At 64.9% G+C, this 56,053-nt stretch carries 54 protein-coding genes (2 of these 54 only partly in view); 31 read left to right on the top strand and 23 right to left on the bottom strand.

What is annotated here, in order from left to right:
* Window positions 1-742, top strand: partial view of an N-acetylmuramoyl-L-alanine amidase family protein gene (locus SMAL_RS09875; RefSeq protein WP_157628461.1) — the 3' end only. Its footprint begins 770 nt before the window's first position; 742 of the gene's 1,512 nt are visible here — the last part of the coding sequence; its start codon lies beyond the left edge, outside the window; its stop codon occupies window positions 740-742.
* Between the two features lie 81 nt (window positions 743-823).
* On the opposite strand, the gene trxB (SMAL_RS09880) is transcribed toward SMAL_RS09875, so the two are convergent.
* On the bottom strand, window positions 824-1,795 hold the full coding sequence (gene trxB, locus SMAL_RS09880; protein ID WP_012511002.1) for a thioredoxin-disulfide reductase: 972 nt from the start codon (window positions 1,793-1,795) through the stop codon (window positions 824-826).
* A gap of 232 nt (window positions 1,796-2,027) precedes the next feature.
* Between trxB (SMAL_RS09880) and SMAL_RS09885 the strand changes: the two genes are divergently transcribed.
* The 5 genes from SMAL_RS09885 to SMAL_RS09905 all read left to right on the top strand — a co-directional run bounded on the left by SMAL_RS09885 (window position 2,028) and on the right by SMAL_RS09905 (window position 9,278).
* The gene (locus SMAL_RS09885) at window positions 2,028-4,388 is read left to right on the top strand and encodes a DNA translocase FtsK (RefSeq protein ID WP_012511003.1); all 2,361 of its coding nucleotides are present in this window, start codon (window positions 2,028-2,030) and stop codon (window positions 4,386-4,388) included.
* Window positions 4,389-4,427: 39 nt separating this feature from the next.
* Entirely contained in the window at window positions 4,428-6,371 is a 1,944-nt protein-coding gene (locus SMAL_RS09890; protein ID WP_012511004.1) for a DUF3857 domain-containing protein, read from the top strand.
* 111 nt (window positions 6,372-6,482) lie between these two features.
* Window positions 6,483-7,121 (top strand): outer membrane lipoprotein periplasmic chaperone LolA, encoded by a 639-nt coding sequence (gene lolA, locus SMAL_RS09895; protein ID WP_012511005.1) that lies wholly within the window; start codon window positions 6,483-6,485, stop codon window positions 7,119-7,121.
* 297 nt (window positions 7,122-7,418) lie between these two features.
* The gene (locus tag SMAL_RS09900; RefSeq protein ID WP_232274018.1) at window positions 7,419-8,717 is read left to right on the top strand and encodes a replication-associated recombination protein A; all 1,299 of its coding nucleotides are present in this window, start codon (window positions 7,419-7,421) and stop codon (window positions 8,715-8,717) included.
* A gap of 189 nt (window positions 8,718-8,906) precedes the next feature.
* Window positions 8,907-9,278 (top strand): DUF805 domain-containing protein, encoded by a 372-nt coding sequence (locus SMAL_RS09905; RefSeq protein WP_041864515.1) that lies wholly within the window; start codon window positions 8,907-8,909, stop codon window positions 9,276-9,278.
* Window positions 9,279-9,351: 73 nt separating this feature from the next.
* Here the strand turns inward: SMAL_RS09905 and SMAL_RS09910 are convergent, their stop codons facing one another.
* On the bottom strand, window positions 9,352-9,726 hold the full coding sequence (locus SMAL_RS09910) for a hypothetical protein (RefSeq protein WP_012511008.1): 375 nt from the start codon (window positions 9,724-9,726) through the stop codon (window positions 9,352-9,354).
* 282 nt (window positions 9,727-10,008) lie between these two features.
* On the opposite strand from SMAL_RS09910, the gene SMAL_RS09915 reads away from it, so the two are divergent.
* From SMAL_RS09915 to SMAL_RS09955, 9 genes are all read left to right on the top strand, one after another.
* Window positions 10,009-11,037 (top strand): alpha/beta hydrolase, encoded by a 1,029-nt coding sequence (locus SMAL_RS09915; protein WP_012511009.1) that lies wholly within the window; start codon window positions 10,009-10,011, stop codon window positions 11,035-11,037.
* A 122-nt stretch (window positions 11,038-11,159) separates the two neighbouring features.
* Window positions 11,160-12,536 (top strand): YncE family protein, encoded by a 1,377-nt coding sequence (locus tag SMAL_RS09920; RefSeq protein WP_012511010.1) that lies wholly within the window; start codon window positions 11,160-11,162, stop codon window positions 12,534-12,536.
* 51 nt (window positions 12,537-12,587) lie between these two features.
* The gene (locus SMAL_RS09925) at window positions 12,588-13,637 is read left to right on the top strand and encodes a heme/hemin ABC transporter substrate-binding protein (RefSeq protein ID WP_012511011.1); all 1,050 of its coding nucleotides are present in this window, start codon (window positions 12,588-12,590) and stop codon (window positions 13,635-13,637) included.
* The gene (locus SMAL_RS09930) at window positions 13,634-14,677 is read left to right on the top strand and encodes a FecCD family ABC transporter permease (protein ID WP_012511012.1); all 1,044 of its coding nucleotides are present in this window, start codon (window positions 13,634-13,636) and stop codon (window positions 14,675-14,677) included. Before SMAL_RS09925 ends, SMAL_RS09930 begins: the two co-directional genes overlap by 4 nt.
* The gene (locus tag SMAL_RS09935; RefSeq protein ID WP_006366865.1) at window positions 14,674-15,435 is read left to right on the top strand and encodes a heme ABC transporter ATP-binding protein; all 762 of its coding nucleotides are present in this window, start codon (window positions 14,674-14,676) and stop codon (window positions 15,433-15,435) included. Before SMAL_RS09930 ends, SMAL_RS09935 begins: the two co-directional genes overlap by 4 nt.
* Before the next feature lie 64 nt (window positions 15,436-15,499).
* Window positions 15,500-16,249: a hypothetical protein gene (locus SMAL_RS09940; RefSeq protein WP_012511013.1), complete on the top strand. Its 750-nt coding sequence runs from the start codon at window positions 15,500-15,502 to the stop codon at window positions 16,247-16,249.
* A 440-nt stretch (window positions 16,250-16,689) separates the two neighbouring features.
* Entirely contained in the window at window positions 16,690-18,726 is a 2,037-nt protein-coding gene (gene fusA, locus SMAL_RS09945) for an elongation factor G (protein ID WP_012511014.1), read from the top strand.
* A gap of 231 nt (window positions 18,727-18,957) precedes the next feature.
* Window positions 18,958-19,230 (top strand): hypothetical protein, encoded by a 273-nt coding sequence (locus tag SMAL_RS09950; RefSeq protein ID WP_006366874.1) that lies wholly within the window; start codon window positions 18,958-18,960, stop codon window positions 19,228-19,230.
* A gap of 110 nt (window positions 19,231-19,340) precedes the next feature.
* Window positions 19,341-20,096, top strand: coding sequence for a SapC family protein (locus SMAL_RS09955; RefSeq protein ID WP_012511015.1), 756 nt, complete (start codon window positions 19,341-19,343; stop codon window positions 20,094-20,096).
* Here SMAL_RS09955 and SMAL_RS09960 read toward each other — a convergent pair whose 3' ends face one another.
* From SMAL_RS09960 to SMAL_RS10010, 11 genes are all read right to left on the bottom strand, one after another.
* Window positions 20,097-22,280 (bottom strand): ATP-binding protein, encoded by a 2,184-nt coding sequence (locus tag SMAL_RS09960; protein ID WP_012511016.1) that lies wholly within the window; start codon window positions 22,278-22,280, stop codon window positions 20,097-20,099.
* 140 nt (window positions 22,281-22,420) lie between these two features.
* Window positions 22,421-23,047 carry a LuxR C-terminal-related transcriptional regulator gene (locus SMAL_RS09965; RefSeq protein WP_012511017.1) on the bottom strand — a complete coding sequence of 209 codons (627 nt, stop codon included), beginning with the start codon at window positions 23,045-23,047 and terminating at the stop codon, window positions 22,421-22,423.
* A gap of 169 nt (window positions 23,048-23,216) precedes the next feature.
* Entirely contained in the window at window positions 23,217-23,750 is a 534-nt protein-coding gene (locus SMAL_RS09970; protein ID WP_012511018.1) for a lipocalin family protein, read from the bottom strand.
* Window positions 23,751-23,758: 8 nt separating this feature from the next.
* A complete protein-coding gene (locus SMAL_RS09975; protein WP_012511019.1) occupies window positions 23,759-24,832 on the bottom strand; it encodes an SAM-dependent methyltransferase in 1,074 nt (357 codons plus the stop codon).
* A complete protein-coding gene (locus tag SMAL_RS09980; RefSeq protein ID WP_012511020.1) occupies window positions 24,829-25,614 on the bottom strand; it encodes a DUF1295 domain-containing protein in 786 nt (261 codons plus the stop codon). Before SMAL_RS09980 ends, SMAL_RS09975 begins: the two co-directional genes overlap by 4 nt.
* Complete coding sequence (locus tag SMAL_RS09985) at window positions 25,611-26,159, bottom strand: DUF2878 domain-containing protein (RefSeq protein WP_041864516.1); 549 nt, start codon at window positions 26,157-26,159, stop codon at window positions 25,611-25,613. The genes SMAL_RS09980 and SMAL_RS09985 overlap by 4 nt, the downstream gene beginning before the upstream one ends.
* Before the next feature lies 1 nt (window position 26,160).
* A complete protein-coding gene (locus SMAL_RS09990) occupies window positions 26,161-27,420 on the bottom strand; it encodes an SAM-dependent methyltransferase (protein ID WP_012511022.1) in 1,260 nt (419 codons plus the stop codon).
* Entirely contained in the window at window positions 27,417-28,184 is a 768-nt protein-coding gene (locus SMAL_RS09995) for a DUF1365 domain-containing protein (RefSeq protein ID WP_012511023.1), read from the bottom strand. Before SMAL_RS09995 ends, SMAL_RS09990 begins: the two co-directional genes overlap by 4 nt.
* Complete coding sequence (locus SMAL_RS10000) at window positions 28,181-29,458, bottom strand: NAD(P)/FAD-dependent oxidoreductase (protein ID WP_012511024.1); 1,278 nt, start codon at window positions 29,456-29,458, stop codon at window positions 28,181-28,183. The genes SMAL_RS09995 and SMAL_RS10000 overlap by 4 nt, the downstream gene beginning before the upstream one ends.
* A gap of 1 nt (window position 29,459) precedes the next feature.
* Window positions 29,460-30,410 (bottom strand): acyl-CoA desaturase, encoded by a 951-nt coding sequence (locus SMAL_RS10005; RefSeq protein WP_012511025.1) that lies wholly within the window; start codon window positions 30,408-30,410, stop codon window positions 29,460-29,462.
* A gap of 81 nt (window positions 30,411-30,491) precedes the next feature.
* Window positions 30,492-31,259, bottom strand: coding sequence for a hypothetical protein (locus SMAL_RS10010; RefSeq protein WP_012511026.1), 768 nt, complete (start codon window positions 31,257-31,259; stop codon window positions 30,492-30,494).
* Window positions 31,260-31,389: 130 nt separating this feature from the next.
* On the opposite strand from SMAL_RS10010, the gene SMAL_RS10015 reads away from it, so the two are divergent.
* Genes SMAL_RS10015 through SMAL_RS10025 form a run of 3 tightly spaced genes read left to right on the top strand, consistent with a single transcriptional unit; the run spans window position 31,390 to window position 33,395 of the window.
* A complete protein-coding gene (locus tag SMAL_RS10015; RefSeq protein ID WP_006366938.1) occupies window positions 31,390-32,013 on the top strand; it encodes a sigma-70 family RNA polymerase sigma factor in 624 nt (207 codons plus the stop codon).
* On the top strand, window positions 32,010-32,690 hold the full coding sequence (locus tag SMAL_RS10020; protein WP_041864517.1) for a ChrR family anti-sigma-E factor: 681 nt from the start codon (window positions 32,010-32,012) through the stop codon (window positions 32,688-32,690). The genes SMAL_RS10015 and SMAL_RS10020 overlap by 4 nt, the downstream gene beginning before the upstream one ends.
* Before the next feature lie 21 nt (window positions 32,691-32,711).
* Entirely contained in the window at window positions 32,712-33,395 is a 684-nt protein-coding gene (locus SMAL_RS10025; RefSeq protein WP_012511028.1) for a Rossmann-fold NAD(P)-binding domain-containing protein, read from the top strand.
* A 29-nt stretch (window positions 33,396-33,424) separates the two neighbouring features.
* Here SMAL_RS10025 and SMAL_RS10030 read toward each other — a convergent pair whose 3' ends face one another.
* Both SMAL_RS10030 and SMAL_RS10035 read right to left on the bottom strand, forming a co-directional pair.
* Complete coding sequence (locus SMAL_RS10030; RefSeq protein WP_006367003.1) at window positions 33,425-33,910, bottom strand: TspO/MBR family protein; 486 nt, start codon at window positions 33,908-33,910, stop codon at window positions 33,425-33,427.
* A 72-nt stretch (window positions 33,911-33,982) separates the two neighbouring features.
* Window positions 33,983-36,178 (bottom strand): hypothetical protein, encoded by a 2,196-nt coding sequence (locus SMAL_RS10035; RefSeq protein WP_012511029.1) that lies wholly within the window; start codon window positions 36,176-36,178, stop codon window positions 33,983-33,985.
* A gap of 132 nt (window positions 36,179-36,310) precedes the next feature.
* Here SMAL_RS10035 and SMAL_RS10040 point away from each other — a divergent pair, with 132 nt between their 5' ends.
* Complete coding sequence (locus SMAL_RS10040) at window positions 36,311-36,790, top strand: GNAT family N-acetyltransferase (protein WP_012511030.1); 480 nt, start codon at window positions 36,311-36,313, stop codon at window positions 36,788-36,790.
* A gap of 74 nt (window positions 36,791-36,864) precedes the next feature.
* Here the strand turns inward: SMAL_RS10040 and SMAL_RS10045 are convergent, their stop codons facing one another.
* On the bottom strand, window positions 36,865-37,473 hold the full coding sequence (locus tag SMAL_RS10045) for an FMN-dependent NADH-azoreductase (RefSeq protein ID WP_006367009.1): 609 nt from the start codon (window positions 37,471-37,473) through the stop codon (window positions 36,865-36,867).
* A 306-nt stretch (window positions 37,474-37,779) separates the two neighbouring features.
* Between SMAL_RS10045 and SMAL_RS10050 the strand changes: the two genes are divergently transcribed.
* The 3 genes from SMAL_RS10050 (at window position 37,780) to SMAL_RS10060 (ending at window position 40,224) form a co-directional block, all read left to right on the top strand.
* A complete protein-coding gene (locus SMAL_RS10050) occupies window positions 37,780-38,202 on the top strand; it encodes a DoxX family protein (RefSeq protein WP_006367019.1) in 423 nt (140 codons plus the stop codon).
* An 89-nt stretch (window positions 38,203-38,291) separates the two neighbouring features.
* Window positions 38,292-39,185, top strand: coding sequence for a LysR family transcriptional regulator (locus tag SMAL_RS10055; protein ID WP_012511031.1), 894 nt, complete (start codon window positions 38,292-38,294; stop codon window positions 39,183-39,185).
* A gap of 166 nt (window positions 39,186-39,351) precedes the next feature.
* Window positions 39,352-40,224, top strand: coding sequence for a pirin family protein (locus SMAL_RS10060; protein WP_006367022.1), 873 nt, complete (start codon window positions 39,352-39,354; stop codon window positions 40,222-40,224).
* Between the two features lie 40 nt (window positions 40,225-40,264).
* On the opposite strand, the gene SMAL_RS10065 is transcribed toward SMAL_RS10060, so the two are convergent.
* On the bottom strand, window positions 40,265-41,113 hold the full coding sequence (locus tag SMAL_RS10065) for a helix-turn-helix domain-containing protein (protein ID WP_012511032.1): 849 nt from the start codon (window positions 41,111-41,113) through the stop codon (window positions 40,265-40,267).
* 90 nt (window positions 41,114-41,203) lie between these two features.
* Between SMAL_RS10065 and SMAL_RS10070 the strand changes: the two genes are divergently transcribed.
* On the top strand, window positions 41,204-41,665 hold the full coding sequence (locus SMAL_RS10070) for a DUF6265 family protein (protein ID WP_012511033.1): 462 nt from the start codon (window positions 41,204-41,206) through the stop codon (window positions 41,663-41,665).
* Between the two features lie 391 nt (window positions 41,666-42,056).
* Here the strand turns inward: SMAL_RS10070 and SMAL_RS10075 are convergent, their stop codons facing one another.
* Window positions 42,057-42,962, bottom strand: coding sequence for a DNA-binding protein (locus SMAL_RS10075; RefSeq protein ID WP_012511034.1), 906 nt, complete (start codon window positions 42,960-42,962; stop codon window positions 42,057-42,059).
* A 103-nt stretch (window positions 42,963-43,065) separates the two neighbouring features.
* Between SMAL_RS10075 and SMAL_RS10080 the strand changes: the two genes are divergently transcribed.
* The 3 genes from SMAL_RS10080 to SMAL_RS10090 all read left to right on the top strand — a co-directional run bounded on the left by SMAL_RS10080 (window position 43,066) and on the right by SMAL_RS10090 (window position 47,715).
* Complete coding sequence (locus SMAL_RS10080) at window positions 43,066-44,145, top strand: site-specific integrase (RefSeq protein WP_012511035.1); 1,080 nt, start codon at window positions 43,066-43,068, stop codon at window positions 44,143-44,145.
* Window positions 44,146-44,293: 148 nt separating this feature from the next.
* On the top strand, window positions 44,294-46,141 hold the full coding sequence (locus SMAL_RS10085; RefSeq protein WP_012511036.1) for a restriction endonuclease: 1,848 nt from the start codon (window positions 44,294-44,296) through the stop codon (window positions 46,139-46,141).
* Entirely contained in the window at window positions 46,138-47,715 is a 1,578-nt protein-coding gene (locus SMAL_RS10090) for an argonaute/piwi family protein (RefSeq protein WP_012511037.1), read from the top strand. The genes SMAL_RS10085 and SMAL_RS10090 overlap by 4 nt, the downstream gene beginning before the upstream one ends.
* Before the next feature lie 104 nt (window positions 47,716-47,819).
* On the opposite strand, the gene SMAL_RS10095 is transcribed toward SMAL_RS10090, so the two are convergent.
* The 4 genes from SMAL_RS10095 to arsH all read right to left on the bottom strand — a co-directional run bounded on the left by SMAL_RS10095 (window position 47,820) and on the right by arsH (window position 51,632).
* Window positions 47,820-48,683 carry a hypothetical protein gene (locus SMAL_RS10095; RefSeq protein WP_012511038.1) on the bottom strand — a complete coding sequence of 288 codons (864 nt, stop codon included), beginning with the start codon at window positions 48,681-48,683 and terminating at the stop codon, window positions 47,820-47,822.
* A gap of 535 nt (window positions 48,684-49,218) precedes the next feature.
* The gene (gene chrA, locus SMAL_RS10100) at window positions 49,219-50,421 is read right to left on the bottom strand and encodes a chromate efflux transporter (protein WP_012511039.1); all 1,203 of its coding nucleotides are present in this window, start codon (window positions 50,419-50,421) and stop codon (window positions 49,219-49,221) included.
* A gap of 54 nt (window positions 50,422-50,475) precedes the next feature.
* Entirely contained in the window at window positions 50,476-50,895 is a 420-nt protein-coding gene (gene arsC, locus SMAL_RS10105; RefSeq protein ID WP_012511040.1) for an arsenate reductase (glutaredoxin), read from the bottom strand.
* The gene (arsH, locus tag SMAL_RS10110; protein WP_012511041.1) at window positions 50,892-51,632 is read right to left on the bottom strand and encodes an arsenical resistance protein ArsH; all 741 of its coding nucleotides are present in this window, start codon (window positions 51,630-51,632) and stop codon (window positions 50,892-50,894) included. The genes arsC and arsH overlap by 4 nt, the downstream gene beginning before the upstream one ends.
* A 40-nt stretch (window positions 51,633-51,672) precedes the next feature.
* On the opposite strand from arsH, the gene SMAL_RS10115 reads away from it, so the two are divergent.
* Genes SMAL_RS10115 through SMAL_RS10135 form a run of 5 tightly spaced genes read left to right on the top strand, consistent with a single transcriptional unit; the run spans window position 51,673 to window position 55,682 of the window.
* Window positions 51,673-51,987, top strand: a complete 315-nt coding sequence (locus SMAL_RS10115) for an ArsR/SmtB family transcription factor (RefSeq protein ID WP_012511042.1) — start codon at window positions 51,673-51,675, stop codon at window positions 51,985-51,987.
* Window positions 51,988-52,011: 24 nt separating this feature from the next.
* Window positions 52,012-52,503, top strand: a complete 492-nt coding sequence (locus SMAL_RS10120) for an arsenate reductase ArsC (protein WP_005407578.1) — start codon at window positions 52,012-52,014, stop codon at window positions 52,501-52,503.
* A 20-nt stretch (window positions 52,504-52,523) separates the two neighbouring features.
* Window positions 52,524-53,582 (top strand): ACR3 family arsenite efflux transporter, encoded by a 1,059-nt coding sequence (arsB, locus tag SMAL_RS10125; RefSeq protein WP_012511043.1) that lies wholly within the window; start codon window positions 52,524-52,526, stop codon window positions 53,580-53,582.
* A gap of 3 nt (window positions 53,583-53,585) precedes the next feature.
* Entirely contained in the window at window positions 53,586-54,572 is a 987-nt protein-coding gene (gene trxB / locus SMAL_RS10130) for a thioredoxin-disulfide reductase (protein WP_012511044.1), read from the top strand.
* A 24-nt stretch (window positions 54,573-54,596) separates the two neighbouring features.
* Window positions 54,597-55,682 (top strand): ArsO family NAD(P)H-dependent flavin-containing monooxygenase, encoded by a 1,086-nt coding sequence (locus SMAL_RS10135; protein ID WP_012511045.1) that lies wholly within the window; start codon window positions 54,597-54,599, stop codon window positions 55,680-55,682.
* Here SMAL_RS10135 and SMAL_RS20770 read toward each other — a convergent pair.
* Window positions 55,643-56,053 carry the 3' portion of an arsenate reductase ArsC gene (locus SMAL_RS20770; RefSeq protein ID WP_012511046.1) on the bottom strand. Its footprint extends 123 nt past the window's final position, so only the last 411 of its 534 coding nucleotides appear in the window; the start codon falls outside the window, past its right edge — the gene reads right to left on this strand; the stop codon is at window positions 55,643-55,645. The genes SMAL_RS10135 and SMAL_RS20770 overlap by 40 nt on opposite strands.

Below are 56,053 nucleotides of genomic sequence, written 5' to 3' on the forward strand. Positions count from 1 at the left end.
TGCCCGGCCCTACTATGCGAATCATCTTGGTGCTGCAGGGTTGTTCAGCATTCACACAAATGCGGATGCCTCGGGCGCGGCTCGGGGCACGCGCGTCTACTACCATCCGCGCAAGCCAAGTGATCAACGGCTTGCCGACATGGTGCTCTGCTACATGCGCGAGCTCATTACGGCACAGGAGGAGTATGCAGACTTTCCTGTTGCTGCGGCGGGTGCAGCCGCCAGCCATGGTGAAAACGGATTCGCGCAGATGCCATCGGTGGTTGTCGAAGTTGCCTTCCACACAAACCCAACCGATGCCGCAGCCTTGCTGGACCCGGCATTTCGCACCGCCTCAATGAAGGGTGTCGAGAAGGGCTATCGGCTGTTCCGCGAAGGCGAGGGTTGTGTGCCTTTGAAGGTGGAGCCCATCCAGTCCATCGAGCTGTCCGCGGGGAATTCACGGCGCGTCGATATAGTGTTTGAGGGCCATCCCCGGTACCCGATTGATCTGGTCACCACCAATGTGGGTTGCCCGCCCGGATGGACCTGCACCGACGGCAAGGTCCACATCGCTGCGCCGGACGAGAAGCCCAGTCAGATCATCATGAGGTGCGAGAATGCTGGCAGCGCCCCCTTGTTCTGGAACACCCAGGTGGTCGATGCCGATGGCGTGAAGTCGCCGCCGGTCAGGCACAGGGTGCAGTGCATACGGCGGCCGGGTGGGTTGAGTGTTGCGGCGACAGGGCTGGCCGGTTCGTGAAAACGAAAAGGCCGACGCGCTGGCGTCGGCCTTTCATCTGGAGTCGAGCATGGCTCGACCCTACAGGAGCGGGTCAGCCTCTCAGCTGGCCTTGCCCTGCGCGTCCAGGTAGCGCTCGGCGTCCAGTGCGGCCATGCAGCCGAATCCGGCCGAGGTGATCGCCTGGCGGTAGTGCTGGTCGGCCACGTCGCCGGCGGCGAACACGCCTTCCACCGAGGTCTGGGTGGCGTTGCCGCCCAGGCCCGAACGGATTTCCAGATAGCCGTTGTTCATCGCCAGCTGGCCGTCGAACAGCTGGGTGTTCGGGTGGTGGCCGATGGCCACGAAGAAGCCGTGGGCGTCGATGTCGCGGGTGGTGCCGTCCAGAGTGGACTTCACGCGCACGCCGGTCACGCCGGCCTCGTTGCCCAGCACTTCCTCCACCTGGTGGTGCCAGACGGTCTCGATCTTGCCGGCGGCCACCTTGGCGAACAGCTTGTCCTGCATGATCTTCTCCGCCTTCAGGGTGTCGCGGCGGTGGACCAGGTACACCTTGCGGGCGATGTTGGACAGGTACAGCGCCTCTTCCACGGCGGTGTTGCCGCCGCCGACCACGACCACGTCCTGGTCGCGGTAGAAGAAGCCGTCGCAGGTGGCACAGGCGGAGACGCCGCGTCCCTTGAGCTCGTCTTCTGTCGGGATGCCCAGGTACTTGGCGGTGGCGCCGGTAGCGATGATCAGGGCGTCGCAGGTGTACTCGTGGCTGTCGCCGATCAGCTTGAACGGGCGCTGCGACACATCGGCGGTGTGGATGTGGTCGAAGATGACTTCGGTCTCGAAGCGCTCGGCGTGAGCCTGCATGCGCGCCATCAAGTCCGGGCCCATCAGGCCATGGGCGTCGCCCGGCCAGTTGTCCACCTCGGTGGTGGTCATCAGCTGGCCACCCTGCTGCAGGCCGGTGATGACGACCGGCTTCAGGTTGGCGCGGGCGGCGTAGACGGCGGCGGTCCAACCGGCCGGGCCGGAACCGAGAATGACGAGGCGCTGGTGACGGGAGGGCAGGCTGGTGCTCATGTAAACTCGCGAAAAGGTAGATGGGACAAGGTGCTGGCGATGTTTGCGCAGCATCCGTGGCTGGTCATAGAGTGGCGGCTGGGGCAGGGCGATTCAAGCCGATGAACAGAACGCCGTCATCCAGCGGTGGTTCTGGCGGTCAAATGCCCTGTCCGATGTCGCATAACTGAAAACTGACGCCGTCTCATTTATTATCAATCACTAACAGCGCATTCCAAAGGTATGGTCTAAGGTGGCGAAGCAGGTCCCCGAACGCTCCAAGTCCGACGACAGCAAGGCGTCACGTCGCACGGCCGCGGCGGCGACGACCGACAATCCACGCCGCCAGCGTCTCTGGCGCGACCTTGGCCTGATCGCCATCGCGCCGGCGCTGCTGTACCTGGCGGCCAGTCTTTTCACCTATTCAGCCACTGATCCGGGCTGGTCGCATACCGGCAGCGTGGTCGCGCCGGTACACAACCTGGGCGGCCGCGCCGGTGCATGGATCGCCGACGTGCTGCTGCAGCTGTTCGGCTACATCGCGTTCCTGCTGCCGGTGGTGCTGGGCGCGCTGGCGTGGATCGCCATGTTCGGGCTCAAGCGCGAGAGCAAGGGCGAGAACGACCTGGATCCGGCACTGCGCCTGGTCGGGCTGGTCGGCTTCCTGATTGCCGGCACTGGCTTCCTGCACGTGCGCCTGTTCAGTGGCGACGTGGCCCATGCCGGCGGCATCCTCGGCAAGCTGGTCGGCAACTCGCTCACGGTGGGCTTCGGCGCGCTGGGTGCGAACCTGTTCGTGCTGGTGCTGCTGCTGGCCTCGATCACCCTGGCCACCGGGTTGTCCTGGTTCGTGGTGATGGAGAAGATCGGCCGCGGCGTGATGTCGCTGGCGCCGTTGCTGGAGCGCAAGAAGGAAGAAGTCACCGAGTGGAAGCAGACCCGGGTGATGCGCGAGGAGCGCCAGGAAGTGCGCAAGGCCGATGCCGAGGTGCGCGCCAAGCGCGAGCCGGTGAAGATCGAACCGCGCCCCGAGCCGGTCATCGAGAAGAGCGATCGCGCCAAGCGTGACACGCAGATCCCGATGTTCCGTGGCGTCAACGGGGATGGCTCGGACCTGCCGCCGCTCGCGCTGCTGGATGACCCCAAGCCGCAGCCGGTGGGTTACGACAAGGAAACCCTGGACGCGCTGTCGCGGCAGATCGAGTTCAAGCTGAAGGACTTCCGCATCGATGCCCAGGTGGTCGGCGCCAACCCCGGCCCGGTCATCACCCGCTTCGAGATCGAACCGGCACCGGGCATCAAGGTCAGCCAGATCAGTTCGCTGGACAAGGACATCGCGCGCGGCCTGTCGGTGAAGTCGGTGCGCGTAGTCGACGTGATTCCGGGCAAGTCGGTGATCGGCCTGGAAATTCCCAACGTCACCCGCGAGATGATCTACCTGTCCGAGCTGCTGCGCTCGAAGGAATACGACAAGTCGGCCAGCGTGCTGACCCTGGCGCTGGGCAAGGACATCGCCGGCCGCTCGACCGTGGCCGATCTGGCGCGCATGCCGCACCTGCTGGTGGCCGGTACAACCGGTTCAGGCAAGTCGGTGGCGGTCAACGCGATGGTGCTGAGCCTGCTGTTCAAGGCCTCGCCGAAAGACCTGCGGATGCTGATGATCGACCCGAAGATGCTCGAACTGAGCGTCTACCAGGGCATCCCGCACCTGCTGGCGCCGGTGGTCACCGACATGAAGGAGGCCGCCAACGGCCTGCGCTGGTGCGTGGCCGAGATGGAGCGCCGCTACAAGCTGATGAGCGCGGTGGGCGTGCGCAACCTGGCCGGCTTCAACAAGAAGGTGAAGGAAGCCCAGGACGCCGGCCAGCCGCTGATGGACCCGCTGTTCAAGCCGAACCCGGAGCTGGGCGAGGCGCCGCGACCGTTGGAGACGCTGCCGTTCGTCGTCATCTTCATCGACGAATTCGCCGACATGATGATGATCGTCGGCAAGAAGGTGGAAGAGCTGATCGCGCGCTTGGCACAGAAGGCGCGTGCGGCCGGCATCCACCTGATCCTGGCCACGCAGCGCCCGTCGGTGGACGTGATCACCGGCCTGATCAAGGCCAACATCCCGACCCGTATCGCGTTCCAGGTCAGTTCCAAGATCGACTCGCGCACCATCCTCGACCAGTCCGGCGCGGAAACCCTGCTGGGCCACGGCGACATGCTGTACCTGCCGCCGGGTACCGCCATGCCCGAGCGCGTGCATGGCGCCTTCGTCTCCGACGAGGAAGTGCATCGCGTGGTCGAACACCTCAAGGCGATGGGCCCGGCCGACTATGTCGACGGCGTGCTGGACGAAGTGCAGACGATGGGCGACGGCGTGGTCGTCGGTGCCACCGGCCTGCCGGAGAACAGCTCTGCCGGCGACGAGTCCGACCCGTTGTACGACGAAGCGCTGCGGGTGGTCACCGAGACCCGCCGTGCCTCGATTTCCGGCGTGCAGCGCCGGCTGAAGATCGGCTACAACCGTGCAGCGCGGCTGATCGAGGCCATGGAAGCGGCCGGCGTGGTCAGCTCGCCCGAGCACAACGGCGACCGTACGGTGCTGGCACCGCCGCCGCCGAAGTAAGACCCGACGTATCCCCCACGACGTCCAAGGAACCGACGCATGCTTCACCCCGTACCAAGCGCGCTGGCACTGGCGCTGGCAGCCTTCCTGGCTGCCGGCCCGGCACTGGCAGAAACCGCCACCTCCGCGCCCGCCACGGCGCCGCCTTCCACCAGCGGCGATACCGAAGCCAGCAATAATTTCAGCATTGTCCGTTACCGCGCCGACTACCAGGTGCGGCCCGATGCGGGCAATGTGCAGACCGAAACCTACGAAGTCCTGCTCAAGACCAAGGCCTCCGTCGAGCAGTTCAGCCAGGTGCGGCTGAGCTACAGCGAGAAGATGGAGACGCTGGAAGTGCTCGGCGCCTACACCATCACCGCCGATGGTCAGCGCCGCGACGTCCCCGCCGACCGCATCTACACCCAGGAGAGTTACTCCAGCGCCTCGGCGGCGATGTATGCCGACCGCAAGGTGCGGGTGATCGTGTTCCCGAACCTGGCCCCGGGCACGCGCCTGTACTACCAGGTGCGTCGCACCCAGGCCACGCCGTACTTCCCGGGCTATTTCGGCCTGTGGGAGACCTTCAACGTCTTCACCGAGTACGAGGACGCGGAGGTCACCCTGAGTGCGCCGGCCAACCTGCCGATGTTCGTCGACAGCCGTGGTGTGCAGGGCAGTGATCGCCCGACGGTGAAGAATGGCCAGGCGCAGTGGCGCTGGCGCTACCAGCGGCGCGAGGCCATGCCAGCGCAGAACTGGTCAGCGGCAGGCTGGGAGTTCGGCCCGAATATCATGGCCAGCACCTATCGTGACTGGTCGCAGATGGGCCGTGCCTACCAGCTCAAGGCTGGCCCGGCCGCGCAGGTCACCCCGGAACTACAGGCGCTGGCCGACCAGATCACCACCGGCATCAGCGACCGCCGCGAGCAGGCCGACGCGCTGTACCGCTGGGTCGCGCAGAACATCCGCTATGTGGCGGTGTACCTGGGCAATGGCGGCCTGGAGCCGAACAGCGCGCAGAGCGTCCTCGACAACCACTATGGTGACTGCAAGGACCATGTGACGATCCTGGAGGCGCTGCTGGCGGCCAAGGGTATCGCCAGTTCGCCGGTGCTGATCGGTGCCGGCGGTGGCCCGACCCTGCCGAAGATCCCGGTACTGGGCCGCTTCAATCACGCCATCACCTACATCCCCGAGTTCGACCTGTACCTGGATTCGACCACCGCCTGGGCGCGCTTCGGGCAGTTGCCGGAAGGTGACCTGGGCGCACCGGTGATGCGCACCCGCGATGCGAGCCTGGCGCGCACCCCGGCCAACACGCCGCAGCGCAATGCCACTTCGATGGAAGTGCGCTTCACCTTCGACGCCAATGGCAACCTGCGCGGCGAGACCATTCCGAAGCTGGGCGAGAACGCCGAAATCGGCATGCGTGCCCAGTTCTCCCAGCTCAACGCGCAGAACCGCGCGCGCGCCGAGGAGCAGATCATGGCCGCGTCCGGTTTCGACGGGCGAGGGCAGCTACAGATCCAAGGCGTGCCGGTCGACCTGACCCGGCCGTTCGGCTACCGCATGGCCTTCCAGGCTGAGGACTACGCCGACTTCAGCGTGGCCGGCGGCATGGCCGTGCCGGACCCGCCGGGTGGTGAATCGGTGCGCGGCCTGTACGCCACCGCCTCGGCACCGGCCAATGAGGCGCCGTTCTACTGCAATGCCAGCCTGCGCGAGGAAACCTATCGCCTGCAGTTCCCGGCCAATGCGCCGATCATCGCCATCCCGGCCAGCCAGCGCTTCACCAACGCCGCCGGTGAGTACCGGGTGGACTGGAGCCGCGAAGGCCAGGACGTGATCGTGCACCACCGCCTGCAGCAGAATGCGGTGCGTGGCCCGGAGGCGTTGTGCCAACCGCAGGACTACCCGGCGTTCCGCGCGCTGTATCGAGAAGTGCGGCGTGGCTTCCGTGGCCAGGTGCTGTACGGCAGGCTGCCGGCCGCTGCCGACTGAATCGCCGATGGACGTTCAGGGCGGCATAATGTCGCCCTGATCGCCCATTCATCTTTGCCCGGGCACACTGGCAACCACCTTTCCTGGCGCCCGCGCCTACAGGATCCTCGCATGAACTTCCGCCTCCGCCGTTTCCTTGCCACCACCACCTTGGCCGTGGCCTGCGCCGCTGCCGGCAGCGCCTGGGCTGGCGCCCGCGATGACCTGAAGACCTTCACCAGCGGCCTGAAGGGCCTGGACGGGCAGTTCAGTCAGCAGGTGTTCGACAGCCGCGGCAAGGTGAAGGAGTCGACCAGCGGCCGCGTGGCTCTTTCGGCGCCGCGCCTGTTCCGCTGGGAGTACGTGCGCCCGCACGAACAGTTGATCGTGGCCGACGGCAAGAAGGTCTGGATGTACGAGCCGGACCTGGAGCAGGCCACCGTACGCGAGCAGGGCAAGGAAGAGCAGAACAGCCCGCTGACCGCGCTGATCAACCCGGCGCTGCTGGAACAGCAGTACGACCTCAGCGAAGAAGCCGCACAGCGTGATGGCCTGCAGTGGCTGTCGCTGTCGCCGAAGCGCGATACCGAAGCCAGCTTCCAGTATGCCGCGCTGGGCTTCAACGCCCAGGGCCTGGCCAAGATGGAAATCACTGATGCCGTCGGCCAGCGCACCGTGATCAGCTTCAGCGGCTGGAAGCGCAACCCGGGCTTTGCTGCCGGCACCTTCAGCTTCACCCCGCCGAAGGGCACTGACGTCATCGGTAATTGATGGGGCACGCCGGGCATGGCCCGGCGCTACCTGCTCTGGCGGGTGTCAATCGACACCGCCTCGGAAGGTGTCAACCGGCACCGCCTTGGTGGGTGTCAACCTTGGTTGACACGTATTTGATCTGCCGGCCAGCGGCCGGCACTACCGATCCTGCGGCCTGATCCGTTACCGATCACGGCCTGGCGCTGGTGGGTGCCAACCTTGGTTGGCACGCTCTCGCGGTACAATGGCCGTGTGGCAAGACATCGTTCAACTTCCTTCCCCGGCCCCGATCTGCTGAGCGTTGATCGGGAACATATGCGCCCGCTCGCCGAGCGCATGCGCCCGCGCACCCTCGACGAGATGGTCGGGCAGAAGCGCCTGCTGGCGCCGGACAGCGCGCTGCGTCGCGCGGTCGAATCCGGTCGCGTGCATTCGATGATCCTGTGGGGACCGCCGGGCTGCGGCAAGACCACGCTGGCGCTGTTGCTGGCCGAGTATTCCGACGCCGAGTTCCGCGCCATCTCCGCCGTGCTGTCCGGCCTGCCGGAAGTGCGCCAGGTGCTGGCCGAGGCCGCGCAGCGTTTCGCTGAAGGGCGGCGTACCGTGCTGTTCGTGGACGAAGTGCACCGCTTCAACAAGGCGCAGCAGGATGCGTTCCTGCCGCACATCGAGCGCGGCACCATCCTGTTCGTCGGTGCCACCACCGAGAATCCGTCGTTCGAGCTGAACTCGGCGCTGCTGTCGCGTTGCCGCGTGCACGTGCTGGAAGGCGTTTCGCCCACCGACATCGTCGAGGCGCTGGAACGTGCGCTGGGTGACCGCGAGCGCGGCTTGGGCGAGGAGGGCATCGAGGTCGCTCCCGAACTACTGCTGGAAATCGCCACCGCCGCCGATGGTGACGTGCGTCGTGCGCTGACCCTGCTGGAGATCGCCGCCGAGCTGGCGGGCGGGGAGGGCGGTCGCATCACCCCGCAGACCCTGACCCAAGTGCTGGCCGATCGCACCCGTCGCTTCGACAAGGGCGGCGAGCAGTTCTACGACCAGATCTCGGCACTGCACAAGTCGGTACGTAGCTCCAATCCAGATGCCGCACTGTACTGGCTGACCCGCATGCTCGATGGCGGCTGCGATCCGTCCTACCTGGCGCGCCGGTTGACCCGCATGGCCATCGAGGATATCGGCCTGGCCGATCCACGCGCGCAGAGCATGGCACTGGAGGCCTGGGACATTTACGAGCGGCTGGGCAGCCCGGAAGGCGAACTGGCCTTTGCCCAACTGGTGCTCTATCTGGCCAGTACCGCCAAATCGAACGCAGGCTATGCCGCCTTCAACCAGGCGAAGGCCGATGTGCGCGAGAGCGGTACCGAAGAAGTGCCGCTGCACCTGCGCAATGCGCCGACCAAGCTGATGAAGGAGCTGGGCTACGGCGCCGAATATCAGTACGACCACGATGCCGAAGGTGGCATCGCACTGGATCAGACTGGCTTCCCTGATGCGATGGGCGAACGGGTGTACTACAGCCCGGTGCCGCGCGGGCTGGAAATCAAGCTGAAGGAAAAGCTGGACCGGCTGCGTGCCGAGCGTGAGGCTGCGCGGGCCGCGAAGGGCCGCTGAGGCGGCTTATGTAGAGTCGAGCCATGCTCGACTTCGCTCTTGCGCGGGTTACGCTGGCCTTCTGGAACAGCAGTCGAGCACGGCTCGACTCTACAGGGGGCAATGGCAGTCGAGCATGGCTCGACGCCACATTGTTCTGCGCGTCTGCATTTGGCACACTGCGCGGCCACTTTTTCAAGGATTGATGCCGTGCAGGAAATGATTCTGCCGTTGAAGCGTTACGCCCAGTTCGATGGTCGGGCCAACCGTCGCGAGTACTGGATGTTCCAGCTGTTCCTGTTGATCGTCTCAGCCGTCCTGATGGTGCCGCTCATCGCCGGGTTGGTGATGCAGTCCGATGGCTTGGGCATCGCGTCGATCATCCTGTTCGTCGTGTTCTGGCTGGCTACCTTCCTGCCGGTCATCGCTGTCACCGTGCGCCGCCTGCATGACTGCAACCAGTCGGGCTGGATGTACCTGCTGGCCTTCATTCCGTTCGGTGGCCTGGTGATCTTCGTGTTCGCACTGCTGCCGGGTACGCCGCAGGAGAACGCATATGGTCCGGTGCCCACGGGGCCCTGACCTTGCGTGAGTCGAGCATGGCTCGACTCTACAGAGGCAAAGAAAAGAAGCCGGCGTTTCGCCGGCTTCGTCGTTACTTCAGGGTGCAATCGCCGAACGACAGATAGTCCGAGCCGGAGCTGAACTGCAGCGTGCAGCTGGCGGTGAAGGTGGTGCCTTCTTCCAGCGCGCTGAGCTTGGCGGCCTGCTGCGCATCGTCGGTGGTCAGCCGGGCCAGGACATTGCCCTGGTCATCGCCGGCCTCGATCAGCGGCTCGCCCTGCAGGTTGCTGGAAACACCCAGCGCGACGGCGGTGAAGGTCACCGTCTGGTTGAGTTGTTCCATGCTCAGCGTCGAATAGCCGGCCTCTTCATAGGCCTGGTAGAGCGTCGGCAGATCCTGCGCGGCATGGGCGGCCAGCGGTGCGAGCAGGCCGAGGGAAAGTGCGATCAGGGTGGTGTGCTTCAAGAGAGTCTCACGATCATGGGATCCAATCCCATGGCGGTCATGGCGCGGATGAACGCGACCGGATCGGCGGCAGACTGCCCGCCCTCCATGGCTGCGCTGTAAGCGGGGCGATCCAATGCCCCGGTGGCCGGCAAAATAGGGGAAATGCCGTGCCCAGCGCAACCGGGTCGTCGCGCGCGTGATACACAGCGTGACGTTCTATCGATGTGATAATCATTCGCGTTTAAGGTAGACTGCGGTCCCTTGTGAACCGGCGGCCCTGGGCCGCTTCTGCCGCCGCTGATGAAGCATTTCGTCCTGCCTTCGCGCCGTGGTCCGCTGGCCCGCGGCCTGGCCGCCTTGATGATGGGTCTGCTCCTGGCCACCCCGTACGCCCACGCCCAGCAGCGCAATCCGCTGCAGAAGATCGGCCACACCGTGCTCGACGAGCCGGCGGCCAGCTATCGCTTCGAGCATTTCGTGGTGGACAGCCCCGACCAGCAACGCCGCTGGCGGGTGAATGTGGCGATCCCGGCCAAGGCCGGCAAGGCGCCGCTGCCGGTGTTGTACGCGCTGGATGGCAATGCGGTGGCGATGGTGCTGGACCAGCCGCTGCTGGCCGAGCTGGCGGCACGCAAGGCGCCGCCGGTACTGGTGCTGATCGGTTACGACAACGACCTGCGCATCGATTCCAAGGCGCGCACCCGCGACTACACCGCATGGATCGACCGTGCAGACGATGAGAGCGGCAGCACGCAGGCAGTCGGCGGTGGTGCCGCCGCTTTCCTCGACGTAATCGAACGCCGCATCAAGCCCGAAGTCGAGCGTCGTGCACGCATCGACGCGCAGCAGCAAGCGTTGTGGGGGCACTCGCTGGGCGGGTTGTTCGTGCTCAATGCGCTGTACACGCGTCCGGCGGCGTTCCAGTCCTATCTGGCGGCCAGTCCGTCGCTGTGGTGGAGCCAGGGTGCGGCGCTGGGTGATCCGGAACAGCAGTTCGTGCAGAACGCGCATGGGCAGCCGGCGAAGCTGTGGCTGATGCTGGGTGGCGCCGAGCGCGTCGGTGATCGCGGCAAGCGCGACATGAACAACCCACGCGTGGTCGCGCACCTGCGTCGTATCGGTGGGGCCACCCCGGATGCTGCCATGCAGCTGTCCGAGCGCTTGGGCAAGCTGCCGGGCATGCGCGTGCAGTACCGCGAGTTCCCCGGCCTCGGCCATGGCCCGATGCTGCCCGCGTCGTTCCACGCTGCGCTGCATGAGCTGTACGGCGTGACCGACCGCAGCGCCGGTGACGGCGCGCCCAATGGTGGTGACAACGCCGCCGAATGAATCCCTTCGCATGCCAAGGCATGCGACCCCACTACCCAGGCGAGGCTGCCGATGTGCAGCGGCCCAGGCAACCGATGAATCCCGCGTCACGTGGCGCGGCCTACGTGTGCAAGGAGCCTTCCATGTCGTTCCGTCCGTCTTTCCGTCTCACTTCTCTCGCCGCTGGCCTGTTGCTGGCCGTAACCGCCACCGCACAGCCGGTGTTCGATCAGCCGGCCAACGCCACCTTCAAGGGCGAGGTCGTCTCGCGCGGTGAGAACGTGGTTCCCGGCAGCACTGCCGACGTGGTCGGTCGCGGTTTCGTGCCGGGCCAGAAAGTCAGCCTGCTGCGTGGCGACAGCGTGCTCAACACGCAGCCGCTGGTGGTCGATGCCGATGGCAACTTCAAGACCCAGCTGAGCATTCCGGCCGATGCCGTGCCGGGTACCCACCCGGTGGTGGTGCGCGCCAGCCAGCCGGCTGCAGCCACCGTGCTGAAGCTGCGCGTCTCGCCGCAGCTGCCGCTGTCCGGCCAGGCGCAGTTCGTCACCCAGTCCAACAAGCTGGTGCCGGGCCTGTACCAGTCCGCCTACAGCGCCGCCAGCAACGCGGTATTCGTGACCTCGGCCGTGGGCCGCCCGCCGGTGACCCAGTCGCAGCTGCTGAAGCTGGACCCGAAGTCGCTGAAGGTGACCAAGGCGATCACCCCGGCGCAGGTGCCGGGCAGCACCAATGGTGCGGTGTACGCGGTCTACGGTGTCGGCGTGGATGACACCAACGGCAATGTGTGGGTCACCAACACCCGCCAGAACTCCATCGCGGTCTACCGCCAGAAGGACCTGTCGCTGGTCCATCAGTTCCCGGTCGATGCCGTGCCGCATGCGCGCGACGTGGTGGTTGATGGCACCCACGGCAAGGTGTTTGCCTCGGCCACGGGTGAGGACCACCTGTCGGTGTTCGACGCCAAGACCCTCAAGGAGCTGCCGGCGGTGACGCTGGAGTCCGGCGTGGACGACGGCAAGTTCACCCCGATGAGCCTTGTGCTGGACGAGAAGGGCGGCAAGCTGTTCACCGTCAGCATCGGCACCCCGGAAGCGGCGATGATCGACGTGGCCAGCGGCAAGGTCGAGAAGGTCATTGACCTGGGCAATTCGATCAGCGCCTCGGGCGTGGCCTTCGACGCAGCGCGCAACCGCCTGTACGTGGCCTCGCAGGGCACCGATAACCTGCTGATCGTCGATGTGGCCGCCGGCAAGGTGCTGCATGACGTGCCGGTCGGTGCCGGTGCGCTGAACGTCGCCTTCGATGATGCCTCCGGCCTGGCCTACGTCAGCAACCGTGGCGCTGGCACGGTCACCGTGGTGAACGGTGACGGCAAGGTGGTCGCCAACCTCGACGGCGGCACGCTGCCGAACCACGTCCGTGCCGATGGCAAGGGCAACGTGTTCGCGGTGAACAAGTCGCGCGGCGCCGAAGACCCGAAGGGTGACCGCATCACCCGCATCACCCCGAAGCAGTAAGTCACACGGCGGGGCGGCGTGCACGTCGCCCCGCCAGCAAGGAGAACAAGCATGAACATCGCGTCCCGTCTGCGCCTGTGTGCGCTTCCGTTGGCTGTCTCGCTGGCACTGGCCGCCTGTGGCGGTTCATCGACGCCCTCGGACAGCGGCAAGCCGGTTGAGCCCGCCGCCGCCGCAACCGCGGCTGGCGAAGTTGCGTTGCCTGCAGGCTGGCAGCGCGTGGCCGGCACCGATATGCCGGCCGTGCGCGACCAGAAGGCAGTGCTGCCGGCCAAGGTGCATTCCGATGACGGCGCCGACGTCGAGGTGGCCGATACCAGCCGCATCATCGCCGGTGGTGACGACGTGATCGCGGTGATCGAGGCGCTGGGACTGGACAAGCAGGTGTTCGCCGCGCCGACCAATACCACCACCCAGGCTGGCCTGGCTGCCCCGCACCAGTTCCTGTTCAACCGCACCACTGGCGTGGAGGGCGTGCTGAGCCTGCAGGGCTCGCTGTTCCTCGGCAACAGCCTGCGCCGCCACACCGAGCTGGCGAAGAAGCTGCGTGAGGTGGGCGAACCGGCGGTGGTCATCGATGACCTGCAGCCGGCGCCGGACAAGGTGCGCAAGGTCGCCGCCGCACTAGGGCTGGCCGAGGCAGGGCAGACACTTGCCACGCAGGTGCAGCGTCAGCTCGATGAGGCTGCAGCGATTGGCAAGGGCCTGGGCCATGCGCCACGACTGATCCACGTGTCGGCCACCGGCGCCGGTGGCTCACCGACTGTTGCGGGTGCCGACAGCGCATCGGCGCAGCTGATCGCACTGGCTGGTGGTGTCAACATCGGCACCGAGGCGGGGGTGAAGAACTACTCGCAGCTCAGCAATGAGGGCGTAGTCGCTGCCGCACCGGAGGTGATCCTGGTGACCGAGCATGACCTGCAGCTGTTCGGTGGTGCCGAGGGCCTGTGGAAGGCGTACCCGACGCTGAAGCAGACCCCGGCCGGGCAGGCCAATCGGGTCTGGGTGATGCCGGATGTGCAGCTGAAGTACACCAGTGTCGGATCAGGTGCTGGTGCGCTGGCGCTGGCCAAGGCTCTGGCGGCGTTGCCGAAGGCATGAGTCCGGCGGATCGGCGCCGCCGTCGCGGGCGGACGATGTTGCTGGTGGCGTTGCTGGCACTGCTGGGGGCAGTGCTGGCCTCGTTCGCCGTGGGCCCGCTGCGGCTGCCGCCGATGGAGGTGATGCAGGCGTTGGCGGTGAAGCTGGGCCTGCTCGATCCGCAGGCGGTCAGCAGCCGCGACCTCGCCGTGGTCTGGCAGCTGCGTATTCCGCGCGCGCTGTTGGGCGCGATGGTCGGTGCGTCGCTGGCGATGGCCGGTGCCAGCCTGCAGGGCCTGTTCGGCAATCCGCTGGCCGATCCCGGCATTGTCGGTGTCAGCCAGGGCGCCGCGCTGGGTGCGGTCGCCGCCATCGTGCTCGGCGCTGCCGGTGCGGCTGGCTGGCTGGTGCCGGTGGCCGCGTTCGCTGGCGGCGCACTGGCAATCGGCCTGACCTACGCATTGGCCCGGCCCGGCAAGGGCACGGGCAACGCCACGCTGCTGCTGGTCGGTATCGCGATGGCCGCGTTCTGCTCGGCGCTGATCGGTTTCCTCACATATATCGCCAGCGAAAGCGAGCTGCAGTCGCTGGTGTTCTGGCAGATGGGCTCGCTGGCCCGCGCCAACTGGGCCGATGTGGCAGCGGTGGTGCCGTTGTTCGCCATCGGTGTGTTCGCGCTGCAGCGATTGGCCACGCCGCTGGACATGCTGGCGCTGGGTGAGCGCCAGGCACAGCACCTCGGGCTGGATGTCACCCGCACGCGTCGCCGCCTGGTGGCGTTCAGTGCGCTGCTGGTGGGTGCGGCGGTGGCGTTTGCCGGCTCGATCAGTTTCGTCGGCCTGGTGGTGCCGCACGTGGCGCGCCTGCTGGTCGGCCCTGGCCATCGCTGGTTGCTGCCGTTGTCAGGCCTGCTGGGCGCACTGCTGATCGTGGTGGCCGACACCGCCGCGCGCACATTGGATCCGCCGGCGGAGATTCCGCTGGGCCTGTTTTCGGCCGCACTGGGCGCACCGTTCTTCCTGTGGCTGGTGCTGCAGCAGCGCCGCAAGGCCGCACCATGAGCGTGTTGTTGAAGCTGCACGAGGTGGTGGTCCGTCGCCAGCAGCGCGAGATCCTGCACGGCATTTCGCTCGCGTTCGAACCGGGAACGGTGACCGCGCTGGTCGGCCCGAATGGCGCGGGCAAGTCCACGTTGCTGGCTGTGGCGGCAGGTGACCTGCGTGCCGACGCTGGCGAAGTAAGCCTGCTCGGCAAGCCGTTGGCTGGTTACAAGGCCGGGCCACTGGCGCGCGAGCGTGCAGTGATGCCCCAGGAGCACGGCGTGCGCTTCGCCTTCAGCGTGGAAGAAGTGGTTGCGATGGGGCGGCTGCCGCATCCGCCGGATCCAGCCGTGGACGACGCCCAGGTGGAAGCGGCCATCGATGCCGCTGAACTGCAGGCGCTGCGCCTGCGCGAGGTGCAGCAGCTGTCGGGCGGTGAATCGGCACGGACCACGTTCGCGCGCGTGCTGGCGCAGGACACGCCGCTGCTGCTGCTGGATGAGCCAACCGCAGCGCTGGATCTGCGTCACCAGGAACGCACGCTGCGCAGTGTGCGCGCCTGTGCCGAAGCCGGTGCGTGCGTGATCGTGGTGCTGCACGACCTCAATCTGGCCGCGGGCTATGCCGACCGCATCGTGCTGCTGGAGCAGGGCAGGGTGGCGGCCGATGGCACGCCGTTGCAGGTGCTCACCGAAGACAACCTGCAGCGTGTCTACCAGCAGGATGTGGTGGTGCTGGAGCACCCAAGGCGTGGGGTGCCACTGGTGGTGGTGACCTGAGCATCAACGTGCTCTGCCTGGCGACGTATGATGTGCGGTTCGTTCTCTTCAATGGACTGATGCAATGATCCGTACTGTTTCACATGGCGTGCTGCTCTCGGCAATGGTCGCCTCCGTATGCGCCGCCAGCACCGCGTCCGCATCCTCGGTCTCCCTGATCAAGGCCGCCGAGCAGGCCTCGCTGATCGAGAGCCGGTATTCCGCCGGCGGGAGTGCTCCGGTGGTTCCGGTGACGACCCGCTATTTCGCCAGTGATGAAGTGCTCGTCAGCTGGGATGACCAGCAGGTGCTGATGCTATGCAGGGAGGCGGTGTACCTGCAGATTCCTGCCGGCAAGGCAGGTGACGTTGCGCTGGCCGCTGAACAGCGGCAGATGATTGCCTATCAGGCAATGATGTCCGGCCTGGGTTCGCTTGCGGCCGTGGCCGAAGCGGCGGGGGATGCGGTGGTGGTGGCGGACGACGGCAGCGAGACCCGTCGCGCGGGTGAGAGCAGCTGGGCCTACGGGGTGGAACGCCATGACATCACCACCCAGCGCATGGCCGATGGCGCGCTGCGGATCCGGGCACGCAAGACCGAGACCGTGAACAAGGCCAAGCCTGCGGAGCCGGACGACATGTTCAGTACCGAAGACGACCAGGCGGCGCGACTGTCGGAGCTGGCGCCGGTCGGCAGCTGGACCGAGGTGGTGGTCCATGGCGGCCCGCGCCAGGCGCAGGTGGATCCGGCGATGTCGTTGAAGGGATGGATCTCGATGGGGGACGACCAGGCTGCAACCGTGGCTGAGGCGCGCAAGCTGCATGAGTGCAAGTGAGCTGAGCTGGGGTCAGAGCCCTTTGCCCGTGGCAAAGGGATCCGACCCCGAGACCCGTCGGCCTCATTGTTCTATTAATGTGCGCAATATTCACTTGCGCGCCAGATTGGCAGGTCTAGAATGCGCCCCATGAACCGGATGCCGCTCCTGAAGTTTTTCACCCTGACCCGCGCAAGCGCGGAACGGGCGTGTCTGCCTGGAGCCCCACGAGGCCGTTGAATCGGCCATCGCTGGACCTTCGACAGAGCGCCCTCCGGGGCGCTCTTTTCGTTTCTGATTTCCCGCAAGTCGACCAACAGTCGACTCTACCCAGTCGACCCTACCCAGTACCCAAGGAGAACGTGCCATGCACCAGATCGCCGAGACCGAACGCTAGCCGCGCGCCCTGTCGCCAACCGGGGTGCGCGGCCCCCGAAGTTGGCTTTGCAGGAACCTTTCTCATGAACACCCAAGTCCTTTCCCGCCGTCGCAACCTCGGCATCATTGCCCACATCGACGCCGGCAAGACCACGCTGACCGAACGCCTGCTGTGGAAAAGCGGCGAGATCCATCGCGTCGGCGAAGTGCACGACGGCAATGCGACCACCGATTTCTCGGCGATCGAGCGCGAACGTGGCATCACCATCGGCGCCGCCGCCGTGCAGGCGCAGTGGGCGCCGCGCGACCTGCCGCCGCATCGGCTGACCCTGATCGACACTCCCGGCCACATCGACTTCGCCATTGAAGTTGAGCGTTCGCTGCGCGTGCTCGACGGAGCCGTGGCTGTGTTTTCGGCCGTGGATGGAGTGCAGCCGCAGTCGGAAACCGTGTGGCGCCAAGCGCGTCGCCATCGCGTGCCGCTGATCGCGTTCGTCAACAAGATGGACCGCGTCGGCGCTTCGTTCGAGCGCGTGCTGGAGCAGCTGCAGGACAAGCTGAGGGCGCGGCCGTGGGCGCTCGGCGTGCCGTTGGGCAGCGAAAGCGACTTCAACGGCTGGGTCGACCTGGTCGATGAGCGCGTGCTGCAGTGGCAGGATGGCGCCGCAACCACGGTGACCCCGTGGGACGACGCGGCGCGCACCCTGTGGCAGCCGCAACGCGACGCACTGGTCGAGGCCGTGGCCGACCACGACGAACTGCTGGCTGATGCCTGGCTGGAGGGTCGCGTGATCGATGCGGAACTGCTGCGGGCGGCGATCCGACGGGCGACGCTGGCCGGTGCAGGCGTGCCGGTGCTGGCCGGTGCCGCGTTCAAGGACAAGGGCATCGAGACGCTGCTGGATGCGGTGGTCGATTACCTGCCGTCGCCGCTGGATCGCCCTGCCGTGACCGCCGAAAGCGAAGGTGGTGACGTGGTGTTGCCGCCGGATCCGGACGGTCCGCTGGCCGGCCTGCTGTTCAAGATCACCCACCAGCAGCACGGCGCGCTGAGCTTCGTGCGGCTGTACTCGGGCACCTTGAAGGTCGGCGATGCGGTGGCCAGTTCGCAGCATCCGCAGGGGCGGCGTGTCAGCCGCCTGGTGCGGGTGCAGGCCGACCAGACCCATGACATCGAGCAGGCCGTGGCCGGTGACATCGTCGCGGTGCTGGGCTGGAAGGATGCGGTCAGCGGTGAAACGCTGAGCGACCGCGCGCAGCCGCTGCGCCTGGAGAGCATCCAGGCACAGGCACCGGTGCTGGCGTGGCGGCTGGAACCGGCGCGCGCGGCCGACCTGATCCGGATGGCGCAGGGCCTGGCCAGCCTGGCCCAGGAAGATCCGTCGTTCCGCGTCGAGACCGATCGCGACACGGCGGAGACCCTGGTCTGGGGCATGGGCGAGTTGCACCTGGAGGTGATGGTCGAGCGTCTGCGCAGCGAATGGAAGGTCGACGTAGGCGTAGGTGCGCCGCGTGTGGCCTACCAGGAAACGCCGATGCGTGCGATGGCCGGGGTTGTGGGCCGGCTGGTCAAGCAGACCGGTGGCCAGGGCCAGTTCGCGCACGTGGTGCTGGATGTGTCGCCGCGCGAGGACGGCCAGGTGGTGTTCAACGACCGCATCGTCGGTGGCGTGGTACCGCGCAGCTTCATCAACGCCGTGGAGAAGGGCGTGCGTGCGGCGCTGTCGGAAGGCCCGCAGGGCCATCCGGTGGTCGGTATCGAGGTCAGTCTTGTCGATGGCCAGACCCACGCCAAGGACTCTTCGGAAATGGCGTTCCATCGCGCCGGTGCCGAGGCGATCAAGGCGGCGCTGGCCGAGGGTGGCACGCAGCTGCTGGAGCCGGTAATGGCGGTGACGGTGCATTCGCCATCGGCGTCGGTGGGTGATGTGGTGGGCGACCTCAACCGTCGCCATGGCCGTATTGCCCGCATCGAAGACCAGGAAGGTCGCGCCGAAGTCAGCGGCTTTGCGCCGCTGGCGCAGCTGGTGGGCTACACCACTGCACTGCGTTCGCTCAGCCAGGGTCGGGCGAGCAGCGAGGCGCACCTGCACGGCTACGAGCCGGTACGCGCTGCGTGAGGAAAGGCGAGGGGAGCCCGTGAGCGGGCTCCCCTTTTTTGTAGGCGTTGGTGGGGTTCCGTATCCACGCATTGCGCTTCGCTACTGCGAAGCGGCGCGAATGATGAATCCGCATCGACACGCGAATATTTGCACTGCATTGCAACAAAACTGCAGAAAAAGCTGGATTAAAGTGATGCCTCACGATAAATTGCGCACCCCCCGTTGCTCGCCGCCGCCCGCACCCCTCTCATGCGTGATGACAAAGACCCCGGAACCCTTGAGCTGACCCTGCCGCGCAAACGCGGCCGTCCGCCCAAGTTCGGGTACGCAATGAGCGACGCACAGCGGGCCGCGCGCTACCGGGCGCGCCGGGCCGGGCAGGCCAACCACGCCGATGTGCGCGCCTGCAGCGACATGGTGTTGCTGGACAAGATCCGCGCTGCGGTCAGCGCCCGCGATACCGAGCTGGCCGGCTTTCTGGTCCACGTTCTCTGGCAACGCTACCCCCTGCAGCTGAAATAGGTCGTCGGTGGGGTGGCCGTTGTCATCGAGCTTGTTGATAATGCGGGATTCAGGTTGTTCCCGCTGGCGCGCCCGGGATGGCAGGCGCGCATGATCGAACGGTTCCCAAGATGACCACCACCAGCGACACCACCACCGAAGCGGCGCCGACCGGCACCCCCCTGTTCTACACCCGTCCGGTGCCGCTGCAGGCCGATGTGCACGCCGACCTGCGCATCCTGCCGGGCAGGCTCGAGTTTGCCGCTGGCAACAACGCCATTCCGCTGGTGCTCGGCGAGTTCTCGCTGGCGCTGCACCACTTCCCGATCCTGTTCGCCGGTCCGACCGCGGTGCCGATGGCGGCCGTCGGCGTGTCGGAAGAGAACCTGTTCATCAAGGACGGACTGTGGGAAGACGAGGCCTATATCCCGGCCTACCTGCGTCGCCATCCCTTCATCTTCATCGACACCGGCGCGGACAACGATTTCCTGCTGGGCATCGATGAAGAGAACCCGCGCGTGGTCAAGGGTGGTGACGAAGGCCAGCCGCTGTTCGTCGATGGCAAGGCCACCGAGATGGTGCAGCAGGCGCTGGAGTTCTGCGGCCAGTTCACCCGCGAGCACGAACAGACCCAGGCCTTCTCCAAGGCGCTGATCGACAACGGCCTGCTGGTTGAACGCAACGCCACCGTGCGTACTCCGGATGGCCGCGAGTTCAACCTCAACGGCTTCCAGGTCGTGGATGTCGAGAAGTTCGTCGCACTGCCGGAAGCCACTGTGGTCGAGTGGCACCGCAGCGGCTGGCTGGCGCTGATCCACCAGCACCTGATGTCGCTGGGTCGCTTCAACGACCTGACCCGTCGCCAGGTCGAGCGCCTGGCGGCCTGATCATGCCGATGGTGCGGCTTCCGCTTTGCGGGAGCCGTGCCACTGCTGCAATCCCTGCAGCAGTCGCCGCGCCTCGACCCAGTCAGGCGCGGCCATACGCCCCAGCTCCCACAGTTCGGCCGCGATATCGGCTTGTGTCGTTGCGCCACAGATCTGCAGCGTACCTTGCAGGCGATGCGCGTGGTGGCGCAGTGCATCCGGAGCGGCGCCGGTAACGGCGCGCTCGATGGCAGCCAGTTCCGTGCTGATGTCGGCCGCATAGGCGGAGTCAATGCATGCCGTGCTGGAGGGTGCAGCGTGGCCCCGTAGCGCTGGCAACGCCAGCACCTGCAGCAGCTTGGCGATCTGCAGTGGCTTGGCCAGCACCGCGTCGAATCCCGCCTCGCGACAGCGCGCCGCATGGCGGCGGCCCGCGCGTGCCGACAATGCGATCAACCGCAAGGGCGTGTGCGCACGCGCACGCAGCCGGCGGGCCAGCGCATAGCCATCCATGTCGTGAAGCCCGATGTCGAGCAGCACCGTGCTGCGCGGTCGACGCGCCTGCTCTTCCAGTGCGTCGCTGGCATCGGCAAGCGCATGCACATCCGCCCCCAAACGCTGCAGCTGGGCGGCCATGAGGCGGCGGTTGAGATCATGGTCTTCGACCAGCAACAGATCCAGGCCAGCAAGCGGCTGCTCATGAGCGGCCACCGTCGCAGTCGGCGGGTGGGACCGGGCGATCCGCACCGGCAGGCGCAGGGTGAATCGGCTGCCGCGTCCGTGGACGCTGTGAACAGTCAGATCGCCGCCCATCGAGCGGGCCAGTTCGCGCGCGATCACCAGCCCCAGTCCGCTGCCGCCGCGCCGCAGCCCGTCCTCACCCTGCCGGAAGGGTTGGAACAGGGATGTAGCCTGCGCAGCAGGGATGCCAATGCCGCTGTCGATCACATCCAGCAGCAGCTCATGCGGGCGCGTTGGTGGCCGCAGCTGCACGCGCAGATCGATGCCGCCGACGTCGGTGAACTTCAGCGCATTGCCGAGCAGGTTGTCGACGATCTGGCGCAGCGCATCGGGATCCAGCAGGACCAGCGGCGCCGGCGCTGCAGTGCAGTCCAGCCTGAGCTCCAGGCCCTTCCTGCGTGCGAGCACGCGGATCGCATCCAGCGATTGGTTGCAGAGCAGTGCGACATCGCAGGCTTGTACCTGCGGCATGAAGCCACCACTGGCGAGGCGCGAAAAATCCAGCGAGCGGTCCAGCAGTCCGCGCAGGGAGCGTCCTGCGGCAGCCATCGCCGCGAGTAGTTCGCGGCGGCCCTCTGGCGAATGGGCCTGGTGCAGCGGGGTGATCGAGCCCAACAGCGTCTGCGCGGCATTGCGCACCTCATGGCTGATCATGCCGATCGCGCGTGCACGGTCGCGCTCGCTGCGGCTGAAGCGACGGCGCAGCGGATGCCAGAGAAGTGGAAGCCCGGCCAGCGCGGCGATCAATGCCAGCAACCAGGCCGGTGGTGGTGACCGCATCCAGCCCAGTGCCCGCTCCACCGATGCGGGCAGCATCTGCTGCGCCCAGAGATGCAGCAGGCCAGCGTGCTCTTCCAGCGTGATGTCGCGCAGGCCCCGGTCGATGCGTTCAAGCAGGTGCCTGTCCTCCCGACGGGCGAGCAGATGCAGGTCGGTGGAGAAATCGCTGCTGATCGGTTGCAGCAGCAGGTCACCACTGAAATAGCGGCGGGTCATTGGTCGCAGCGTCGTCTCCAAGCCGATCGCGGCATCGGCGGTACCGGCAACGACCGCCGCGAGTGCCGCGTGACGATCCGGAAGCTGCAGTAGATGGATCCGTGGATGATGTGTACCCAACCAGCCAGCGTAGGGTCCACCCTCAACCACCGCCAGGATCTTCCCCTCCAGATCAGGCAAGCCGCGTGGCAGCCAACGGCCGGGTTGCCCGGCGAGGACCGTCCGGCCACCGCGAAACGGGGCGGAGGCAACCAGCTCTGGACAGGGGAGTTGCGGGTGTCCGGAGCCGCCCATCACCAGTACCAGGTCGGCGTCGCGGCCACAGACGGCGGCCACCGATGCGGCGGTGGTGGGATAGGGCAGGTCCAGGAAACGCAGTTGTGCATGCCGCGCTACCAGGCCTGCATAGCCGTGGGCGAGCGTGGGAAATGGCGCTGTCTCTGCAAGTGCAGCGGGTATCGGACGCATGGATGGGGCCGTGGCAACCCGTACCTCGCTTCCTGGCCCCCAGCGTTGTGATCGGACATCTTCCGCAGATGCCGCCGGCAGCAGCAGAAGAACCAGCAGCAGGGCGAGGGAGGTGCGCAGGCGCGATCGGTCCTGCCTGCTCACGGCGGGCTCGCGTGTGGGCGCATGGCGTAGATCTCGGCGTCGTTGCGCAGGCCAAGCTTGCGCAGCGCGGCAATTTTCTGGGTGCTGACGGTCTTGACGCTCCGGTGCCGGCGCAGCGCGATCTCGGACACGGTGAGCCCGGTGAGCAGCAGTTCCAGCACCTCGCGTTCATTGCGGCTGAGTTCACTGCAGTCGGCAGGCAGGATGAAGTCAGGTGGCAGGCGGCCGAGTCCCTGATGCACGCACACAATGGCCTCTGACAGCATCGGCAGCGGCTCGGCCTTGCCGACGACGCCGCCGATGCCGGCATTGATCAGGTGGCTGAGGTTGGTTGCGGGTGAAAGCGTGGCGAAAGCGAGCAGTGGGATGTGGGGAAAGGTCTCGCGCAGCAGGGGGATCAACTCGGCGCTACCGCGGTCGTCGGGGGCCAGGCTCAGGTCGATGATCGCCACATCGACGGGCAGCCGATGCAGGGTGGTGATGAGGTCTTCGCTGAGGGAGTGGCTGGCGACGATGGTGAAGCGGCGGTCGCGGTTGAGGTGCAGGGCGATGCCGCGACGGACGACTTCATGGTCGTCCAGAAGCGCCAGGCGCAGCCGGCGCGGTGCAGGATGTCCATTCATGCGCAGGGAGGTGATCAGCGCCCATGGGCGTGGTCATCATTTTGGCGTCACTGTCACGCCGGGCATCGAATTTCCGGGATTTTTGCGATTATTCCTAAGAATCGATGTGTTACGCGCATCGGTTCCGCGAACGTCATTGGTGTAGTGGATGGAACTCATCGATACCGGGTCAGCGGACCGACTGCGGCACCCGCCTCAACCTGGCAGTGTCGTAACCCATCGCTGCAATGCGCTGCACCGCCTGCTGGTAGTCGCTTTCCGAGACCTGGGGCGTACGCGCCATGTACCAGACGTAGTCGCGCTTGCTGCGGGCCACAATGGTCTGGCGGTAGCCATCATCGAGCCAGGCGATGATGTATTCGGCCTGGATCGGCCAGATGAACTGCATGCCCCAGATCGCACCGTTTCCTTCTTTCTCCACCCGGCCGATCGGATGCATCGACTTCTGTGGGGCATCGAAGCTGCCCTTGCGATAGGTGAAGGTGGTCTGGATGCGTCCATCCGGCCGTAGCGCGTAGCTTTCCACCGCATCGAAGGCCTCGCGTTCCGGGCGCGATGGAATGTGTGCGATCACATACCAGTCGCCCATGAATCGCGGCACATCCACTGATGGTGGCCGCGGCAGGGGCCGGGTGTCGCTGGAACTGCAGCCTGCGCCGAACAGGCCGACTGCGAGCAGAGGAAGCAGCGGAAAAATGCGCATGTCACACCTCAGCGTGGGCGGAACAGGTAATGGGCCACCAGCCACTGCCGGCCATCGTCGTAGCCGAACAGCTCGGCACAGGCCATCCAGAACATCCGCCAGCGCTGCCACCAGATCTTTGCCGCGGCCTGACCGTAAGTGGCGACCAGTACAGGCATGACCTCTTCGCGGGCGGCGTCCTGGTTGGCCAGCCAATGATCAGCGGTGCGCTGGTAGTGACTGCCATCCAGCAGCCAGCGCTGTTCCAGCCGCAGGTCGCGCTGGAAGTGCAGCAGGGTGTCGGCGGCGGGCATCAGCCCGCCCGTGAAGAAGTGGCGGCCCATCCAGTTGTCGCCGCCGCTGGTCTCGAACGGATACATCAGCGTGCGGTGGGCGAAGATGTGCACGAACAGCGCGCCATCCGGTTTCAGCCATCGTGAGATGCCCGACAGCAACCGCTCATAGTTGCGTACGTGTTCGAACATCTCCACCGACACGCAGCGGTCGAACTGTGCCGTTGGCAGCTCAAGCTCGTTGACGTCGCAGGTCAGCACCTCGACGTTGCCCAGGCCGCGTGCCTGGCACTGCGCCATGATGTGCCTGCGCTGGCTGTGCGAGTTGGAGACGGCGGTGATATGCGCCTGCGGGAAGCGTTCGGCCATCCACAGCGTCAGTGAGCCCCAGCCGCAGCCGAGTTCAAGGATCTGCTGGCCGTTGGCCAGGCCGGCGCGTTGGCCGTACAGCGCCAGCATGGCGTCTTCGGCCTGGTCCAGCGTCTCGCGGCCAGTGGGGTAGTAGCAGCTGCTGTACTTCAGGCGCTTGCCCAGGCAGGCCTGGAAGAAGGCCGCGGGAACTTCGTAGTGCTGGCGGTTGGCCACTTCGGTATGCAGCGCGAGTGGGCTGTCGGCCAGCTCGGCGATGCGCCGGCTGAAGCGTGCCGATTGGCCTTCGATGCCGCCCTCGCTTTCCTCATGCAGGCGTTGCGCGCACAAGCGGCGGATGCCCGCACGCAGCGCCGCATCGGGCACCAGTCCGCGTTCGGCCCAGGCGATCAGCCCGGTCTCCGCATCTTCGGCCGGATTCAGTGACGGGATCGCGCTCATGCGGAATGCTCCTTGGACGTGCGGGGGAACCAGGGAAAGAACATCGACGTGCTGCGCTGGTACTCGCGGTAGTCTTCACCGCGGCTACGCAGGGCCTGCTTCTCGGTGAACGGAATGCCGCTCAGATAGCGCAGGAATACATACATCAGCAGCGGGCCGGACCACGCCAGCCACCACAGTGGTGAGCCCACCGCCAGCAGCACGTAGCTGAACCAGTGCAGCCATTCGAAGAAGTAGTTGGGGTGGCGCGAGTAGCGCCAGAGCCCTTTGCGGCAGGTCAGGCCCTTGTTCGCCGGGTCGGCCCGGAACCGGGCCAGCTGCCGGTCGGCCAGCGCCTCACCGCCGACGCTGAGCAGCCAGACGCCTGCGCCGGCAACCACCCACAGCGACAGCCCCGGCCTTGGATTGGCCGCCACCGCGACGAAGGGCAGGGCGAACAGGACGATCAGCAGCGCCTGCGCCATGAAGAAGCCGAAGATTTTCCCTTGGTGGCCGTGCCAGTGTTCCCGCAGATAACGGTAGCGACCGTCCTCTTGTTCGTGACGGACCCGGTGCCAGAGATGCAAGGCCAGGCGGCTGCCCCACAGTCCACCCAGCAGCCCCAGCGCGAGCCGTGGCATCAGCGCGCCATCGCCCAGCAGTGCCAGCAGCAGAGCGGAAGCGCCGACACCTTTGGCCCAGAGCACATCAACCACGCCGATGTTGGTGTGGCGGCGCTGCCAGGCCCAGCCCCAGCTCATTACCACTACTGCGTACAGCAGCACCCACCCTGGATTGATCATGACGATGCTCCGGCAAGTGGTGGATGATCTGAAGGCCGCGACCAGCGACGGGCCGTGGCACACAGCAGCGGCAGAGCGATGCTCCAGCCCAGGCCAAGCACCAGCAGCCCCTGCCAGGCGGGCGCCTGGAAGTGCACCGCATCGAACCCCCGGGAGGCCGAGAGATAGGCCAGTGGCGCGAGCAGCAGGCCGAACAGGATCGGCAATGCGGGGTGCCGTAGCAGGAAGCGCATCGAGGTGGTCAGCGTCATCGCGAACGCGGCCCACAGCGCCATGATCCACGGCGGCGGTGCCCAGCCAAGCGATGCCGCTGCATAGCGCACCATTCCGCTGGCCGCTGCGCTGGCATCCACCAGCCAGGCGCAGGCCAGCGCAACCAGCAACAGGCGAAGGTCCACGCCCGGCCTGGGGGATGTCAGCAACTGGCTGGCCACGTAGAGGCTTGCCGCGAACAGCGCTGGCCATTGCCAGCCACGGCCGGCACCGGCCACCGCGCACAGCCAGACCAGCTGGTTGCCGATGAGGTTGGCCCAGAATCGGCGCATTTCAGTGGCCATCGCTCGCCGCCGCCATCGGTCGATGGCCCGGACGCGCCAGCAACAGATGCGACACGCCGATCGATCGCTCCAGGAAGCCCCCCTCGCAGTACGCCAGATAGAACTCCCACAGACGGCAGAAGCGCGCGTCGAAGCCCTGCGCCTGCACCGCAGGCAGCTGGGCGAGGAAGCGATGACGCCATGCACGCAGGGTCAGCGCGTACGAATGGCCGAAATCCTGCTGCGCGATCAGCTGCAGGTCGCTGGCCCGGGTCTTGGCCGCCATGATCGCGTTGATCGAGGGAATGAAGCTGCCCGGGAATACGTAGCGTTTGATGTAGTCAACGCTCCGCCGCGCCTGTTCGTAGCGCTGGTCCTCGATGGTGATGGCCTGCAGCAGCGCCACGCCGTCCGGCTTCAGCAGGCGCTGCAGCGTGGCCATGTAGGTGTCCAGGTACTCGGCACCAATGGCTTCGATCATCTCGATCGACACCAGCTTGTCGTAGCGGCCTTGCAGGTCCCGGTAGTCCTGCATCAACAGGGTGACCCGACCCTGCAGGCCGGCAGCCTTTACACGTTCCGTGGCCAGCGCGTGCTGCTCGGCGGAAATGGTGGTGGTGGTGACGTGACAGCCATAGTGCTGGGCCGCATGCACGGCGAAACCGCCCCAGCCGGTGCCGATCTCGACCACGTGGTCGCCGGGCTTGAGCTGCAGCTGCTGGCAGATGCGGTCCAGCTTGCGTCGCGATGCCGTCTCCAGCGATTCACTGTCATCGGCGAAGAGTGCCGAGGAGTACATCAGGTCCGGCGACAGGAACAACGCGAAGAAATCGTTGCCGAGGTCGTAGTGCGCCGCGATGTTGCGACGACTGCCTTCGCGGCTGTTGCGGCGCAGGCGGTTCCAGCCGCGCAGCAGCCAGCCGCCCACGCGGGCGGGGCCGTGCTCCATGCTGTCAAGCAGATCGCGGTTGCGTACCAGCAGGCGCACCAGGGCCACCAGATCATCGCAGTGCCAGTCGCCGTGGATGTAGCTCTCGCCAGCGCCGACGCTGCCCTGTGCAGCCACTTTTCGGTAGAACGCCGGGTCGTCGATGGTGACCGTGACCTGCAGATCACCGCGGGCTTCGCCCAGCCAGACCTCGCCGAGCGCATCGCGCACGCACAGACGGCCGTCGCGCAGGGGCGCCAGCTGCGCCAGCAGGCGGCGGCGCAGGAAAACGTCGAGCGTGCCCGGCTGTGGCAGGGCTACCGAGGGATTCATCTCGTTCATCGTGGTTTCTCGGCAAGGGAAGGGTGGTCGTGCACCGGGTTGCGCTTCAGCCACAGGCGCAGCGCATGCCAATGGATGGCGGCCACCACCTGGGTGGTCATCAACGGATAGCAGGCGAGGACGCGCGCAAGGCCACGTCCGTCCAGCGGGTGCCGCTGCATGGACTGGGTGGCATCGAATTGGCGCACGCCGTCGCGCCACACCTGCATGTGCACGCGCAGGTCCTCGTCGGGTGCGTTGAACCGCCAGTCATAGCGGCAATCCATTGCCATGAATGGCGAGACGTGGAAGCACTTGTCGAACTGCCAGCGCAGTGACGCGCCCTCATGGAGCGCGGTCGATACCGGCAGCACGTATGCGTGGCGTTCCTTCCATGGGGTATTGGTGATGTCGGCGACGATGCAGTCCAGCGTGCTGCCGTCAGCCTGGTAGCAGTAGTAGAAGCTGACCGGGTTGAACACGTGGCCGGCAAAGCGCAGGTGGGTGAGCAGGCGCACGGGCCCGCAGGGGCGGTGGCCGAGGGTGTTCGCGGCGTGGTCGCGCACGGCATCGGCGAGCGGTTGCGCGGGATCGCCGAAGTAGTCGCTGCGGCGGAACTCGGCCAGGTTGCGCCGGTTGACCGACCACAGCCAGCGTCGTGCGAACACGGTCTCCAGCTCATCCAGATCCAGCAGCAGCTGTGCGACCGGATAGCGGAAGGCGTGCGGATGCGGGTGATGGCGCCGATGCATCACCTGCCCGATATAGAGTGCGCTGGCGCTCACGCGGCGACCTCGCCGAACGCCGGCGCCAATCGATGCGGTTCGCAGGCACGCAGTGCGTCCACCACACGTCGGGCACTGCGGATGCCGTCTTCATGGAAGCCCCAGCCCCAATAGGCACCGGCGAACCAGGTATGGCGCCGGCCCTGCAGCTCGCCCCAGCGCTGCTGCGCCCGGACTGCGGCATGGTCATGTACCGGGTGCGCGTAGTGCAGCGTACGCAGCACCTTGGCCGGGTCGATCGCCTCGCTGCGGTTGAGGGTCACTACCAGCGGAGTGTCACCGGGCAGGCCCTGCAGCAGGTTCATGCAGTAACTGACCGTGCACGGCGCGGCGGGGTCGCGCGGCACGTGCGCGTTCCAGGCGGCCCAGGCCTTGCGCTCGCGCGGCAGCAGTGATGCATCGGTGTGCAGCACGGCTTCGTTGGGCTGGTAGCGGATGGCACCGAGCACCTCGCGCTCGATGGCATCGGCGTCACCCAGCAGCGCCAGTGCCTGGTCGCTATGGCAGGCCAGGATCACCTCGTCGAAGCCTTCCACGCCGGCCGTACTGTGCACCCGCGCGCCCCAGGGCGTGCGCTCGACCGAATGCACCGGGCACTCCAGTCGTTCGCGCACCTGCCAGCGGGCGCGCAGGGCTTCGATATAGCGCGCAGAGCCGCCTTTGACTACACGCCACGGCGAACGCCCGGTCATCTGCAGCATCTGGTGGTTGGCCATGAACTGGGCCAGATAGCGGGCCGGGAAGTCCATCACGGTGGCGGTTGGTGAAGACCACAGCGCCGACGCCATCGGTAGCAGGTGCTCCTCGATGAAGGCGTCACCATAGTGCTGGTCGCGCAGGTACTGGCCCAGCGTAGGGCCCTGGTCTTCCGCCAGCAGCAGCGGCGCATCGCGGTAGAAGCGGCGCAGGTCGGCCAGCATGCCCCAGAAGCGCGGCGACAGCAGGTTGCGGCGCTGGCAGAACAGGCCGTCCAGCGAGGTGGCGTTGTATTCCACGCCGCTGCGCTCGCTGTGCATTGAAAAGCTCATCGTGGTCGGCTGCGAGGCCACGTCCAGCTCATCGAACAAGGCGGTCAGCAGCGGATAGTGCCGCGGGTTGAAGACGATGAAGCCGGTATCCACGGCCATGCGCCGGCCGCCCACCTGCACGTCATGGGTGTGGGTATGCCCGCCGAGGTAGTCATTGGCTTCAAACAGCGTGACTTCATGTTCGCCGTGCAGCCACCAGGCGCTGGCCAGGCCTGCAATGCCGGAGCCGATGATCGCGATGCGCATGTCAGTACCTCGCCTTGGCCAATACCCATTCGGGAATCGGCTTGAGTCCTTTGACCAGGCCGACCGCGGACATTGCACGCAGTCCGTACCAGGTCAGGTCGATCTCCCACCAGCGGAAGCCCTGGCGGACCGTGCCCGGGAAGAAGTGGTGATTGTTGTGCCAGCCTTCGCCGAAGGTGAGCAGTGCCAGCCAGAGATTGTTGCGGCTGTCGTCGCGGGTCTCGAAGCGGCGGCGGCCGAACCGGTGCGCCAGTGAATTGATGGTGACCGTGGCATGGAACAGCACCACGGTGGAGATGAAGAAGCCCCAGACCAGCAGCTGTGGTCCGGAGGTGTGCAGTGTGGGTACCCAGCGTTCAAGCGCGGCACCCAGCGCATAGAGACCGGCGGCCAGCAGCACCGGCACCGCGGTATCGAAGCGGTCCAGCCAGCGAAGTTCCGGGAAGCGGGCAAGATCGGGTACCCGTGAAAGATCGGTGGCAAAGGCCTCACGGGTCAGGAACCAGCCCATGTGGCTGCGCCAGAAACCCCCTTCGCGCGGTGAGTGCGGGTCCAGGGGTTGGTCGGCATGGCGATGGTGGTGGCGGTGATGGGCGGCCCACCACAGCGGCCCGCGCTGCACGCTGGCGGCACCGATCACCGCGAACACGAACTGCACTGGTCGCGACGCCTGGAAGGTGCGGTGCGAGAAGTAGCGGTGGTAGAACGCGGTGATCGCGAACATCCGCACTGCGTAGAGTGCAACGGCCATGATCACCGCGGTCCACGAGATGCCGACCCAGATCACCGCCAGGCAAGCTACGTGCATCAACGCGAATGGCACCGCACGCAGCCAATCAATGCGGCCCGGCTGGCCCGCGCTGGCATCTGCACCGCTGCCGGTGTCGATCCAGCGCTTCAATGTACGCAGGAAACGGCGGCGTCGGCGGGGAAGGGGCGCTACAGAAGCCATGACGGATCTCGGCTGGAGTCGTGTCTTCCTCTACGCACCAGAACACAGAATGGATGCACTGCGGTGCAGATCGTTGCCGATTCACCTGGGCGTCACGGCGCAGTCGGCAACGAGCGGCTGCGTCCAGGCCCGTTGCCACTCGGCCGCAGCGCTTTCACGCGGCGCTGATGCAAACCGCACCACCACCTGTGGGTAGCCGCCCCGCGCATCGCGAAGATTGCTGGTGCCACGGAATTCCAGCAGTCGCCGGTCTGCGCTCGCGTAGACAAGCGATAGGCGGGGTGCGATGCCGCCATACCAGGTGTCGAGGCTGACCTCGATGGACTGGGCATCGATACCTTGCCAGCGCAGCGGCCCGCTGCGCACCACCTGTACCGGGTAGAAGCGTTGCCGCGCCGGAACCAGAAAAGGCAGCGAGACGCGCTCACCACGCATCAAGGCAGGCCAATGCAGGCGCACTGCCGCATCGAATCCGGCGTCGATCACAGCATCTGCCGGCAGGGTGAGGCGACGCTGGCGCCGAGCGGAGGCGGCGGCTTCCTTCCAGTCGACCGCGATCGTTCCACCATCGGCCGCTACCTCCGCCGTCTGGCCGCTGCGCCTGTCCTCCAGGGTGTAGCCGCGCGCCTGTACCTGCGAGGTGGCGGGCAGGTGCTTGCGTGCGAAGGGTCGTCCATCCGGGCACTGGTACAGCACCCAGCGCTCGGAGCCGTCCTGGGCGGAGCGCTGCCAGTGCAGCTCCCGATAGGCGGCAGCCCCTTGCGGCGTGGTGGCAACACCTTCGCTGCGCTGCCAAGGGGTAGCCAGTGCGGTGCAGGGCAGGCAGAGCAACAGCCAGATGATGCGCATGAGGGGCATCCGGAAGGGGGATCAGGGCTTACGGTGCAGAGGGCTGGCTGGATGCGCGGCGCTGGCTGCATCCAAATGGTGCCCCCAGCCGTAGAGAGAACAGACCTTCACCTGCCCGCCGCGAACGCAGATGTACCCTGACGCCGCCAGCCCCGCCTTCAACTTCGATAGCGTACGCATCGTGTCCAGTTCCCAGCAGCCGAGCAGCGAGCCGACGAACTGGGCCGGTGACATGGACGGTGTGGCGCGGCTGCGCGACCGCGATTGCTTCATGCGCATCTACGATCATTTCATGCCGCGCCTGTGTGTCTATCTGCGCGGTCTGGGTGCGCCCGAGGCAGTGGCCGAGGAGCTCGCGCAGGAGTGCCTGCTGCGGCTGTGGCTGCGCGCAGCCGACTACGACCCGGCGCAGGCAGCGCTGAGTACCTGGCTGTACCGCATCGCGCGCAACCTGCATATCGACCGGGTACGGCGTGAGCGCAGCTGGATACAGGTGCAGGCCGCGGTGGAGTACGCAGCGACGGCAGACGTGGTCGAGCGCAGCAGCGCCGAGCAGTTCGCTGACCAGGCCCGGCTGCGCCAGCGCATCAATGAGCTGCCTGCGGTGCAGGCGCGCCTGGTCCGCATGTCCTATTTCGAGGCCAAGAGCCACGGCGAGATCGCCGAAGCGCTGGGAATGCCGCTGGGCACGGTCAAATCGCATCTGCGGCGCGCGTTCCTGCAGTTGCAATCCAAGGTGGGGGGCGCGCTGTGAATCCGCACCACCACCTTCACGAATCCACCCTGATGAGCTATGCCGCGGGCGCGCTGCCGGCGCCGCTGAGCATTGTTGCCGGCACGCACCTGGAGCAGTGCCCGCAATGCCGCCAGCGGCTGCGGGATGCCGAGGTGATCGGCTCGGTGCTGCTGGAGCAGACGCAGCCGCCGCAAAGCGGCGGTGACGCGCACCGGACTGCACTTCGCGATGCGATGTTGCGGCGCCTGACTACGGAGTCGCCCGTCAGCGTTGCAGCGCCGGTACGTCCAGTGCCGCCAGAGCGGCCTGAAGCGGATCCCGATCATCTGCCGGCGTCGCTGCATCCTTACTTCGGCACTTCGCTCAGTGGCCTGCGCTGGCGCTGGATGGCGCCGGGGGTGCATTGCATCCGCGCCGAACAGATGCCTTCACTGATCATGCTGAAGATCGCGCCCGGCAAATGCCTGCCCATGCACAGCCATGGCCGCAGCGAGCTGACCCAGATCCTGCGCGGCTCCTACAACGATGCTCTGGGCTTGTTTGCGCCGGGTGACATGGCGGATCTGGATGGAGACGTGGAGCACCAGCCGGTGACGGCGCCGGGCGTGCCCTGCATCTGCGTATCCGCACTGGACGCACCGCTGGTGTTCAGCGGCTGGCTGGCGCGGAAGATCCAGCGTTTCGTGAAGCTCTAACGGGGTGCTGCGGTGAGCACGATGAAGGAAATGCGCGTGCTGTTGACCGGTGTCGCGGGGCTGGTGGGGCAGGGCGTGGCCATGGCTTGCCAGGCTTCGCCAAGGGTTGCCAGCCTGACCGCTCTGGTCCGGCATCGAGGCAGCCTTGCCGGCCCCGGTGACGAACTGGTAGTGCCGGACTTCCTGCGCATCAATGAGCAGCGCGATGATCTGGCTGGCTACGACGCCTGCCTGTACTGCGCAGGCGCGCCACCTGTGGGCACTGCCGAGGCTGAGTACCGGCGGGTGACCCTGGATACCACGCTCGCCGTCGCGTGCGCCTGGGCCGCTGCGAATCCCCGCGGTTGTTTCCTGTATGTGTCTGGCGCAGGCGCGGACCCGCAAAGTCGGATCATGCCGCTGCGGATCAAGGGCGAAACCGAGCAGGCATTGCGTGCGTTATCGATCCGGGCAGTCATGCTACGCCCTGGTGGCGTCCGCCCGGTGCCTGGCACCGGTACCCGGCATGCCGCGCTGAAGCCGTTGTACTGGGGCGGTGCACCGCTGATGAAACTGGCAGGGGTGATTACCCCTGGGCTGGTGACCAGCAATCTTGCACTGGGCCAGGCGATGATCGCGCTGGCCGGCATGAGCAACCCGCCCGCGACGGTGGAGTGCGCTCAGATCAACCGGATCGCCGCTGGCGAAGGCGACCCGGTGGCCTGATTACCGCAGGCTTGAGGAAATCAGAGCGCTCACAGTGCCGCCGGATTGGCCTGCCACACCGAAAAGTTCAGCGCAGCGGCGAACGATATCCAGGCCAGATAAGGCAGCAGCATCGCCGCGGCACCGCGATGGATGCGCGCGAATACAACGATTGTCGTGCACACCAGCGTGATCAGTACCAGGATGTCGGCGAAGGCGAGCGCGCCAAACTTCCAGCCGAAGAACAGCCAGCTCCATAGTGCATTGATGGCCAGCTGCAACAGATAGAGCGACAGTGCTGGGCGGGCGCCGCGCCAGCCGCGTTCACGCCAGACCAGCCACGCCGCAATCGCCATCATCGCGTAGAGCAGGGTCCACACCGGACCGAACACACGGGCCGGCGGCGCCCAGGAGGGCAGCACGAGGCTGGCATAGAAGCTGGCGGCTGACGTCGAGGCCCAAGCGCCCAGCGCAGCGGCGGCAAACGTGATCGCGATCCAGCCCAGCAGGCCAACTCCTTGCGTGCTCCTCTTCATTGCGTGCATCTCCTGAATACGTGTGCCGACACATACGTACGAGCGCGGCAGATGGATGCGGTACGGGCGCCTTCAGTCCGAAGAGCTGGCGGCGCCAGTTCCCTGGCTCGTCGGCAAGAGTGAAGGTTGCTGATCGAACCACTCGCGTGCCTTGGCCAGATGCCACTGGCGATGGTCGCCATCCAGCTCGATGCCGGCGCCCAGCAGCCCCCAGCGGAGGTAGAGATCACCACGCTTGCGCTGTTCCAGCAGATCCAGCCGCGCACGCACCGAAAGACGATCGTTTTCGGCCTGCAGGCCATCGATCACCAGATGACCCGGGCGCCATCGCAGCGTTGCCTGCGCATCGACCTGCCCGGAATCCAGCAGCGACAGGGTCCAGCGTGGGTAATCGGTGCGTTCGGCGAACAGTGCCAGCAGTGGCCGTGCATCGCTCAGGGTCAGGTCGGTCGTCGCATCCACCTGGAACGGCGATTGTGCATCGATGCGGCCGCGCTTGAAGGCGATGCGTCCCTTCCACGTGTTCGCGCGCTCGCTGCCGGCCACCTGCACGTTGCGCAGCTCCACCGTGCTGCCGGACAGATCGAAATGGCGCTGGTTGAAGTCGCCGCGCCGAAGCGTGGCGTTCACGTCGACGTCGCCGCCCATGTCCAGGCCTGCTACCTTCGCGCTGGCGTTTCGACCCTGCAGGCGGGCAGTGCCGTGACCAACGCGACCATCGGTGTCGAGCATGGCGTCGCCGCTCAGGATTCCGGTGCCGCGCAGCAGGCGCACCTGTTGAGAGCCAAGGTAGCGGTTGTAGGCGGCCAGGTCCGGGATGGTCGCTTCGCTGAAGCGCAGCCGTGCGCGAACGCCCTTTCGCAGTTCCTGCAGACGGCCGTCGCCCGTGAGGTCCACGGCTAGGTCGCGACCGTCAAACAAGCGAACGTCCTTGGCGTCAGTGGGGCGCGCCGTGAAGCGCGGCAGCCGGATCGCCAGCTGTGCCTGAGTGGGTGTCCCGGCCTTCAGCTCGCCATGCGCGCTGGCCGTGCCGGCCAGACGCACGCCGGCCACTTCGGCCACCGCTTCGGCCGACGGAATGTCCACGGTGCTGCCTTCGATCAGCTCACCATTGCGCAGGCGTAGATCCGCCTTCAGCGTGCCGCCGCCATCCAGCTGCAGCCACGGTTTGCGTACGAACAGGGCAGGGATCCAGTTGAGCGAGGTGAAGGTCCATTCGCCGCGCACAGTGCCGGAGCTGCGTTCCAGCAGCTGGGCAGGGTGCTGGAATGGAATCTCGCGCCCGGTGATGTGCAGGTCGGCATCGATGCCAGCGGCCGAATCCGGGCGTGGCGGCAGGCGGGCCTGCAGGCGCAGGTCGTTGGCCACGTTGAGCTGCAGGGCCAGCACGCCGCGATCGGGTGCGCCGTCGCCGAGGTAGAGCGGAACCTGCCAGAGCGCGTGGTCACCAGGTTGCAACTGGCCGTCCAACAGGTGGACCGCCAGTTGCAGGCGACCGGGAACCGGAGAACTGGAGATGCGGGGCGTCTGCGCGTCCGTATCCATGCGCAAGCCCTGGCTGCGCGCGTCCACATCAAGCTGCGCACGCAGCAACTTCAACTTGGCCAGGCCGGGCGCCTGGTCGCGATAGTGCCGCGGATAGCTGAAGCGCGCGGTCAGATCCATGTCGCCCAGCAGCTGCACACCGTCATAGCTGGTGTCTGCCTTGCTGAACGAGACCTCGGAGTCGAACAGTTCGGACGGGCCGCCGCGCAGCTGCTTGAGGAACCCGACGGTTCCCTGGCCCTTGCCGATGATCAACAGCTTGCCGAGCCGGGCGCTGCGGATGCTGTCGCTGTGGATGGCGTCGAAGCGCAGGGTCCAGCCCTGATCGCTGCGCGGCGGTGACGGAATGGCGTCCTCGACGCGGCTGATTTCGGCCGATACGCCTGTGGCCTGCAATCGGGGAACCCGCACTTCGCGGCGGAACAGGGGCAGTACGGCCAACCGGGCGCTGGCGCGCTCGGCGTGCAGCACGTAGACGGTGTGATTTACGTGACCGCGCATGTGCACGTTCCAGGCAATGACGTGGCCGGGCAGCAGCGTGATAGCCGGGCCGGTAGTCATCACGAACTTCTGCGGCTTGCGGTTGGTGACCTGGTCGAACAGGGGGGTGTTGAGGAAGATGTTGCCGGCGAGCAGGTAGAGAACGTACACGCCCAGTAGAACGTAGCCAGCGACGCGCCATCGGCGGAACCGGTGTGGAATGCGCGCGGGAGTAGGGGGCATGTACTGCTCTAGAGGCCGGAATTCACTCAACTATTGCCGAAACGATGGCGGTGGCGCGTGAAGCAGGTACGGGCCGCAGCGCGGCTCTGCTAGTGTCCGACTTGATTCTCACGCCGGATCTGGAGGAGTCGCATGGAGATTCGAGCCGCCACCGCGGATGACTTGGACGCCATGTGGGCGATCTTCAGAGCCGCTATTGCGACCGGGGACGCGCTGCCTTTTGGCCGCACATTCGAGGCCGAAACCTTTCGAAGCCATTGGTTCGGGCTGCAGACAGCCGATGTGGCCGTTCTGGAAGACAGGGTGGTCGGAATGTACAAGATGGGCGCCAACTTCCCGGACCTGGGGGCGCATGTGGCCAGCGCCACCTATGTGGTCGATCCTCGGGTGCGAGGTCGCGGCATTGGCCGGGCGCTGGTGGAGCACAGTCTTGATCGAGCCAGATCGGAGGGTTTTCTGGCCATGCAGTTCAATTACGTGGTCAGTACCAACACGCCGGCGGTAGCGCTGTACCGCACGCTGGGGTTTGCGGTGGTCGGGACGCTACCGGAGGCGTTCCGGCATCGGGAGCTGGGCCTGGTTGACGTGTATGTGATGCACCGGTTCCTGTAGCCAGGAATATCGCTGTCCATTGGGCCTCGATACCTGGCGTGCCGTGGCGTCATGTACCGCCACTGGCACAGATATCAGGCGAAGACGCGCTCGATGTCCTGTTGGGCGTGCTGCAGTGCCTGCGCCCGCGCGTCGTCTCCCATTGCCAGTCCCTCGGCCCGGATGAAGTGCAGGTCGGTGACGCCGAGGAAGCCAAACAGGCTGGTCAGGTAGGTTTCGTGATGGTCCATGGCCGCCCCCGGCGCATCGCCGGCATACATGCCGCCCCGGGTGGAGGCGATCAGCACGCGCTTGCCGCCTGCCAGGCCTTCAGGCCCCTGTGCGGTGTAACGGAAGGTCCTGTCGACAATCGCAATGCGGTCGATCCAGGCTTTGAGCTGGCTGGGAATGCTGAAGTTGTACATCGGCGCTCCGATGACGACGACATCCGCCTGCAGGAACGCCTCCAGATCGTTGGCGCCGAGTGCCACATCCTGCTGCAGGGTGCCGGCTTCGATGGGAGCGCCCTGAGCGGCTGCGAGGTGGGGCGGGGCGAGGTGGTCAACCGGCGCCAGGGCGAGGTCGCGGTAGGTCACGTTCACGTCGCCATGCTGCTGGCGGGCAGCTTCGATGAGCTGGGCGGTGAGCTGGCGGCTAACCGACTGCTGGCCAAGGATGCTGGAATCAATGTGCAGGAGTTTCATGCTGGTTCTCGCAGTAAAGAGAGGGACGGGCCCGGCGAAGGTCGTGCCATGGGCCACGGCCGCACTCTATTTCTGCGTGTTTCGCCCCACTAGCCGGTCGCAACGGATTTCATTCGTCCACCGATGAGGGCAATTCCGCATGGCCGTGATTCGTCCACCCATGGACGGGTGAATTCCCTTTACGTCGGCTAGTGGAGGGGCGGGTGGCCCGTCTAGAGTGCGTTCCGCTGGCAGCGAAGACGTCGTCGCCGTTCCCGCCGCTACGGTCTTCCCTCTCTTTCGAACACACTTCCAGGAAACACAGACATGTCCACTTACTCCACAACGCTTGCTGCCTCATCCTCCATCCGCGTGCTGGGTGCGATCGAGCTGCTCGGCCGCCTCCTGCTGGTCTCGTTGTTCCTGATGTCAGGTTTCGGCAAGCTCAGTGCCTATGAGGCAACAGCGGGGTACATGGCCTCGGTTGGCGTCCCCGCGCTGATGCTGCCGCTGGTGATCCTGGCGGAGATCGGTGGCGCGCTGGCGATCATTGCCGGCTGGCAGACCCGGATCGTCGCTGTGCTGCTGGCGGGCTTCACGCTGGCTACCGCCTTCCTGTTCCACAACAACGTCGCTGACCAGACGCAGATGATCATGTTCCTCAAGAATGTCTCCATTGCCGGTGCATTCCTGATGCTGGCCGCCAACGGCGCAGGCCGGTTCAGCCTGGATGCGCGCAAGACCCGATGAGGGCAGGGCGCTGCGCCGAGCGCGGCGACACCATTTGCAACACAATGCAGGGGCCTCCGTACCGGAGGTCGTCTGCATGGAGTCCGCGGGTGATCGATCTCAATGATGTGGCCCTGTTCGTACAGGTGGCCAAGGCCGGCAGCTTCGCCGAGGCCGCGCGCCGGATCGGCATGCCCTCCAATACTGCCAGCCGGCGCATCCAGCAGCTGGAAGAGCAGCTGGGTGTCCGGCTGCTGCATCGTTCCACCCGCAAGTTGACCCTGACCGATGCCGGTGAGGGCCTGTACGCGCGCAGCGTGGAGCAGATCGAAGCGCTGGCGGACGCCACCCTGGAGCTTTCCGAGGGCAGCGAGGTGCCGGTGGGAAAGGTGCGCGTCGCCGCGCCGGTGGATTTCTTCAACTGGTTCCAGCTGGAGTGGGTGCAGTCATTCCTGCAGGCCCATCCACGGGTCCGCCTGGAGTTCGTGCTCAACGATGCACGCGCCGACCTGGTTGCTGACGGCATCGATGTTGCGATCCGTGGAGGTGCAGTCACTGGACCAACACTGATCGCGCGCAAGGTGGGCAACAACCGTGCAGTGCTGGTGGCCAGCCCGGCCTACCTGGAGAGCCGCGGAGCGCCCAGTGCCTTGGAGGATCTGTCCACGCACGACTGTATCGCCGTGCCCTCGGGCTCAGGGCGCACGCAGTGGCGTTTGATGGGGCCGGATGGCCCCGCTGAGGTCGAAGTGCGCGGGCGATTCAGCGCCAACTCGGCCTTGGCCTTGACCAAGGCCTGCGTGGCCGGCATGGGCATCGCGCTGCTGACCGAGGCAATGGTGGCGCAGCCGCTGCGGGAAGGGAAGCTGGTCCAGGTGCTGCCCGACTACCGTATTGATGGGCTGGAGTTGTTCGTGGTCTACCAGAGCCGGCGACAGTTGCCACGCGCCGCCAGCGCGTTTGTCGACTTCGCCATGACCCATCTGCTGCAGGGCAACTGGTAAAACACCTGAGCTGCAGGCGCTGCCGCCTCCACGCGTGGCAGCCATTGCTCCAGCGATGGAGGAATGAAATCCGCACTGGCCGGCTATTGCCGTGCGTGCTCAGTGCCTACCTTGGACGTACGACGTCGCCGCGACGTTCGAAACCTGCTTCCAAGGAGACCACATCATGCTTGCCGTCCACACTTCCGAAACCACCACAATCTCTCCGGTCGCCTCCGTGCGCCGCATCGTGCATCGCACCCGCGGCCGAAGCCACGGGCCCATCACCCGGCTGGTGAGCCCTTCCGATCTGGGCGAGCGCCTCAAGCCGTTCGTCTTCCTCGACCTTATCGATGCCCGCGATCTTTCGCGCGCGGACTCCCCTGCGCTTGGCCTGCATCCGCACTCGGGCATCGCCACGCTCACCTGGCTACTGGAAGGGGCGGTCGACTATGAAGACGACCAGGGGCGCGAGGGCAGCATCGAGGCCGGCTGGATGGAGTGGATGCAGGCCGGCAATGGTGCCTGGCACGGCGGCGGATTCGGCGATTCCGATCGGCTGCGCGGCTTCCAGTTGTGGCTCGCGTTGCCACCTGCACTGGAGCTGGCTGCACCTTTCAGCCGCTACTTCGGCCCCGAGCAGATCCGCAGCGAAGGCCCGGTGACCGTACTGCTGGGAGCGTACGGCGCGGCTCGCAGCCCCATCGATGCACCGGCACCGATCAACTATTTCTCGGTGAAACTGCGGGCGGGAGAATCGTGGCGGTTCGAACCGCCGCCCGGGCATGACGTGGCCTGGGCCGCCGTGAGCGTGGGCTCGTTGCGTGTGCCCGAAGCGATCGGTGCAGGTGAACTGGTGGTCTTCGAGGAAGGCGGTCAGGAGGTCGCGTTCTTCGCCCGCGAGGACACCGAGTTCGTGTTCGGTACCGCAGCACGGCATCCGTATCCGCTGGCAACAGGCTATTACTCGGTCCATACCAGCCCGCAGGCGCTGGAGGCGGGTGAGGCGCGGATCCGCGAGCTGGGGAAACAGATCCGGGCGGCGGGAAGCGCTGGCTGATGGATTCTGTACTGGAGCAGGGCAGGAGGGTGGGGCCCGCCTATCGTGAGTGACCGCTACTGCTTCCGCGCACGAAGGCGGCAGCCAACCGCAGTGCATCGTCGCTGCCACGATCGCCACGCAGGGCATTCGCCAGCCGGCCGGGCGTGACCCCGGTCCAGCGGACAAGGTCATGCGTGGCATGGGCCTGGTCGCTGTAGCCATGGCGTGCGGCTGCAGTGGCAATGCTGGTGGCTTCTCCATCCAGGGTTTGCAGAATCGCCTGCAGACGGCACACACGGGCGTACTCCTTCGGGGGCATGCCCACCGCGGCCAGAAAGCGGGATTGCAGGCCGCGCAGGGACATGCCAAGCCGTCGCGCCAGTTCGGCGATGCGCAGATCGCCCTCCATTGAATCCAGCTGCGCAACGGCCTGTTCGACGCGTTCGTCCAGGACGAAGCTGGCACAACGATCCCGCAGGACCTGCCAGAGGGGCTCGGGCGTGCTGGCAGCCGCGCTGGCGCGTGCGGCTGCACTGAACGTCTCGGCAAAGGAAGCATCCAGCGTGTACAGGTCCGGAGCCTGGTCACGAAGGCCGGGCAAGCGGGCACCGGCGATCAAGGCGCTCGCGGCCGGCTGCAGCCGCACGCCGATGCAGAACACCGCACCAGCGGCCTGCAAACGGATTGGCCCTGACTGCTGTGCCGCGAAACAGAACGGTAGATCGGAACGGATACGGCCATCTGCGCCATGCAGCTGCAAGGGTATGCCAAGCTCTGCCAGCAGCTCGCAGCGGCCATCGGGATAGATGACCTGCACGTCATTCCCGGGTGCGTCGTCCTGCAGCCACCAGATGCACTGGACGTGACGGCGGAGGTCGTCGGGGGCAGGGTGCTCGCGGTAGTCCATGCGGCATCGGACGCCATCCTGCGTGTTTTTACAAGCGCCCTCGGTGGCCGTGCCGCTAGCCTGCAGCCAACCCATCCAGGAGGTCAGGACATGTTGAAGTCGAAGGTGGCGGTGCTGGGCGCGGGCCTGGCGTTGGGAAGTGGCGCGGCTATGGCCGCACCGGCCGAGTTCGACTGGCTGGCCGGGCATTGGTGTGGCGGTACCGAAGAGCGCAGGCTTGATGAGGTCTGGCTGCCCGAGGCCGGCGGCGCCTTGCTTGGCATGTCGCGCACGCTGAGTCATGGTGATATGGAGTCATTCGAGTACATGCGCCTGGTGCCGGCAGGCAAAGCGGCTGGCCTGCATGTGCAGCCCAATGGCGTGGCGCCGACGACATTCGTCATTGCCGGGCATGGTGAGAACTGGGTGGTCTTTGAGAATCCGCAACATGACTTCCCGAAACGCATAGAGTACCGGCGTGATGGCACTGCGCTGAAGGCGAGCATCTCCGGTCCGGGTGATGATGGGAAGATCCTGCGGATTCCGTTTGACTATCGGCGTTGCGGGGAGTGAGTGGGAACGCTGGCCAGGAGTGAAGTCAGGGATCTGAGGACTGGGGAGGCTCTGGCTTCTTGGGTAGCGATCTTGCCTGTAACATAATATACATTATGCGAAATGAAGTGGGGGCTCCGGCTGTGCTCTTGCCTCCCTGCTGACGAAGCAGGTAAATCTGTTACCAAGCGCCAAGTAAAAGTGTTACGCGTTCGAACACAGCGCCTTCATCGCGCCCGCACTTGCACTCCGAAGCGTCAGGTACCATGGCATAGACGCTTTTGCGGTCTCATTTGTCTGTTGGGCTGCCTGGCTAGCTCGCAGAACGCGACTTGCGCGGAGTCAGCGGACTGGCCTCCGGCGCAAATGAAGCCGGCCCGTTCTTTCGTGTGCCCTGGAAGGCGGCACAGCGCTATTGTTTTTGGCGTCTGCGAGCCGCAGGCGGACGAACTTCTTTGGATCGCTTGAGCGCCACTTCCAGCTGAGCTGGCAAATTTCGAAGCCCTGAAAGTTGACCCTCAAGCGCGTCACATTTGCCGCGCAGGATATCGGCAGACTGACTGGCCGTGGCGGCCGCTGATTGGGCGGCCTGGATGTCCTGACGCAGCTGCTTCTCAAGTGCCCTGTGTTGTTCGGATGCCTTGCTTTGCTGCACCTGGAGTTCCTTCACCTCCTGGCGGGCTCGATCCACGTCGCTGAGCGCTCGATTCTCGACAGATCTGACGTACTCGGTCCAGTCCTCCCGCTCAGATTTCGCCGTCTCTAGGGCCTCGTGAAGCCGGACGTCGAGTTGCTGTCTCGCTGTTTCGACTCGGTCGGCTCTTCGACGCTCGAGGTCGCGCTGCTCTGCAAGTTCAGAGATCTGTAGCTGAAGCTGGTCGACCAGGTGCTGTAGCTCTGAAGCTTGGGTCGTTGCAATTCTCTCCCCGGTGAATGCAACGTCACGCTCTGCACGCATTTGCGCCAGCTCTTCAGCCACAAGTCGGGAACTGGCCTCCAGCGCATCACGCTCGGAAGCTAGGGCCCGCTCGGACGATGCAAGCTCTCGACGGGCGGCCTCCTGGGCATGCTTCAGCGCCAACTCCCACCATTGCCCGGCGAGTTCTGCCAACACCGCTGGCGCATCTTCCAGGTTCGGACGCGCTGGCTGCAGGCGCGTGCCAAGTCGGTTCCACCATGTTTCCAGCCAGCGGGTCACCGTGTTCGGCGAGCCTGTCCCCAGGTGAGCCCGGATCCGCTCTACGGTTGGGCGTTCGCCCTTGGCGACCAACTCGTCAGCGGCGGTATGGACGTCAGTTTCGGTGATGCCGCGGGCCATGCGAAGTCTCCGGTACTGGCACCCTACTCTGCTGATAACGTACTCGCGATAAGTGATGATTATCGCTAGTACACACGTTCATTCATAACATACATTACATATTATGAAGCAAAATTTCGCATTGCCTATCGTTGCAGCGACGGCCGCGAACCTGGCGCTCCCCGAGCAGCTGGCCCAGCAGGCAGCGGATGCGGTGCGTGAACTGCTCGCCGAAGCGGCCGCGGCCAATACCACACGCAGCTATGCCGCCGCCCTGCGCTACTGGGCTGGCTGGCACCAAGCCCGTTTTGGCATTGAGTTAGCCTTGCCTGCGAGCGAAGCCGTGGTGATCCAGTTCCTGGTCGACCACATCCAGCGCAAAGGCAAGACCGGCCTAGTCAGCGAACTACCGCCGACGATTGACCAGGCATTGGTGGCCGCCGGCCTCAAGGCCAAGGCCGGGCCGATAAAGCTTTCGACCGTGGTCCAGCGCGTGGCGGTTCTGTCCACGGCGCACAAGCTCAAGCGCCTGACCAACCCATGCGAGCTGCCGAGTGTTCGCACCCTGTTGAGCCGCGCCCGGCGCGCCGCGGTTAAGCGCGGTGAGCGCCCCACCAAGAAGACCGCGATCACCCGCCCTGAACTGGAGGCCATGCTGGGTACATGCGATGGCTCCCTGGAAGGCCTGCGCGACCGCGCCCTGCTCTGCTTCGGCTTTGCCAGTGGCGGGCGTCGGCGCAGCGAGATCGCAGCCGCGGATATGCGCGACCTTCGCAAGGTCGGCGAGGACGGCTACATCTACAGGCTGGAGTACTCAAAGACCCAGCAGGCAGGCGTTACAGTGGATTCGACCCCGGACAAGCCGATCCTCGGTCGCAGCGCCGAGGCGCTGGCGGCTTGGCTTAAGGCGGCAGATATCCATGACGGGGCAATATTTCGCCGGATCTGGAAGGCACGGGTTGGCCTTGCCCTTCTGCCCGGCTCAGTGGCCTCGATCGTGAAGCGTCGGGCGAAGTTGGCAGGATTGGAGGGAGACTTCGGGGCGCACAGCCTTCGGTCCGGGTTTGTCACTGAGGCTGGCAAGCAGGGCGTGCCCCTGCCGGCAGTGATGGCGATGACCGAGCACCGCTCGGTGGCGAGCGTGATCGGGTACTTCCAAGCTGGTGCGGCTGAAGAAAACCCAGCTGCTCGGCTACTGAAGTGACTTGGGATTGGCCAGAAGCTGGAATTTTGCGGTGCCTGTCATAGCCACTAACTTTTCATGGCGTACAAATCTTTTGACACTTGCTTGAATTTAACTGGATTGGCCTATAGTTTGCGAGAGTAATGCGACGAAAAGAGGTGTTTCGCCTGTGTCTGCTGACGCTATCACCTATTGTCTAGAGCAGCTCTCGGATTACAGACAATTCGAGCGACTGTGCTCCGCACTTCTCGCCAGCGCAGGCTATTCAACAATCGACCCTCTAGGTGGTACCGGAGATGAGGGGCGCGACGCAATTATTCGTGCTGACTCTGCAGGGCGCACAATTTGCTTTGCCTACACCGTACGCGCCGATTGGCGTACGAAGCTCCGCAGCGACTGCAATCGCGTCAGAGACGCCGGTCATACGCCTGATGTCTTTGTCTTTGCCTGCACAGAAGTCATTGCCGCGAGAGACAAGGACGCAGCAGTGAAGATCGTTAAAGACGAGTTCGGCTGGCGACTCGACCTATTTGATCTTGAGCGGCTTCGCGTTCAACTTTCCGGGTCGCAACGCCACTTGCTAGCACAGCACCCTTCCATCTTTGTACCCCCGTTTTTCCCTCAGCGGGGTGGAGAATCCATCGTCTCTAGCCACGATACGATCCTCATCGATCACGTCACTTCGGACCATGCGATCGCCGCCTGGCTTTCTAGGCGTCTGTCCCTGTCAGGGTTTCGTACCTGGTGTCGCGGTACGGCACCTTTAGCTGGAGAAGACGCGGACGAGACGGTGAGGACGCTTATTGCCCAACGTGCGCAGCGCTACCTCCCGGTTTTCTCCAGCGCGAGCTTGGCCGACCCGGTGTTTCTGGAACGCTGTGCGATAGCGACAGCGCGCAGCCCGGACTTCGTGATTCCCTGCAAGGGAATCATTTCGGAGGATTGGGTCATGCCCTCACGCCTGAACAAGCTGGTCGCGGCTGATTTCTCGTCGTCATGGCGCGAAGGTCTTAGTGCTGTGCTCGACTCCTTGTCCTCGTCCGGCATCGGGCCTTCACTGGCTGCCGAGCGCGGCGCGCAAATCGCGTTGCGCGACTTTCTGCCATCGCAGGTGACGATCGCCAAGCCAGAGCCAGTCTTCGCCAACGTCTTCGCCATGACTGTACCCTCCAGCATGCTCGACATCAGGTTGCCGCGTACACTGACGATGGTCGAGCGCTATGAATTATCAAGGAAATGGGCGTTCTACATCGCCAACGAGCTGACGGTGATCGCCTTCGACCTTCCTCCTTCTGATTCACCTCTTGGCGACGTGAGCGGTCGGTATTCGGAGTTCTCATGGCGGGATGCCGGGCACATACATGGACACCCCACGATTAACGTCGCCAAGTCCCTGTTGCGTCGCACCCTAGATGTAGCCTGTGAGGCCAAAGGATTGGTGTTCTGCCACGACCGGAGGGGATATCACTTTTGCCGCGACGGAGCTCAGGAGTGCACGCAGGCCATTACACATGTCGACGGACAGAAGACTACCGTTCAGCTCACGGGAAAACGCACCAAAGGCTATGGTGAACGCGCCTCGGAGTTTCGTTATCAGCTAGGCCCGCGATTCCGCTGCGATCAAGACCAGCAGGGACATTGGACCGCTGTCATCAGACTCTACGTCAGGGTCACCACACTCGAAGGTGCGATCTTCGAAGGCAAGGAGATTAACCGGCGGAGGAAAATGGTGACCAAATCCTGGTGGAACAAGCAATGGCTTGCCCGTCTACTCGGAGTCGTGCAGGGGCTGGAGACCCAACCCGGCAAGGTATCGGTCGGTCATGGCCACAGAGCCGTGACCATGACCACGGCGCCGATGCGATGGGAGTGTCCGGTCGGCCTGGATGTCTCTGCATTAGCTGATGCAATTGAGGCGGGTCAGGAGATGGCGCTTTATCGCGAGCATCAGGATGTCGAAGACGATACAGACGACGTCGGAATATCCAACTCTGCTGCTTTAGGGGCGGCATTATGACCGAAGCATTTCACTATCTGGGTGAGCCTGCGCTCTTGTTTGGAAATGGCCAGACCGCTGAAGATCCTCATGACGGACTGGCCCTATTCGGGCCTGCCGAACCATGCTCACAGCTACCTCAGCACGTTGTCATGGGAACACCAGAAGGGCTGGCTCTTTGGAAAAACTGGTGCGACGACCTCAATAGCTCAGCCGCTTGCGTCGACGAGGAACGGCACCGTGCCTGGCCGCCCTACCCTGGTTTCGACGTCGCCTTCGGAGTGCGTTGGCCATCACCGGTCCGCAGCTATGATGTGGATCCGCAGGCGCTGTCTGAGGCCTCGCGCAAGAGCGACAGGCACGAGCGTTCCTATGCTGTCGCCAGCCTGTTCATGCAGGCGATCGAGCGCACCACCAAGCTAGATGCCAAACCCGCGCTAGCGATCTGCATCGTTCCTGACGAAGTGTATGAGAACTGTCATCCCAGTTCGAGCGTCGCATTGGACCAACGCAGCGACACGCAGCGCACACGGAAGGAAAAGATGTTCCTTGACCAAGCGCTATCCGATCGCAAGCGTGGCCAGACCAGAATGTTCGATGATGCCGACGACAACGTAGCGGCAACGATCAGTAGTATTGACGCGTACGAGCAGGCGCTAGGGCTATCACCGGACTTCCGGCGCCAGCTGAAGGCTCGAATGATGGCGCACGATCTGCCGGTACAGATCATTCGGGAGGCGACGCTACGCGTCAGCGACCAGGTGCGTAATGGCGAGAAAGGCACCAACCCGCTCTCTGATCGGCTCTGGAACTTCAGCACCGCGCTGTACTACAAGTGCGGTGCTAAGCCTTGGAAAACGCCGTGGGCGCGTGAGGGCGTTTGTTACGTCGGGCTCGCATATAAGATCACCGAGGACGGACGTCAGGCCTGTTGTGCGGCCCAGATGTTCCTCGATAGCGGCGATGGGGTGGTGTTCGTCGGTGAGTTCGGTCCTTGGTATTCCAAGGAGCGCGGCGAATTCCACTTGCCGCCTGAGAAGGCCGAGGCACTGCTACGCGGCACAATAGCCACTTACACTCAGGAGCATGGTCTGCCGCTCAAGGAAATCTTCCTGCATGCTCACTCAGGGATTGATGCCGACGAGTATCAAGGATTCCTTAAGGCTTGCCCGCCGGGAGTCAAGCTTACCGCCATCCGCGTGAGACAGGATTCCCAGGGGCTTCGCCTCTATCGTTACGACGCGCATCCTGACGCCACCAAACGCGGCCAGCAGCCGGTGCAGCGCGGCGTCTTTTGGCAACGATCTCCGAGCCACGGATTGCTGTTCACTAACGGCTTTAAGGCTAGGATTGCGACCTACGATGGGTTTGAGGTGCCGGTGCCCCTGGAGATTACGCTACAGCATGGCGAGGGCAACATTCTGGAAATCGCCAAGGACATCCTTGGTCTGACCAAGCTCAACTACAACGCCTGCCAGTTGGGCGAAGGGCGGCCGATCACCATCAAGTACTCCGATCGAGTGGGCGAAATCCTACTGGCAAACCGCGGGGTCAGTTCCGATAAGTGGAAGCCGAATTTCAAGTACTACATCTAGAACCAAGCAGTGAGCCGGATTTCCGGCTCTACACACTCAGCCCTTTCCTAAGTTCGCGTCTTGCTCTGCCGGCGCCTAAAGACCTTCTCAATCCAATTCCAACCTCAATCCTTCAGCGGCCTATTGCTCTCAGGACCAGGACTGAATTTCGAATCCAAGCCCTGGCGCACGCCGGCCACGTCAGGAAACACCTCTACCATCTTGTCAGTAGCGCCCTCTAAAAGCCCGGCCGAGATGAGCATCGCGGTCGTCAGGTAGCTTCGATCTGTGTCGTTTTCAAGACCCGAACCCCGTCCATTGGGTTCCATTCGATAGAAGGACATCGGGTGGATATGTGAATGTTGCGACCATAGGTCCCATATTACGTCGAACTGCGCTTTGTCCATCCCAATCATCTCCACCAGTTGCGCCCGGTCCATGAACCAGGCCTTCTTGCCCGAGAGGCACTGCGCTTGAACGGGCTTCGGCAACTGTTGGAAGAACGGAATGGTCTTCAAGCGCGCAACCAGTTCGTCTCGCTGCCCCTCAAATCCCTTTCGCTGCTCCTGGTCGGTGGCGAACATCTTCAATCGACTGCAGCAGTCGTTGAGTTGAAGTAGGGTAATCCGCCCCCTACCCTCTTCTAAATCTTCGCTGGTCGGGGACATGAGGTAGTGGAAGTAGAGATTGCCTTCCAGCAATGTGCGGGCGTGGCAAGCCAACGCATGGAACCCCCAATCTTCGTGGTCGCTTTCATTCCAACGGGATAGGGGGGCGGCACGTATAGCAGCAGCACCGTGAGCACACATGCGGGCGAAGACGTAGCTCGCGTAGCTCACGCACGGGCTTTCTATCCGCTGGGCTTGAGCTTGCCCGACAGCGATCGCCTCACACACCGCTTCATCCAAACATTCTAAAGCTGTTCGGTAATCGTCCCTATTGGGCTGCCCGCCCTTTTCCAGTCGCTCGACAACTTCACCCTTACTCATCTAGCGCCTCCCAATGCCAGTCTTTAGATGCGCTATATGTGAACGCGAAGAGCGAGAGGGCCGGCCGCGGCGGAGATTGGAAATTCTAGGCGGTTTTCAAGATATCCCGTGGCCTGATGTATGGAAGAATTCCACATGAAGAGGCGTCCGATGCGCTGAGCGCAGCTTTGCTTGACTGTTTATCTTCTTAGCTCCTTAGTCGGTGCCGTAATTGGACTTGCGTCGCTCCACGAACTGGCGCGGTGATATCGAGATTATGAATCTGGTAGCGCCAAATTAGTCGCCGCCATCGGTACCCGCTCCCGTTATATAGGAGACTTGTTTCGTTGGATACTGCGGTCCTATGGTCCCGCCAGTGGCAGAACCGCGAAGTTCCGTCTGTCGCGTCGCTGCCCTTACCTACCCCCGATAAATCTTCCTAATCCTAGAACTGAACGGCAGCATCCCTGTTCCATTCGCTTGCCAATGAACCCTGTCGGCGAGAGCAAAAGTTCGGTTGCGCTGCGGAACCGGTAGTGACCGCCTAGCAGCGCTACTACCACGCCATCAGCCAACCCGCTATGGCGGCCAACAGCACCACCACGATCGGCGGTGAGCGCACGACAACCAGTAGCCCAAAAGCAAGCAGTGCCACCGCGACATCCCCTCGGCCATGTATCGCGCTCGTCCACATCGGATCGTATAGCGCCGCCAGCAGGATGCCGACCACCCCGGCATTGACACCTGCAATCGAAGCTTGGAGATCCTTGCGGTGGCGCAGGGACTCCCAGAACGGCAGCGCCCCCACGAGTACAAGAAAGGCCGGCAGGAAAATGACTGCCAACAGCACAAGGCCCCCAGGCCAGCCACCCAGCGGCCCGTTGGCCAGGGCTCCCAAGTACGCCGCAAAAGTGAAGAGAGGGCCTGGGACCGCCTGCGCCGCACCGTACCCAGCGAGCAGATCCGCGGTGGTCACCGTGCCGCTTTGGACAACCGCAGTCTGCAGCAGCGGCAGTACCACATGGCCTCCGCCAAAGACCAAGGCGCCTGCACGGTACGTACCCTCCAACAGCACAGCCAACGGGGAGCCACTAACCACCACCCACACAGGCAGTAGAGCAAGCGGCAGCACCAACAGCATAAGCGCTACCTTGCCGGTTCTTCGCGAGACGGGATAGCCGCCGGCAGATTGGCCTGGCGCCGGCTCGATCTTCAGCATCCAGCGACCGAGCAGTCCGCTGACAATGATCACCACGACCTGGCCGCCAACCGAGGGCATTGACAAAGTCAACACAGCCGCAAAAAACGCCATCCCAGCCCGGAGACGGTCCGGGCAGAGGGATCGGGCCATTCCCCACGCTGCTTGCGCCACCACGGCAACTGCCACGATCTTCAGGCCATGCAGCCAGCCAGACTCAGCAATGCCTTCATATCCGGCAACGCCCAATGCGAACAGGATCATCAGCACGGCCGACGGCAGCGTAAAGCCTGCCCAGGCGGCCAGAAGACCGGCCCAGCCAGCGCGGCGCAAGCCCAGCGCCATGCCTACCTGACTGCTGGCCGGGCCTGGCAGTAACTGGCACAGGGCCACCAGGTCGGAGTAGCTACGGTCCGTCAGCCAACGGCGGCGTTCGACGAACTCGAGGCGGAAGTAGCTCAGGTGGGCGATCGGGCCGCCGAACGAGGTCAGCCCCAGTCGTAGGAATACAAGGAAGACGCGCCACGCGCTGTCGCTTGTTGTGGGATCGAGCGTGGACATGGGGCATGACCTCCTGTGGCTCTCAACGGCGGCGAGCCCAGCCTGGCAATATGATCACGGCGTCGAGCTTTCGGCGCGCCCGATCACCAACTCTCCATCTTCCTTTCGGAACGGTCCGGGCAGTGGCGGCAGGATCTCCAGCACCACTTCCGAAGGCCGGCACAGACGAGCACCTCTATCGGTTTGTACGAGAGGACGATTGATGAGTATCGGGTGCGCCAGCATCGCATCAAGCAGCGCGTCGTCGCTCAGCGCTCCGTCGCCTAGCCCGAGTTCGTCATAGGGCGTTCCCTTCTGCCGGATGGCATCGCGCACGCTCAACCCCGCCGCCGTAATGAGCTCGACCAGGCGCGCACGGCTGGGTGGGTTGGCCAGGTAGTCGATCACGTCCGGTTCGATCCCGGCAAAGCGGATCAGCGCCAAGGTGTTGCGTGAGGTTCCGCACTTGGGGTTGTGATAGATGACAGCGTTCAAGCACTTTCCTCCTGGTTCAAAACGGTCTCCACCACGCCTGCAGCGGCCGCCAGCGCCGCCGTCTCGACGGCCCCCTTGCGTTCGCTGTAACGGTCCACCAGGTAGTCACTGCGCCCGCGCACCAGCAGGGTGAACTTGACCAGTTCCTCCATTACGTCCACCACGCGATCGTAATACGCCGAAGGCTTCATTCGACCGTCGTCATCGAACTCCTGCCAGGCCTTGGCCACCGAGGACTGGTTGGGAATTGTCACCATCCGCATCCACCGGCCGAGCACGCGCAGCGCGTTGACCACGTTGAACGACTGGGAACCGCCGCAGACCTGCATCACTGCCAGCGTACGGCCCTGGGTGGGGCGCACGCTGCCCTCTTCGAGCGGCAGCCAGTCGATCTGGTTCTTGAACACTGCCGTAAGGGTGCCGTGGCGTTCCGGGCTGACCCACACGTGTCCTTCCGACCACAGCGAGGCCTGGCGCAGCTCCTGCACCTTGGGGTGAGTGGCCGGCACCGAGTCAAGCATCGGTAGCTCATGTGGATCAAAGAGGCGGGTTTCCGCCCCAAGCTGCTCCAGCAGCCGCTGCGCCTCCAGCGCCAGCTTGCGACTGAACGACTGCGGCCGCAGCGACCCGTACAGGATCAGGATGCGTGGCCGGTGTGGCTGCGCGGCCGGATCGTTGAGCTTGGCGGCCGTGGGAATGTCCATGGCACCCGGGACCACGTTGGGGATCTGCTGCACGGGGGTTGTCCTGTCATTTTGCTTCGATTATTCTAGAATCATGGAACATAAGAACGCAACCCACGCCCTGGCAGCCCTCGGTCATGCCACCCGCCTGTCGATCTTCCGTCTTCTGGTTCAGGCGGGCAGCGCCGGCAAGCTGGCCGGCGACATTGCCCAAGCCCTCTCTTTGCCTGGCGCCACGCTCTCCTTCCACCTGAAGGAACTGCTGGCTGCGGGACTGATCAGCGCCGAGCAACGTGGCCGGACCATCTGCTACCGGGCTGAGTTCGTGGCGATGAACGAGCTGGTGGGCTACCTCACCGAAAACTGCTGTGCCGACGAACCGGCCTGTGAACGCCCCGCAGGCTGCTGACCCCATATCCCAGAGATCGCCAAAATGACCCGTCGTGTTCTGTTCCTTTGTACCGGCAATTCCGCGCGCAGCGTGTTGGCCGAATCGACCCTGAAAATGTGGGGCGAAGGCCGCTATCAGTCCTTCAGTGCAGGCAGCCAGCCAGCCGGTCGGGTCAATCCGTTCGCCATTGCCCAATTGCAGCGCGAGGGCTTCCCGGTGGAGGGCCTGCGCAGCAAGTCCTGGGACGAATTTGCCGAAGCGGATGCTGCTGCCATGGATCTGATTGTCACCGTGTGCGACAGCGCGGCCGCTGAGGCGTGCCCGGTTGTGTTTGGCGATTTCGTGCGCGTGCACTGGGGCCTGTTCGACCCGGCCGGTGTGGAAGGCTCGGATGCACAGAAGGCTGAAGCGTTCGACCGGGCACATCAGATCATCAAGGCCCGGCTGAAGGCCTTCCTGGAGATTCCTGACGGGGCATGGGATGACCGTGAGTCTCTCAAGGCCCAGCTTGATCCGATTGCGCAGATCCACTGACCGTCTTCCCGGAAAACCCCATGACCACTGACACCTCCCGCCTGTCGTTTCTGGACCGGTACCTGACGCTCTGGATCTTCGCCGCCATGGCGCTCGGCGTCGGCCTGGGCGCGATGTTCGAAGGCGTGCCCAGCGCGTTGAACAGCCTTTCCGTGGGGTCGACCAACATCCCGATCGCCATTGGCCTGATCCTGATGATGTACCCGCCACTGGCCAAGGTGAAGTACGAGGAACTGCCCACCGTCTTTGCCGACAAGCGCGTGCTGATGCTCTCGCTGCTGCAGAACTGGATCGTGGGCCCGTTCCTGATGTTTGGCCTGGCCGTGCTGTTCCTGCGCGACTACCCCGAGTACATGACCGGCCTGATCCTGATCGGCCTGGCGCGCTGCATCGCCATGGTGCTGGTGTGGAACCAGCTGGCCCGCGGCGACGGCCAGTACGTGGCCGGCCTGGTGGCATTCAACTCGATCTTCCAGATCGCGCTGTTCAGCGTCTACGCGTGGTTCTTCCTTTCCTGGTTGCCGCCGGTGTTCGGACTGCAGGGCAGCGTCATCGATGTCAGCGTCTGGACCATCGCAGAGGCGGTTCTGATCTACCTGGGCATCCCGTTCCTGGCCGGTTTCCTCACCAGTCGATGGCTGAAGGCGCGCAAGGGCGTGCAGTGGTATGAAGAGAAGTTCCTGCCTGCCATCAGCCCGATAACGCTCGCCGCACTACTGTTCACCATCGTGGCGATGTTCAGCCTGAAAGGCGGTGACGTACTGCGGATTCCCATGGACGCGGTGCGCATCGCGATCCCGCTGACGTTGTACTTCATCATCCAGTTCGTCATCAGCTTCTTCATGGGCAAGCTGATCGCCAAGGATTATCCACGCACCACTGCGATCGCGTTCACCGCGGCAGGCAACAACTTCGAACTGGCCATCGCGGTAGCCATCGCGGCCTTCGGCCTGGCCTCGCCGGTCGCCTTCGCCGCCGTCATCGGCCCGCTGGTGGAAGTGCCGGTACTGATCCTGCTGGTCCATGTCGCCCTGCGGCTGGGCAAGCGCTACTTTCCTGCCGACGCACGGAGCCGCTGAGCCATGAGCACCACCCGACACATTCCATTGCTGATCCTTGGTTCCGGCCCGGCCGGCTGGACCGCCGCTGTCTATGCAGCCCGTGCCAATCTAAACCCGGTGGTGATCACCGGCCTGCAGCAGGGCGGACAGCTGATGACCACCACCGAGGTGGACAACTGGCCGGGCGACGCCCATGGCCTGATGGGCCCGGACCTGATGGCGCGCATGCAGGCTCACGCCGAGCGCTTCGAGACCGAAGTCATCTTCGACCACATCCACACGGCCGACTTGTCCCAGCGCCCGTTCCGGCTGATCGGCGACAGTCACGAATACACCTGTGACGCCCTGATCATCGCCACCGGCGCCACCGCCAAGTACCTGGGCATCCCGACCGAGGACGAGTTCAAGGGCCGCGGCGTGTCTGCCTGTGCCACCTGTGACGGCTTCTTCTACCGTGACCAGGACGTGGTCGTGGTCGGTGGCGGCAACACCGCCGTGGAAGAGGCGCTGTACCTGTCCAACATCGCCCGCAAGGTCTACCTGGTCCACCGCCGCGACACCCTGAAGGCGGAGAAGATCATGCAGGACAAGCTGTTCGCCAAGGTGGCCGCCGGCAAGATCGAGACCGTATGGCACCACCAGGTGGAGGAAGTGCTGGGCAACGAGGCCGGCGTGACCGGCGTGCGCGTGAAATCCACCTTGGACGGCAGCACCCGCGACATCGACGCACACGGCTTCTTCGTGGCGATCGGCCACCACCCGAACACCCAGCTGTTCGACGGCCAGCTGGCAATGAACAACGGCTACCTGGAAATCCGTTCGGGCCTGGGCGGCAACGCCACCCAGACCTCGGTGGAAGGCGTGTTCGCCGCCGGCGACGTGGCCGACCAGCACTACCGCCAGGCCATCACCTCCGCCGGCTTCGGCTGCATGGCCGCACTGGATGCCGAGCGCTATCTGGATGCACTTAAGATCTCCGATCAACAGCAGCACAAGAACGCAGCCTGAGTGCAGCGATGTGAGGAATTCCAGATGGACAGCGTCGATGTGGTGGTGATCGGAGGTGGGCAGGCGGGTCTTTCGGCTGGCTACTTCCTGCGTCGCAGCGGGCTGTCCTATGTGATTCTTGATGCTGAAACGTCACCTGGTGGGGCGTGGCAGCATGCGTGGAAATCCTTGCATCTGTTCTCGCCGGCGGGCTGGAGCTCGATTCCCGGTTGGCCGATGCCCGCCACCCGGGAACCGTACCCTTCGCAGGCGGAAGTGCTGGACTACCTCACGCGCTACGAGCACAAATATGCACTGCCCGTCATCCGTCCCGTGCAGGTGGAACGCGTCAGTCGTTCGGGAACCCGGCTGCTGGTGGAAGCAGATGACGGCCGACAGTGGCATACGCGTGCAGTGATAAGCGCCACAGGTACCTGGCAGCATCCCTACACGCCCGACTATGAAGGTATGGACGCATTCGGCGGCGTGCAGCTGCACTCGGCCCACTACAGCCATCCTGGATCCTTTGCCGGAATGCGCGTGGCGATCATCGGCAGCGGCAACTCAGGGGCACAGATTCTGGCCGAGGTATCAAAGGTGGCCAACACCACTTGGATCACCCAAGGCAAGCCAGCCTTCCTGGCCGACGATGTGGACGGGCGCGTTCTGTTCGCACGCGCAACCGAGAAGTGGAGGGCCCAGCAGGAAGGCCGCGAACCGGATGTTCCGCAGGGTGGTTTTGGCGACATCGTCATGGTGCCGCCGGTGGTGGATGCACGGCGCCGCGGTGTACTGGTCTCCATGCCGCCACCCGTCCGTTTCACCGCCACCGGCATACAGTGGGCAGATGGCAGCGAACGCAACTTGGACGCCGTGATCTGGTGCACCGGCTTCCGGCCGGCGTTGTCGTACCTGGAAGGAATGGGCATGGTCAACGCCCTGGGTCGGATCGACGTGGATGACACCCAGGTCCGTTCGGTCGCAGAGCCGTCGGTCTGGCTGCTTGGGTATGGCGACTGGAATGGCGCAGCCTCGGCCACGCTGATCGGGGTGACCCGATACGCGCGCGAGGCAGTAAGGCAAATCAGCGACTACGTCGGGGCTGTTTCTCCGCTGTCATCTGGCGCGTGAGCCTCGGCGCCATTGCCGAGCGCCCGCACCTGCGATTGCAGGGTCATGCGGTCCAGCGCTTCAGGCTTGAGCGCCAACAGCAGTCCCAGACGGTGCTGGAGCTGGTGAAGCGTGCTGAGGAACGCCTTGTGGACCTGCTCCGCGCTGCCCTGCACTGCGGCCGGGTCGGGGATACCCCAGTGGGCGGTAACCGGGTGACCTGGCCACACTGGACACGCTTCACCCGCGGCGCGATCGCACACGGTCACGATGAGATCCATCTGCGGTGCTTCCGGATCTGCGAATGCCTCCCACGGCTTGCTGGACAGCCCGGCAACGTCGAACCCAATCTCTGAGAGCACCTGCAGGGCAACTGGATGAACTACGCCTTT

Origin of the sequence: Stenotrophomonas maltophilia R551-3 (assembly GCF_000020665.1) — a bacterium.
Classification (GTDB): domain Bacteria; phylum Pseudomonadota; class Gammaproteobacteria; order Xanthomonadales; family Xanthomonadaceae; genus Stenotrophomonas; species Stenotrophomonas maltophilia_L.

Coding starts and splice junctions, on each gene's coding strand:
- trxB (WP_012511002.1), bottom strand. CDS start 1,795: ATGAGCACCAGCCTGCCCTCCCGTCACCAGCGCCTCGTCATTCTCGGT.
- SMAL_RS09890 (WP_012511004.1), top strand. CDS start 4,428: ATGCTTCACCCCGTACCAAGCGCGCTGGCACTGGCGCTGGCAGCCTTC.
- lolA (WP_012511005.1), top strand. CDS start 6,483: ATGAACTTCCGCCTCCGCCGTTTCCTTGCCACCACCACCTTGGCCGTG.
- SMAL_RS09900 (WP_232274018.1), top strand. CDS start 7,419: ATGCGCCCGCTCGCCGAGCGCATGCGCCCGCGCACCCTCGACGAGATG.
- SMAL_RS09915 (WP_012511009.1), top strand. CDS start 10,009: ATGAAGCATTTCGTCCTGCCTTCGCGCCGTGGTCCGCTGGCCCGCGGC.
- SMAL_RS09920 (WP_012511010.1), top strand. CDS start 11,160: ATGTCGTTCCGTCCGTCTTTCCGTCTCACTTCTCTCGCCGCTGGCCTG.
- SMAL_RS09925 (WP_012511011.1), top strand. CDS start 12,588: ATGAACATCGCGTCCCGTCTGCGCCTGTGTGCGCTTCCGTTGGCTGTC.
- SMAL_RS09930 (WP_012511012.1), top strand. CDS start 13,634: ATGAGTCCGGCGGATCGGCGCCGCCGTCGCGGGCGGACGATGTTGCTG.
- SMAL_RS09935 (WP_006366865.1), top strand. CDS start 14,674: ATGAGCGTGTTGTTGAAGCTGCACGAGGTGGTGGTCCGTCGCCAGCAG.
- SMAL_RS09940 (WP_012511013.1), top strand. CDS start 15,500: ATGATCCGTACTGTTTCACATGGCGTGCTGCTCTCGGCAATGGTCGCC.
- fusA (WP_012511014.1), top strand. CDS start 16,690: ATGAACACCCAAGTCCTTTCCCGCCGTCGCAACCTCGGCATCATTGCC.
- SMAL_RS09950 (WP_006366874.1), top strand. CDS start 18,958: ATGCGTGATGACAAAGACCCCGGAACCCTTGAGCTGACCCTGCCGCGC.
- SMAL_RS09955 (WP_012511015.1), top strand. CDS start 19,341: ATGACCACCACCAGCGACACCACCACCGAAGCGGCGCCGACCGGCACC.
- SMAL_RS09960 (WP_012511016.1), bottom strand. CDS start 22,280: ATGCGTCCGATACCCGCTGCACTTGCAGAGACAGCGCCATTTCCCACG.
- SMAL_RS09965 (WP_012511017.1), bottom strand. CDS start 23,047: ATGAATGGACATCCTGCACCGCGCCGGCTGCGCCTGGCGCTTCTGGAC.
- SMAL_RS09970 (WP_012511018.1), bottom strand. CDS start 23,750: ATGCGCATTTTTCCGCTGCTTCCTCTGCTCGCAGTCGGCCTGTTCGGC.
- SMAL_RS09975 (WP_012511019.1), bottom strand. CDS start 24,832: ATGAGCGCGATCCCGTCACTGAATCCGGCCGAAGATGCGGAGACCGGG.
- SMAL_RS09980 (WP_012511020.1), bottom strand. CDS start 25,614: ATGATCAATCCAGGGTGGGTGCTGCTGTACGCAGTAGTGGTAATGAGC.
- SMAL_RS09985 (WP_041864516.1), bottom strand. CDS start 26,159: ATGCGCCGATTCTGGGCCAACCTCATCGGCAACCAGCTGGTCTGGCTG.
- SMAL_RS09990 (WP_012511022.1), bottom strand. CDS start 27,420: ATGAACGAGATGAATCCCTCGGTAGCCCTGCCACAGCCGGGCACGCTC.
- SMAL_RS10000 (WP_012511024.1), bottom strand. CDS start 29,458: ATGCGCATCGCGATCATCGGCTCCGGCATTGCAGGCCTGGCCAGCGCC.
- SMAL_RS10005 (WP_012511025.1), bottom strand. CDS start 30,410: ATGGCTTCTGTAGCGCCCCTTCCCCGCCGACGCCGCCGTTTCCTGCGT.
- SMAL_RS10010 (WP_012511026.1), bottom strand. CDS start 31,259: ATGCGCATCATCTGGCTGTTGCTCTGCCTGCCCTGCACCGCACTGGCT.
- SMAL_RS10015 (WP_006366938.1), top strand. CDS start 31,390: ATGTACCCTGACGCCGCCAGCCCCGCCTTCAACTTCGATAGCGTACGC.
- SMAL_RS10025 (WP_012511028.1), top strand. CDS start 32,712: ATGAAGGAAATGCGCGTGCTGTTGACCGGTGTCGCGGGGCTGGTGGGG.
- SMAL_RS10030 (WP_006367003.1), bottom strand. CDS start 33,910: ATGAAGAGGAGCACGCAAGGAGTTGGCCTGCTGGGCTGGATCGCGATC.
- SMAL_RS10035 (WP_012511029.1), bottom strand. CDS start 36,178: ATGCCCCCTACTCCCGCGCGCATTCCACACCGGTTCCGCCGATGGCGC.
- SMAL_RS10040 (WP_012511030.1), top strand. CDS start 36,311: ATGGAGATTCGAGCCGCCACCGCGGATGACTTGGACGCCATGTGGGCG.
- SMAL_RS10045 (WP_006367009.1), bottom strand. CDS start 37,473: ATGAAACTCCTGCACATTGATTCCAGCATCCTTGGCCAGCAGTCGGTT.
- SMAL_RS10050 (WP_006367019.1), top strand. CDS start 37,780: ATGTCCACTTACTCCACAACGCTTGCTGCCTCATCCTCCATCCGCGTG.
- SMAL_RS10060 (WP_006367022.1), top strand. CDS start 39,352: ATGCTTGCCGTCCACACTTCCGAAACCACCACAATCTCTCCGGTCGCC.
- SMAL_RS10065 (WP_012511032.1), bottom strand. CDS start 41,113: ATGGACTACCGCGAGCACCCTGCCCCCGACGACCTCCGCCGTCACGTC.
- SMAL_RS10070 (WP_012511033.1), top strand. CDS start 41,204: ATGTTGAAGTCGAAGGTGGCGGTGCTGGGCGCGGGCCTGGCGTTGGGA.
- SMAL_RS10075 (WP_012511034.1), bottom strand. CDS start 42,962: ATGGCCCGCGGCATCACCGAAACTGACGTCCATACCGCCGCTGACGAG.
- SMAL_RS10080 (WP_012511035.1), top strand. CDS start 43,066: ATGAAGCAAAATTTCGCATTGCCTATCGTTGCAGCGACGGCCGCGAAC.
- SMAL_RS10090 (WP_012511037.1), top strand. CDS start 46,138: ATGACCGAAGCATTTCACTATCTGGGTGAGCCTGCGCTCTTGTTTGGA.
- SMAL_RS10095 (WP_012511038.1), bottom strand. CDS start 48,683: ATGAGTAAGGGTGAAGTTGTCGAGCGACTGGAAAAGGGCGGGCAGCCC.
- chrA (WP_012511039.1), bottom strand. CDS start 50,421: ATGTCCACGCTCGATCCCACAACAAGCGACAGCGCGTGGCGCGTCTTC.
- SMAL_RS10115 (WP_012511042.1), top strand. CDS start 51,673: ATGGAACATAAGAACGCAACCCACGCCCTGGCAGCCCTCGGTCATGCC.
- SMAL_RS10120 (WP_005407578.1), top strand. CDS start 52,012: ATGACCCGTCGTGTTCTGTTCCTTTGTACCGGCAATTCCGCGCGCAGC.
- arsB (WP_012511043.1), top strand. CDS start 52,524: ATGACCACTGACACCTCCCGCCTGTCGTTTCTGGACCGGTACCTGACG.
- trxB (WP_012511044.1), top strand. CDS start 53,586: ATGAGCACCACCCGACACATTCCATTGCTGATCCTTGGTTCCGGCCCG.
- SMAL_RS10135 (WP_012511045.1), top strand. CDS start 54,597: ATGGACAGCGTCGATGTGGTGGTGATCGGAGGTGGGCAGGCGGGTCTT.